This window comes from Pseudoalteromonas sp. SR41-7, assembly GCF_014163935.1.
In the GTDB taxonomy this organism is placed as follows: Bacteria; Pseudomonadota; Gammaproteobacteria; order Enterobacterales; family Alteromonadaceae; genus Pseudoalteromonas; species Pseudoalteromonas distincta.
This window is the reverse complement of the sequence record NZ_JACJEF010000001.1, coordinates 427,753-484,476: the sequence shown is the minus strand read 5'-3', so window position 1 is coordinate 484,476 and position 56,724 is coordinate 427,753. Positions and strand designations below refer to the sequence as shown.

Below are 56,724 nucleotides of genomic sequence, written 5' to 3'. Positions count from 1 at the left end.
AGCCTCTACCTGGTTGGCGTGGCAGTGATTCTACCGCTATTGATAAAATTGGTAAAATAGACCCTATTCCAAACCCATATGGCGCGGATGATGTTGGCTGTAGTAAATCTGAATTTAAACAAGCGGGTATTGATTTAAAAGCAGAAGCGGCAAAACCAATCATGGTTCAGCCTGCACGTCCTAAGCCGTGGGAAAAAACCTATGTTAAGTTACCTGCTTATGAGCAAGTAAGTGTTAACAAACCTTTATACGCCCATGCCTCGAGAATTTTACATCAAGAAACAAACCCTGGTTGTGCAAGAGCGCTTTACCAACGACATGGCGATCGCTCTATTTGGGTAAACCCGCCAGCATATCCATTAGAAACACATGAAATGGATGCTGTATTTGGTTTGCCGTATCAGCGTATTCCTCACCCAAGTTATGGTGATGCTAAAATCCCTGCTTACGATATGATTAAAACGTCTGTTAATATTATGCGTGGCTGTTTTGGTGGTTGTTCGTTTTGCTCAATTACAGAACATGAAGGGCGCATTATTCAAAGTCGTTCACAAGAATCTATTATTGAAGAAATTGAACAAATTAGAGATAAAGTTCCCGGCTTTACTGGTGTTATTTCTGATTTAGGTGGCCCAACGGCGAATATGTATAAGCTGCGCTGTACGAGCAAAAAGGCCGAGAGTACCTGTAGACGCTTATCATGTGTGTATCCAGATATTTGTAAACACATGGATACAGATCATACGCCAACAATAGATTTGTATAAAAAAGCACGTGAAGTTAAGGGTATTAAAAAGGTATTGATTGCTTCAGGTGTACGTTACGATTTAGCTGTACGCGACCCGCGTTACGTTAAAGAATTAGTAACGCACCATGTAGGCGGTTACTTAAAAATAGCGCCAGAGCATACAGAGGATGGTCCATTATCAAAAATGATGAAACCAGGTATGGGAGCGTACGATCAATTTAAAGAACTATTTGATAAGTACTCTAAAGAAGCCGGTAAAAAGCAGTATTTAATTCCTTACTTTATATCTGCTCACCCAGGTACAAAAGATGAAGACATGGTAAACATGGCTTTATGGCTTAAATCAAACGACTTTAAGCTTGATCAGGTACAAAATTTTTACCCATCACCTATGGCTAATGCGACGACTATTTACCATACAGAGATGAACTCTTTACGTAATATAAAAAACAACTCAGAAGTTGTTCCAGTACCTAAAGGCGCACGCCAACGTAGATTACATAAAGCTATTTTACGCTACCACGATGCAGCTGGTTGGCCAATGATACGTGAAGCTTTACGTAAAATGGGTAAAGCTAATTTAATTGGTAAAGGGCCTAACTGTTTAGTGCCAGAAGAAGGGCGCGATGAAAAATCAGGTAAAGGTGGTAAAAAAGGTGGGCGTCCGGCACTAACGCGACATACTGGTTTTAGCCAATTTAAAAAGGCAAACACTAAGCCAAAAGTGGGCGGTAATCGTCAAAGCACACGTTAGTAATTTTATTCGCTAATAGATAAGGCTAATTGCGGTACGCGTTTTTTAGCTTTTGTATACGTAAATTAAGTCAGCTTTGCTCTTTATTATCTATATTATTGTAGGTGATAAAGAGTGAGGTTTTAGAGCCCCCTCTCTTTAGATATCCTGTGCTAAGTTTAGCTTTTTTTTAAAGCATTGATGATAACCACAAACGCAATTTAAGTGACCATAACGGCTGAATGCCGGTGAGTCCTTGCGTCATTTTATTATCTTTTAAGATTATATAAGATGGCGTGACTTGTCCCTGCCAATCGGAAAATATCTCCCCGTGTTGATCGTTAACAGTACTGAAGCTGTAGCCTTGCTCATTTAAATAATCATGCAGCTCTTGATCAGAGCCTGATTTTATCGCGATGCTCACAACAGGGTATTTATTCTCGTTTGCGAGTTCGTTTATGGCAGGGGAGGTAATACTACAAATAGGACACCAAGTTCCCCAAAAATACACAAGCGTGGGTTTATCTTGGCTCATTGCTGCTAAATTAATGTTTTGCCCTTTATAGTCGATTAATTGTAATTGAGGATTTGCTGGCATGACAGGTTGCCGCCACCAATTGACGGCGGTATAAATGACGAAAAATATAGAGCTATATACCAGTACACTTTTTAATATGGATACGCTTTTTTGTTTTAGCGTTTTTTTAGGTATGTCATTTTTATGTTTGGTATCCGTTGCCATAGCTACTGATTTACCCTAACTATTTTTGCTGTAGTTTTTTACATTTAAAGCGTTTAATTTATATCAGCAACCATGTAGCAGTACCTAAAAAGGCGAATATACCAACAATATCAGTCACTGTGGTTAGCACCACACTCCCTGCAAGAGCAGGGTCTATATTCATTCTTTTAAGAATTATTGGAATACTTGCACCAGCAACACCTGCCACCACTAAGTTCATAAACATAGCGAAGGCGAGTACGCCACCAAGCATAAAGTCCCACTGCCATAGCGCAATAACACCCGCAATTAATAGTGACCACAAAATACCGTTTAGCGCGCCAATGGCCAGTTCTTTCATCATCAAGAAACGTTGGTTTGTTTGGTTTATATGACCTACTGCAATACCACGGATAACAAGCGTTAATGATTGGCTACCAGCAACACCACCCATAGAAGGGACAATACCGTTAAGCACAGCCAAAATAGGGAGAACATCTAAAGTGCCTTCAAAAAAGCTAGCTACAAAAGCAGCTGCAAGTGCGGTTAGTAAGTTAACTCCTAGCCAAACTGAGCGTTTTTTAGAGCTTTTTAGTACTGGCGCGAATGTATCCTCTTCATCATCAAGACCGGCTAGGCTTAATAAGCTATGCTCGGCATCTTCTCGGATTACATCAACGATGTCATCGATAGTAACACGACCGAGGAGTTGGTCGTTATCGTCCACCACTGGGGCCGATATCCAATTATGACGCTCAAATAATTGCGCTACTTCACTTTCATCCATTGAGATTGGGATAGACTCACAATCTTCATCCATTAAATCGCGGACAATTTTTTCTGGCGGATTAGTTAATAATGTACTCAGCGATAAAGCGCCTATAAAGCAGTTATGTTTATCAACAACATATAAATCATCTGTACCCTCTGGTAACTCACCACGCAGTCTAATATAACGAAGTACAACATCGAGTGTTACATCAGGGCGAATGGTCACCGTATCGGTGTTCATTAGCGCACCTGCTGAACGCTCTTGATATGACAGTGCTTGCGTGGCACGTTCACGGTCTTGAATGTCCATCGCGCTAACAACGTCTTTATAGACGGTATCTGGCAGGCTACGTAATACTTCACCTAAGTCATCGTGGCCCATGTCTTCAGTTGCGGCGGCAATGTGCTTAGGTTCCATTTGGGCAATAATGCCTAAACGAACATCTTCAGATAATTCTTCAAGAACATCACCCTGCACATCAGGATCGACCAATTGCCAAAGCAGTCGGCGAATTTTATGCGGTGATGATTCTAATAATAATGCGGTATCACAAGGAGCCGTTTTTGCGAGCATGCGCCTAACTTGAACAAATTGACCACTATTGAGTGACTTCGTCACCTGCTTTAGTTGCTGTAGTGGATAATCTTGTTCAAAAGCTTCTGGCATTGGCGTCCTTTATAAATTGTTATATTACTTTATGGGGGGAGGTGAGTTAACTGGCGTTACTAACCTATTTATTTTATATATCTGTTTTAATTGAAGCACTAGTAATGCGAATATTGTTTTTATAAAACAGATTATTCTTGTTCATTAAAGCGTTGTGCTATTAATTCTCCAACAGCGTGTAAAGCTTGCTCAGAATCAGGGCCTTTACAAACAACTTTAACTTCTTTTCCTTGGCTACTTTCAAGTAACATTAATGCAAGTACGCTATCGCCTGCTGCTTCTTTGTCATCTTGGAATAATGTGATTGTCGCATCAAATTGTACTGCTAATTGCGCAAGCACAGTAGCTGCTCTGGCGTGTAAGCCTAATTTGTTTTTTATTAAAAAGGTATCTTCACAATGCATAACTTACTCTACCTAAGCTGAACAGGTGATTATTCAGCTATATTATTTTTCTTGCTCGCGATGGCGAATTTTTACATTGGGATGTGTCATTGCAAAACTTTCACCGATAGTTTGCGCTAAATACACAGAGCGATGTTGCCCGCCTGTACACCCAATAGCAATGGTTAAATAACTGCGGTTATTTCTTTCTAAATGCGGTAACCACGTTTGTACAAATGTTTGAATTTGCCATGTGAATTTTTGCACTATGCTGTGATTAGCTAAATAGTCTTTAACCGGTTGATCTAACCCATTTAAAGGCTTCAACTCTGGTTCCCAGTGTGGATTTGGTAAAAAGCGTGCATCAAATACGTAGTCTGCTTCTTTTGGTATACCGTGTTTAAAGCCAAATGATTCAAATGTGACAATCAGTTGCTTATCTTTTTTACCTAAAATCTTTTCACGAATAGATTCAGCGAGTTGATGAACACTTAAATCAGTCGTATCTATCATAAAGTCGGCGCGAGTGGTTAATACATCAAGTAATTCTTTTTCTTTTTTGATGGCTAAATCAAGGGGCAACGAGTCTATTGATAGTGGGTGTAATCTGCGTGTTTCAGAAAAACGTTTGATCAATGTCTGATCGTCGCTATCTAAATAAAATAACGTAGGGTTTGCAAAGCCTGGTAAGTATTCAAGAATATCGTTAAATTCATCTTGTTCTTTAGGGATGTTGCGCACATCAATGCTAACAGCAATTTTATCGTAGCTATCAGATACACTGCGAACTAATGAAGGAAGTAGGTTTACTGGAATATTATCTACGCAATAATAACCTAAATCTTCTACAACGCGCAAAGCAACCGACTTTCCAGAACCAGAACGGCCGCTTATGATAATTAACTCCATTTAACACCCTTTATAAAACTATGATTGATCGACAATAACTTGGTAAAGCTCAGTATCAGATTTTGCACTGCGTAACTGTTTACAAAAATCTTTGTTGTTTAGTTTATCAGCAATGGTTGCTAGAGTCTTTAAGTGCTGCTGGTTATCGCCATCTGGTACGATGAGTGCGACAAAAATATCAACAGGGCGATTATCGATTGCATCAAAGTTTATTGGAGTTTCGCTAACGAGCACTAAAGCCAAAGGCTCTTCTGCACCGCTCATTCTTCCATGAGGAATAGCAATGCCACGCCCTATACCTGTACTACCTAATTTCTCTCTGCTCATTAAAGCATTAAGAATATCTTGTTGCGGTAAATACGGAAGTTTGTCGTGAGCAAGTTCGCTAATGAACTCTAAAATTCTTTTTTTGCTATTAAAAAGGACCGCAGCTTTGCTGCAGTCCTGGCATATAAGTGAACTTAATTTCATCATATTAGTGTCGAGCAAGCTTCTCTTTGTGTTTGATTACTTGGCGATCGAGCTTGTCGATCAACGAGTCAATAGCGGCATACATATCTTGATGTTCTGTAGAGGCAAATAGCTCAGCACCGCTTACGTGTATTGTGGCTTCTGCTTTTTGATTTAATTTTTCTACATCGAGAATGACATGAACATTATTAATATGATCAGAGTGTCTTTCAAGCTTCGCAAATTTAGTATTAATATAGTCTCTTAGTGAATCGGTTAATTCTACGTGACGACCAGTTAAGTTTAGTTGCATAAGCATTACCCTCTTAGTTTAGCGTCTTAAATCAGACTTTTACGCTGATTTGACGGTGGAATAGCAAGAGATTCGCGGTATTTTGCGATTGTACGTCTCGCTACTTTAATTCCTTGCTCAGCCAATATATCCGCTATTTTGCTATCACTCAATGGTTTTGCTGAGTTTTCTGCTGCGATTAATTTTCGGATAAGCGCACGTATTGCTGTAGATGAACATTCACCACCGTTTTCAGTACTTACATGGCTTGAGAAAAAATATTTAAGCTCAAATATACCACGGGGTGTATGCATGTACTTTTGAGTAGTTACGCGAGAAATTGTCGATTCGTGCATTTCTACCATTTCAGCAACATCATTTAAAACCATTGGTTTCATGGCTTCAGGGCCATGTTCAAAAAAGCCTTGTTGTTGCTTAACAATACAATTAGTAACTTTTAATAGCGTGTCGTTTCTACTTTCTAAGCTTTTAATAAACCATTTAGCTTCTTGTAAATGTGAGCGAATAAACTGGCTGTCGCCACTTGATTTTACAGTGCGAGACATTGCTGCGTATTGGCTATTAACACGAATTTTAGGCATGCTATCTGGGTTTAATTCGACAACCCAGCGGCCTTTAATTTTTTTAACTGACACATCAGGAATAACATACTCAGATTCTTCCCTTACAATAGTATCTGCAGGTTTTGGGTTGAGAGTATGTATTAGTGTCATTACTTCTTTAAGCTCTTCTTCTTTGAGCTTAGTTTTTTTCATTAATGTACGATAGTCGCGAGCTGCTAATAGATCAATATGCTCGGTTAAAATCATTTTCGTTTCATTAATATAAGGTGTTTCTTTATCAAATTGATTAAGCTGAATACACAAACACTCTTGTAAACTACGTGCAGCAATACCAACAGGATCAAACAGTTGGATGCGTTTTAATACCGCTTCAATTTCATCAAGTTCGACTTCGTTATCATCTTCGTTTTCTTGATTAAAGCTTTCTAAAATCTCTTCGCAGCTTAGTGTTAAAATACCTGAATCATCGACAGCTTCTACAATAGCAATAGCAATAGCTTCGTCTGTAGGGCTAAATGGCGTTAGTTGTAATTGCCACATTAAATACTCATGGAGCGTTTCAGTAGAGGCGCCTTGGTATATTGATTCGTCTTCAGGCATTGGACCTGATGAGGCTGCAGGAGCGGCACTCATGTACTCATCCCAACTGACATCCATAGCCATGTCGTCACTTAGCGTGTCTTTTGCAAGTGCTTCACCAGTATCTTGTTCGTATTCGCTCGGAGCATCATCAGCAGATGCGCTAACAGTTATGTCATCGGTATCAGCTTTTTGCTCGTTTTTACCAGCAGCGTCTTCGGAATAGTCTGCCTCTTCAACCTCTAATAGTGGATTACTGTCGAGAGCTTCTTGTATTTCTTGCTGGAGATCCAATGTACTGAGTTGCAACAAACGAATAGCTTGTTGCAACTGTGGAGTCATTGTAAGTTGCTGGCCCATGCGCAGCTGTAGTGATTGCCTCATGTATCTCTAACAATCCTTTTATGTTGTTATAATTAATACTAGCAGATGCTTAAAGACATGGCGTAAATGTTACAGCCTAAATTGCTCGCCTAAGTAAACATCGCGTACTGTTTTATCATTTAATACGTGTTCTGGAGTACCTGATGCAATCAGCTCCCCATGAGAAACAATGTAGGCTTTTTCACAAACATCAAGGGTCTCTCTTACGTTATGGTCGGTAATTAATACACCAATCCCACGATTTTTAAGATGTTCTATTATTTTCTTTATATCTAATACCGAAATAGGGTCAACACCGGCAAACGGTTCATCCAGTAATATAAATTTAGGATCTGCTGCCAGCGCTCGTGCTATTTCTACACGACGACGTTCTCCCCCCGATAATGCCATACCTTGGCTATCACGAATGTGTTGTATGCTAAATTCATCTAATAAGTTATTGAGCGTGTCTTCTCTGGCTTGTTTATTTAGTTCTTTGCGCGTTTCTAAAATGGCCATTAAGTTTTGATAAACAGTCAGCTTTCTAAAAATCGATGACTCTTGTGGTAAGTAGCCTATGCCTAATCTAGCACGACTATGCATAGGTAAAAGAGTAATATCGTTATCATCAATAGATATTTTACCTTTGTCGCTAGGAACAAGCCCTACAATCATATAAAAAGTCGTTGTTTTACCAGCACCGTTAGGGCCAAGTAAGCCAACTATACTGCCAGCTTGTACTTCAAGGCCGACGTTTTTTACAACTTCACGACCTTTATAGCTTTTTGCCAATAGTTCTGCTTTTAATGTGCTCATGGTTGACCTTTATCGCCTTTTTTACTTTTTTTAGTTTCGATCGGTACTAAAATTGTGTGAACGCGGTCAGTTGAGTTTTCATCTTTTTCGGCACTGATGAGCTGCTGCTCTATGTCGTAGGTAATGCTTTTAGCATTTATTTTTTGTCCGGCTTGCGATACTTGTGCATTACCAACAAGCGTTAAAAAACGCTTAGATACATCATAACGTACTTCGTCAGCACTGGCGCTCATAGTCGTGCCGTCTGATTGCTTTTCTTCAAAGTGCGCAGGGCTACCTGTGGCAATTAATAATTGTTTATTATCACCAAGTTCATCACGTTTGTGTACTTCGAGGCGATCGGCTGTAATGCGGCGATTACCGTGAATAATCTCAACGTTTTTCTCAAAAATACCCACATTAGCTTTCAATTGACCTTCTTGCTTGTCGGCACTTATTGAAATCTGATTGGCAGCAGGTTGCGTGTTTTGCTCTGCAGCACTACTATTAAACGCTAGTATAAGTGTAGGAATTATAAGTGATTTTAATATTTTATTGGTCATAATATATGGTTCGCGTATGGTTAATTAGTTTTATCACTTCGGTTTTCAAGTCGGCTTCTAGGCCTTTACCGGTGATTTTTAAATTGGGTCCAGTGATAATGACGGGTTGCTCCGAACGCATTGTTAATAACTTTATATCAACCTGAATATTATCAGCATTGATTTTGTCTATCATGGCGTTATCGGTTAAATTTTTGGCAACCACATTACCTTCTAAAATTAATTGTTTATCTTCATATAATGTTGCTTCGTCTGCATTTATTTGCCACGTTTGTTGCTCGTTATATAAAGTAAAAATGGGTTTTTCAAAAAACGTGAAACCTAATTGCTGGTATAGCTCCATTTTAGCCGCAGTGACTTTGTGGCTAATTTTACCTTGCTCATCATAGGCTGTCTGTTTGAGCTCAATAGCTATGTAATCAGGCTTAGCAACAACTTCAGGCTCAGCCTGAGGCACAATATTTGTTTGTGTAAAATAAGGGTACCAAAGCCAAACCATACAGCTAATGAATAAAACGCTTAATATTATGCGCGCTGCATTCATGAACTAGTGCCTTGTGTAGTCAATGCTTTACCATTTTCAAGCATGAGCAAATCGGTGAGTTCTCTCACAGCGCCAAAACCACCAGGCATTTGCGTTACATAATGTGACAAACGCTTAATAAGAGGGTGGGCATCATTTACTGCAACGGCAAAGCCTACTAACTCCATAACAGGCATGTCAGGACCGTCATCACCAATATAAGCAATTTGTTCATCGCTAAGGTTGAGTTTATCTTTTAACTCTTGATAGGCAATGAGCTTATTTTCTTGGCCTTGATAAATATGCTGTACGGTTAAGCTGCTCATACGTTGTTGTACTATCTGTGAATGACGACCAGTAATAACAGCTACTTCAAAGCCACTGTTTATAAGTGCTTTAATGCCAAAACCATCTTTTGTATTAAATGCTTTTAGCTCTTCACCTTGATTGCCAAGGTAAATACGGCCATCAGAAAATACACCATCAATATCGCATATAAGTAGTTTTACTTTTTTAGCGCGTGCTTTTGCGTCATCGCTCAGCGGTTGATAGAGTTCTTCAAATTGCATTTATAACACTCCTGCTTTTAATAGGTCTTGCATATTTAATGCGCCAATAGGTTGGTTTTTCTCATTGACGACGATTAGGCCATTTATACGTTTACGTTCCATAATATTGAGCGCTTCAGCGGCTAAAATATCTTGCGTAGCTGTAGTGCATGACTTAGTCATAACAACATCTATTTGTGTTGTATGAATATCAATTCTTTGTTCTAAAATGCGACGTAAGTCACCATCGGTAAATAACCCTACGAGTTGCTGATTTTCATCAACAATGGCTGTCATACCTAATCCTTTAGCTGACATTTCTATTAGAGCATCTTTAACTGTTTGTGAAACATCAATAATAGGTGTATTTGCGCCGCTGTGCATAACATCTTTTAAAGTAAGTAATAAGCGCTTGCCTAAACTACCACCTGGGTGAGATAGCGCGAAGTCATCAGCTGTAAAGCCGCGAGCTTCTAATAATGCAACTGCCATGGCATCGCCCATCGCAAGCGTTGCAGTGGTACTTGATGTAGGGGCTAGGCCCAATGAACAAGCTTCTTTTTCTACTTTAATGCACACATGTACATTAGCAAGGGTTGCCATGGTTGATTGTGTATTGCCAGTCATCGCTATCATTTTGGCACCAAGTCGTTTTAAAACCGGAATGATATTTAAAACTTCGCTGGTTTCCCCTGAATTAGAAATAAGCATAACCACGTCATTTTTAGTGATCATACCTAAATCACCATGACTTGCTTCACCAGGGTGAACAAAAAACGCTGGGCTGCCAGTACTTGCAAGGGTTGCCGCTATTTTATTGCCAATATGGCCTGATTTTCCCATGCCAATGACAATAATACGGCCTTCACAGTCGTACATTAATTGGCACGCGTAATGAAAATTTTCATCTACATATTGTGCAATATCACTAAGTGCTTGGCGCTCAACATCTAAAACGCGAAGGCCTTGTTCAATAAAGTTTAGCGTTGCCATCATTTACCCTACTTGACTAAAAATATACCCTTGGTAACCCAAAAACGCTATTAGCAATAAGCCGCCTTCTACCCTATTGATACGCTGGGTGCCTCTAAAGTTCAATGACATAATGATAAGAGCAAGTGTTGCACCAATCATAATTAATATATCTCGGCTTACTAACGATGGATCAATTGCTGAAGGATTAATAATACCTGCTAGAGGTAATACAGCTAAAATATTAAATATGTTTGAGCCAACAATATTACCTAGTGCTAAATCATCTTCATTTTTAAGTACACCTGCAACCGAGGCGGCAAGTTCAGGCAAGCTAGTACCAATGGCAATAATTGTTAAACCAATGACTAAGTCGCTTAAGCCGAAGTATTTAGCAATATCAACAGCTGAGCCGATTAAAAAATGAGAACTAACCGGCAGGAGTATCATGCCAACAATTAACCAAAATACCGCTTTTTTAGTAGGTACATCGTTTGGTACATCGTCGCAGGCTTCTGAGACAAATGGGTCATCTTGGTTTTTTGCACGCATGGATACAATGATTAACCCACCGATGAATACGATAAAGCCAACTAAAAGCGCAACACCTTCACTAAATGAAAAGTAGTTATCTGAGAACACATACCAAGTAGCTAAAGATACGAGCATCACTAATGGCATTTCACGTTTTAACGTACTAGATGAAACTGAAAGAGGGCGAAATAGAGCAGTGATACCTAACACAAGTAAAATGTTTGTAATATTAGAGCCAACAGCATTGCCAACGGCTGTGTCGGTTTTGTTAGCCAAAGCGGCAGAGGCTGAAACCATCATTTCAGGGGCTGAAGAGCCCATGGCTACAACGGTTAAACCAACAATAAGTGTAGGTACACCAAAGTTTTTAGCAAGAGCCGCAGCCCCATAAACAAACCTATCGGCACTCCAAACAAGAGCTGCAAAACCAAGAATTAAAATAACAAACGAGGTAACCATTGTGTTAAGCCAGTTATACAAAATACGGATGGCGCGAATAGTAACAAAAGCCAAGATGAAAGTATAAATAAAAGAGTAAGGTCAACTAGGTAACAATGTTGCTTTTAAACAGCTAATTTAAAAATTTAAGCCGGGGTTAAGCTGTTTTGAGCGAGTCTTATAATCCTTTTCATGGGTGTATTACAAAATCTTACGAATTGTTTTTTCCATCTTTGACAAAAAAGCTTTAAAATAGGGGCACTAGTGAACATTTTTATGGAGAGCGACTTGTCGCAATCAATAGTAGAAGTCAAGGATGTTAGCTTTTCGAGAGGCAATAGAACCATATATAAAAATATGAGTTTTAGCGTTCCTAAAGGTAAAATTACTGCGATTATGGGGCCAAGCGGAATTGGCAAAACCACTATGTTGCGTTTAATTGGTGGTCAGCTTAAACCAGATTCAGGTGATATTTTATTTGAAGGTGGCAGCATTCCTAAAATGTCTCGTAAAGAGTTATACGAAGCACGTACTAAAATGAGTATGCTTTTTCAAAGTGGTGCGTTGTTTACTGATATGTCGGTATTTGACAATATCGCGTTTCCTATAAGAGAGCACACAAAGCTAAGTGAAGACCTGATTCGATTAGTTGTGTTAATGAAACTGCAAGCGGTTGGACTACGTGGCGCTAAAGATTTAATGCCATCTGAGTTATCCGGCGGTATGGCAAGGCGTGCTGCACTTGCACGCGCTATAGCACTTGATCCAGAGCTAATCATGTACGATGAACCATTTGCAGGGCAAGATCCTATTTCGATGGGCGTATTGGTTAAGCTAATTAAGTCGCTCAACGAAGTATTAGGTTTATCGTCTTTAATCGTGACGCACGATGTAACAGAGGTAATGAGTATTGCCGAACACGTTATAATTATCGCCGATCAAGGGGTAATTGGTTCTGGTACTCCAGATGAAATGCGTAATCATGAATCTCCTTTAGTTCAACAGTTTTTAAAAGGCTTGTCGGATGGTCCTGTACCATTTCATTTTCCGGCTCAGGCTTATGCAGACGAACTACTTGGAGAAAAAGCATAATGTTGGATTTATTTCAAAAGCTAGGACATAAAACGCTAGGACGCTTTGCGGCCCTTGGTCGTTCTGCTTATATGCTGTTTAGTGCATTAGCGCATGTTCCTAATTTTAAAAAAGGCACCCCGTTACTTGTTCGCCAGCTCTATATGGTTGGTTCGCAATCGTTACTCATTATTATGGTGTCGGGTTTGTTTATCGGTATGGTGTTGGCTTTACAAGGTTACACCGTATTGGTTGGTTATGGCGCTGAGGATAGTTTAGGGCCGTTAGTGGCACTGAGTTTATTGCGAGAACTAGGCCCGGTTGTTACTGCATTACTATTTGCAGGACGTGCAGGTAGCGCTTTGACCGCTGAAATTGGCTTAATGAAAGCAACAGAGCAACTTTCATCACTTGAGATGATGGCAATCGATCCGCTAAAACGTATTATTGCACCGCGCTTTTGGGCGGGTTTTATAAGCATGCCATTGCTTGCATTGATATTTTCAGCTGTAGCAATTGTAGGCGCTCATTTAGTGGGTGTAGATTGGCTGGGTGTTGATACAGGTAGTTTTTGGTCAATCATGCAATCGCAAGTGTCGTTTCAGCAAGACATACTAAACGGTATTATTAAAAGCTTTGTATTTGCCATAGTGGTGACCTGGATTGCGCTTTATAAAGGATATGACTGTGTGCCGACCTCAGAAGGGATCAGCAAAGCAACCACCGAAACGGTTGTTCATTCGTCATTAGCAGTTTTAGGTTTTGACTTTATTTTGACAGCGGTAATGTTTACCAGCTAATAGGGTATAGATAATGAATTCACGGAAATTAGAAATTTTAGTTGGTTTTTTTGTAGCACTTGGCATTTTAGCTTTTGCGATGCTTGCACTTAAAGTTGCCAATTCAGGTATTAGTGGCTCTGGCGAAACATATACGCTTAATGCCAAGTTTGAAAACATCGGCTCGTTAAAAGCGCGTGCGCCAGTAAAAGTAGGTGGTGTTGTAATTGGCCGTGTTGAATCAATTTATGTTCACCCACAAGAGTTTTTACCAGTCGTTAATATGACCATTGACGCACAGTACTTATGTCGTTTTTCAGACACAAGCTCAATCTCTATTTTAACGTCGGGGATTTTAGGTGAGCAGTACTTAGGTATTCACCCTGTAATTTCTCCAGATTCTGCTAAGCAACGTTGTTTAGGCGAAACAGTGACAGAAAACAAGCAAGATGAAGCAATTGACGATTTATTTGGTGTGGAAAGTAAAGCACTAGGTGATGGCGATTCAATCACTGATACTAAGTCTGCCATTGTACTTGAAGAATTAATCGGGCAGTTTTTATTCAACCAAGGTAGTGAGTAATTATTATGTTGAAAAAGTTTTTAGCTATTGTAGCAATTGGCACAATGACGCTAACTCAAAGCGTAAGTGCAGCAGATGTGAAATTAGTCGATCCTAATAAAATGGTACGCCAAGTTGCCGATAATACATTTGCGCGCATTAAAAAAGATCAGCCATTAATTGTTAAAGATCAGGAATACCTTCGCGTAATAGTCGAAGAAGAATTAATGCCTTATATCGACTATAAATATGCAGCACTTCGTGTACTTGGCAGTGAAGTATCTAAAGTTCGTGCAATTACCGACGAGGCTGAAAAGGCCAAAGCAATTAAAGAAATTCAACGCTTTATTGGTGTATTTAGAGAGTACTTAGTTGCTACTTATGCAGGTGTATTTACTCAATACACAAACCAGAAAGTTGAGTTTGGTGCAGAGCAAGCGTTTAAAGGTAAAGACGTCGTTGTTGTTAAGACTAAAATTATTGAAGACGGTAAACCTGATATCAGAATCGATTTTAAAGTACGCGAAGACCGCGACGGTGAATGGCGCGCGTACGATATGATTGCCGAAGGTATTAGTTTACTGGATGCAAAGCAAAGCGAGCTGCAAGGTATTTTGCGTCAGCAAGGTATTGATAATGTAAGTAACCTTTTAGAGCAAAAGAGTCAGCTACCAGTTCAGTTTAGAGGCAGTAACTCGAATGACTAAATTGGCAATAAGCCAAGTTGATGGACAACATTTTGGAGTAAGCGGTGAGCTTACTCGAAATTCAATTGGCGATGAACAGCTTCTGAACAATAAGTTATTAACTAAGCATAAAATCATCTATTTCGACCTAAGTGGAGTATCAAGGGTTGACACAGCTGGCTTAGCTTGGTTAATTCACTCTTTTGCAGAACTAAAGCAGCAAGGCATTCGCCTTGAATTGCAAAACCTACCTGAGCAATTGCAAAATTTAATGCAATTGGGTCAGGTTACAACCCTATTTGAGTGAGAGTTATGGAAACTAGCCAAGTCGAAACATTATTACGCGAAGAACTTCAATTAGCTGAAGTACATGTAAAAGCCAATGGTAGTCATTATGAAGTTGTTGCAGTAGGCGAATGCTTTGACGGTTTAAGCCGAGTTAAAAAGCAGCAGCTAGTTTATGGTCCATTAATGAATACAATTTCAGATGGGACAATTCACGCAGTATCTATTCGTGCATTTACTCCTGTAGAGTGGAAGCGTGAACAAAAATTCATTTTACCGCAATAACTAGGGCCTCCTAATGGATCAATTTGTAATTCAAGGTGGCACTTCACTTGCTGGTGAAGTGACTATTTCGGGCGCTAAAAATGCCGCACTTCCTATCTTATTTGCTTCACTATTAGCTGATGGTAAAAGTATATTTACTAATGTACCGCGTCTTCGCGACATAGTGACCACTGAAGCCTTATTAAAAACTTTAGGTGCAGATGTTAATTGGCAGGGCGATACGCTAGTAATTGACGGTGCAACGGTTAATAAAACATTAGCGCCTTACGACTTAGTAAAGCAAATGCGCGCCTCTGTGCTTGCATTAGGCCCTCTAGTTGCACGTTTTGGTGAGGCTCAAGTGTCTTTACCTGGTGGGTGCGCTATTGGTGCTCGCCCTGTTGATATCCATATTCAAGGTTTGGAGCGCATGGGCGCACAAATAAACGTTGAAAATGGTTATATTAATGCCAAGGTTAATGGTCGCTTAAAAGGCGCTGAAATTTTTATGGAAATGGTAAGCGTAGGTGCTACCGAAAACCTATTAATGGCAGCGGCCCTCGCTGATGGTAAAACCATACTTGATAATGCGGCACGCGAGCCTGAAATAATTGATTTAGCTAACTGCCTAATTGCTATGGGCGCTAAAATCACAGGTGCAGGTACTAGCCGCATTGAAGTTGAAGGCGTTGAGCGTTTAGCTGGCTGTGAACACAGTATTTTACCTGACCGAATTGAAACTGGGACGTTTTTAGTCGCAGCAGCAATGGCTGGCGGTGAAGTACTTTGTAAAAATACAGACTTTCATTCTCTTGAGCCTGTGATTGAAAAGCTACGTGCTACGAATGCGCACCTAGAAGTACATAACGATAGTATTTATCTTGATATGCGCGGCCGAGAACTTAAAGCCGTGAATATTAAAACAGCTCCACACCCAGGTTTTCCTACGGATATGCAAGCTCAGTTTACAGCATTGAATGTAGTAGCAAATGGTAGTGCAACGATCACAGAAACGATTTTTGAAAACCGTTTTATGCATGTACCAGAGTTGCAGCGTATGGGCGCTAATATTCGTTTAGAAGGGCATACCGCAATTTGTGGTGAGACTGAAAGCTTAACGGGTGCGCAAGTGATGGCAACCGATTTACGCGCTTCAGCTAGCTTAATTTTAACGGGTATAGTGGCACAGGGTGAAACGGTTGTTGACCGTATTTATCACGTTGATAGAGGCTATCAGCGCATTGAAGATAAGCTAAGTGCGTTGGGTGCAAACATTAAACGTAGAAGTAGCTAAGTAGATAACTAGTTAAGCTATTTAAAAAAGGTCGGATACGCAAATTGCTATCCGACCTTTTTATTGACGATTGGTATTACTCTTTATTAGAGCTTTGTTTCAAGCTCAGCTACCACCACCATGATTTTTTCTATTTTGCCATCTCTGTATAGCTCAAATTCTATTTCTTTACCGGGCTCCGTATTACCTATTTTTTCAAGCACTTTTTGTGGGTTTGCTACCGAAAGCCCTGCAATTTTAATGACGATATCTTGCTCTTCAATACCCGCTTGCCATGCTGGCCCCAAAGGGTCTAAATTAGTAATGCGCATGCCGGTAACCGGCGTTAGGCTGTCGTTTACTTCTTTACCTGTACTATCTACTGCTGTGCCTTCAAAGCCTAAATAGCCGCGTACAACCCGACCGTGACGAATGAGTTTACCCATCACTTTTTTAGCAAGTGAGTAAGGAACCGCAAAAAATATTCCTTGAATATTCAAGTTCTCACGCGTTTTAAATTGTGCAGAAGTAATGCCGACTAAATCACCATTGGAGTTAACTAATGCGCCGCCGGAGTTGCCCACGTTAATAGCTGCATCCATTTGCAATAAGTTATTGTAAGGGCTATCTGTAATTTTTTGCTTACCCGTTGCACTAATAATGCCTTGAGTGATTGTTTGCCCTAAGTTAAGCGGGTTGCCTATAGCAAGTACAACATCGCCTACATTTGATACATAGCTATCGTTTACGGGAATCACCGGGAGGTGATCTGCATTGATTTTAAGTAAGGCTAAATCAGTAATGGTATCAAAACCAATTAGTTGCACATCAAAAAAGCGTCGGCCATCGGTTAAGATAACCATAATTTGGTCTGCATTATTCACAACATGGTAGTTAGTAAGAATATAACCGTCCTGCGACATAATGACGCCAGAGCCTAGCTCTTGTACCGTGTTTTTTCTTTTATAACGAGGTTCTTTGGAAATGCTTTCTGAAAAAATAGTAACTACAGAAGGAGCTGCTCGTTTAACTGCATCAGAAAAACTCAAGTGACTCGCACTCATCGCGCTTGGAAGGGGAACATTAGGAAGTAAGGCGGCTCGCATATTAGGGCTGAAAAAAACCACTAAAAAAGCAATACTTAGACCTGCAAATAAAGGGGGAAGAATAAATTTTATTAATTTCAGCACAGTTTTCTTATTATGTAAGTGAGCAATCTCTTTATGATGACATAAAAAAAATAACAGCGGCAAGTGCCACTGTTATTTTTATTACATTAATAGTGCTATTTATTACTGAATTAAAATAAATATAGACTCACGACCACGTTGCACGCCAAGTACGATATTACCTTTAGTGTTTTCGATAATCTTATTCATATCACGAATAGTCTCTACTCGTTGGCGATTCACTTGCATAATAATATCACCTTCTTCAAGGCCAACACGGGCAGAAGGTGAGCGAGGGTCTACAGACGTAACCTCAACACCTTTATTACTATTTTTTTGCACGTTTTCAAGTGTCGCGCCTTGGAACGCAGGATGCAGCTCTTCGCCTGTCGCTGTAACACCTGATGCACCATCAAGAGTTACTTTTACCGTTTTAATTTTACCATCGCGGTAAATACCTAGTTTTATTTCGCGGCCTTCACCTAGCGTAGCAATTTTGCTGCGCAGCTCGTGGAAACCACTAATATCACCGCCATTAATGCTAACAATTACGTCACCTGCTTTTATACCTGCTTTACTTGCAGCAGTGTCGTCCATTACTTGCATTACATAAGCACCTTGTTTAACGTCAAGTTGCTGCGCTTTAGCAAGGCCTGCATCAAGTGGGCGGCCAGAGATACCGAGCGAACCTCGGCGTACTTCACCGTGTTCAACAATTTGATCAACTAAGTTTTTCATCATGTTTGATGGAATGGCAAAACCAATACCCACGTTACCGCCAGAAGCACCTAAAATCGCAGTGTTAATACCAATCAATTCACCGTTTAAGTTAACTAATGCACCACCAGAGTTGCCTTGGTTAATAGCAGCATCGGTTTGAATGAAATCTTCGTAGCCCTCAATATTTAAACCACTACGACCAAGAGCACTAACAATACCAGATGTAACTGTGTGGCTAAGTCCAAATGGGTTACCAATAGCAACAGCAAAGTCGCCCACTCGTAAACTGTCTGAATTTGCGAGTTTTATTTCAGTTAAGTCATTAGCGTCTATTTGTAAAAGAGCGATGTCTGATTCTGTATCAGTACCAATTTTAGTTGCTTCAAATTCACGGCCATCTTCGAGGGTTACTACCATTTTTTCGGCATCTTGGATTACGTGATTATTAGTGACTACATAACCCTCATCAGCATCAATAATCACCCCAGAGCCTAATCCACTAAATTGACGCTTTTGACTGCGAGGCTGTTGCTGTCCAAAAAAGTATTCAAGCGGATCTGCACGGCGGCGTACTTCTTTTGAGCCTGAAACTTGGATACTTACAACACCTGGAGATATTTTCTCTAGCATGGGGGCAAGAGTTGGTAGTTGTTGACCATTTACTGCAATTGGCATTTTTGCATAAGACGCTACTGGGCTCATTAACAAGCTTGTAGATAAAATAGCTGCGCTGATAAGTGATAATTTCATTTTCATAGTCAGGGGTAACTCCACTTAAGATAAAGCAAAACAAAAAGGGCTACTTTACAGCAGCCCTTTTCGGTTTATTAAGATAAAACAACAAAGCTGTTATATCTAAAGACTATGGGGTCAAAAAAAAGTTCATCAAGATGCTTTAGAATGTTCTGAAACTTTATTTTGACCAGCAAATAAACCTGATTCACCTGATACATAATCAGCTGGTTGTGCTGCGGCTGTAGAACGATCGCATTGACGCTCTTTTAATGAAGCCTGCAGTTGTTCTGTTGTTTCTTTTGAAAAGAATGGTTCAGCTGGTGCTTTATTTCTATCTTCTAGAAGAAGCTGGTTTGTTTCTTCAACGTGACTAAGCAGTTGATCATAGTTTTCTTTCATTTTATTTACGAGCTTACCAGTATTCGCTAAATGATCAGCTACATCTTGGCGATACTGCTCTAACGCATTTTCAGCTTGCTCTGCTTGCTCTTTTAATTCATCTTGTTTGAACTGTTTTTTAGTAACAAATGCGCCAATAAAAAATGCTACAACAGCAACAATAACAATCAAACCTACCCACATAACTGTGCCCATAAAAACTACCCCTTTGGGAAAATAACTAACGAATGCCGATTCAATTATAAATCATACTAAGTGTAATATACCCCGAGTTATGATGCGTGTTAATATGCTTTGCAAATTAAACTGTGTTTTAACTGTAAATAGATATGACTCCTTGGCAAACATACCAACAAGACTTAAAGCGAGATGACTTTGTACACGACGCAGCACAAGAAAATGCTGTGCGCCATTTACAACGTCTATACGATGACCTAACTCAGACAAAGCCAAAACAAAAAGGCTTTTTTGCTAAGCTATTTAGTAAAGAAGAACCTGCGCCTGTAAAAGGTTTGTACTTTTGGGGGGGAGTAGGGCGTGGTAAAACTTATTTAGTTGACACTTTTTACGAATCATTACCGGGCACACGTAAAATGCGTGTGCACTTTCATCGATTTATGCACCGAGTGCATAACGAGCTTAAAAAGCTAAATAATACGGCTAATCCATTAGAAAAAATTGCTGACACTTTTAAAGCAGAAACAGACATTATTTGCTTTGATGAGTTTTTTGTACAAGACATTACTGATGCCATGCTATTAGGTGGCTTAATGGAAGCGCTATTTGCACGGGGCATAGTACTTGTAGCAACCTCTAATATAGTGCCAGATGAACTTTACAGAAATGGCTTACAGCGAGCGCGTTTTATGCCAGCTATTGAGCTTGTTAAAAAAAATACCGAGATAGTTAATGTAGATTCAGGTATTGATTACCGCTTACGTACTTTAGAGCAAGCTGAAATTTTTCACAGCCCATTAGATGAAGATGCGGATAAGAACCTATTTGAGTACTTCGATAAGTTATCGCCAGAGCCTGGGCAATTAGATGAGCCGATAGAGATAGAAGGGCGAAAAATCAAAACGCGTAAAGTAGCTAAATGCGTTGTGATGTTTGAGTTTAGTGAATTGTGCGAAACAGCACGTAGCCAGGTCGATTACATGGAGATTAGCCGCTTATACAATACGGTGATTATTTCTAACTTAAAACAGCTAGGGCAAACTAATGATGATGCTGCTAGACGCTTTATTGCTTTAGTGGATGAATTTTATGAGCGCCATGTAACTTTAATTATATCGGCTGAAAAACCTATTACCGAACTTTATACCCAAGGTAATTTAAACTTTGAATTTAAGCGTTGTATTAGTCGTTTACAAGAAATGCAATCCTTAGAATATTTAGCTAGAGAGCATTTAGTTTAAATAAGTAAGTAAATGTGTAATAGGGCAACTATAAAAAAGAGGTACATATATAGTACTTCTTATTTCTGAAATTTCTTGTGGAAAAAACAACCGGCGAGTAGCAATGTGTTTTAAGTGCTGGTATACTCCCGCGTCTGCCACGTTGCGTTCTATGTCCTCATATAGTCTAGCCACTTGTGAGCGGCGCAAAAGTCTAAAACTCGAAGGGGTTATAGCAAACTTAGAGCAGTAGTTAATATTAACTACTTGTGGTTTTAATTGAAAAACATTGGATTTTTATAAATGAAAACGTTTGTTGCTAAACCAGAAACAGTAAAACGTGACTGGTACGTAGTTGACGCTGAAGGTAAAACTTTAGGTCGCATCGCTACTGAAATCGCTCACCGCCTACGCGGTAAGCATAAAGCTGAATACACTCCTCACGTAGATACTGGTGATTACATCATCGTTATCAACGCTGAAAAAGTTACTGTAACTGGTAACAAATTCAAAGATAAAGTGTACTACGCTCACTCTGGTTTTCCAGGTGGCCTTAAGTCTACTACTTTTGATAAACTTCAAGCTGCAAAGCCTGAAATGATCATCGAGAAAGCTGTAAAAGGCATGTTGCCACGTGGTCCTTTAGGCCGCGCTATGTACCGTAAACTTAAAGTTTACGCAGGTACTGAGCATAACCATGCTGCACAACAGCCTCAGGTTCTAGACATTTAAGGAGCACCATCATGGCAAATCAATACTACGGTACAGGTCGTCGTAAAAGTTCAAGTGCTCGCGTATTCTTACGCCCAGGCACTGGTAACATCGTAATCAACAAACGCTCTCTAGAGGAGTATTTTGGTCGCGAAACAGCACGCATGGTTGTTCATCAAGCTCTTGAGCTAGTTGATATGACTGAAAAATTTGACCTTTACATCACCGTTTCTGGTGGTGGTACAACTGGTCAAGCTGGTGCTATCCGTCACGGTATCACTCGTGCACTTATGGAGTTTGACGAGTCACTACGTCCACAACTTCGTAAAGCAGGTTTTGTTACACGTGATGCACGTAAAGTTGAACGTAAGAAAGTGGGTCTTAAGAAAGCGCGTAAGCGTCCACAGTTCTCAAAACGTTAATCTATACGTTATCAAGAATTCAAAAACCCAGCTTATGCTGGGTTTTTTGTTTTCAAATCAAAAAGTTTACATTTGCTACTTAATTTAAATTTGTTTATAGCGGTCGCCATACTTGGTATTGCTGTAATTAATGATGATCAAATTTATTAATAACTGCGTATTAATCGAACGAAAGTTAAAAAACACTCAGATAGCTGCAAAAAAGTTAAATAATTATCGTAATTAGTTTAAATCCATCAGTTAATTGGTGGAATTTTTTGCTACAATTGGCGTGGAAGTAAAATGAGTGAGTTTAACGACACTATGTACAGTTTTTACTGTTTCCTCTTAGTGGTGTTGATCTCGGTCAGTATATTGTTTTTACAGAAGCGTTATTATAGTCGTTCGGCTTTATTCTCGAGCTAGCTTAATCAAATTTTTGATCAAGTCAGGTTTATTCGAGCATGGGGCTTTGAATAACCTTGTTTTAATCAAGGGTTTTAATTATGATCGCTTCTATTTTAAAAATTTCGAATAATTAACCTGCTGTAACTGATGTTCTCAATATAGCAAGTGTTGAGAATCATAGTGGAGATAAGTGGATGAGCAATGCGCCTGTAGACAATGGCCGACGTCGCTTTTTAACCATAGCTACCTCTGTTGTAGGTGGTGTTGGTGCGGCTGGGGCTGCTGTTCCTTTTATTGCGTCTTGGAATCCAAGTGAGCGAGCTAAATCTGCGGGTGCGCCTGTAGAAGTAGATATCAGCAAACTTGAGCCTGGACAATTAATACGTGTCGAGTGGCGTGGTAAACCTGTATGGGTTGTATCACGTACCCCAAAAATGCTTGAGCAGATGAAAGAACATGAAGGTCAACTTCGTGATCCGCAATCGCAAGAGCCACAACAATTAGAATCATCAACAAATGATTACCGTTCATTACGTCCAGAAATATTTTTGGCTGTAGGTATTTGTACGCATTTAGGATGTTCACCAGGCTTTTTACAAGGTAATTTTGGTGAGAAAGTAGAAGGGACTGATGACGGTTTCTACTGCCCGTGCCACGGTTCTAAATTTGATATGGCTGGTCGAGTATTTCAATCGGTACCTGCACCATTAAACTTAGAAATACCACCTTATACTTTTCTAGATGACACCACTATTTTAGTGGGCGAAGAAAGAGGGGTAGCCTAATGTTTGGTAAGATTATTGGTTGGATAGACGACCGAATCCCAATGACACGTGTTTGGAACATGCACATTGCACAGTATCCAGCACCTAAAAACTTTAACTTCTGGTACTTTTTTGGCTCACTAGCCATGTTAGTACTAGTAAACCAAATCCTAACAGGTATTTGGTTAACGATGAACTTTGTTCCGTCTGCTGAAGGTGCTTTTGCTTCGGTAGAGTACATCATGCGTGATGTAGAATATGGCTGGTTACTACGTTACTTGCACTCAACAGGTGCATCAGCGTTTTTCATCGTTGTATATATGCATATGTTCCGTGGCATGATCTACGGTTCTTACCAAAAACCGCGTGAATTACTGTGGTTATTTGGTATGTTCATTTTCTTAGCGCTAATGGCTGAAGCATTCATGGGATATTTATTACCATGGGGCCAAATGTCGTTCTGGGGCGCACAAGTAATCATTTCATTATTCGGTGCTATTCCGGTTATTGGTGATGACTTAACACTTTGGATCCGTGGTGACTACGTAATATCAGGTGCAACGCTTAATCGCTTCTTTGCATTACATGTAATTGCACTACCACTGGTTATTGTAATCTTAGTTTTCTTACACATTGTTGCTCTACACGAAGTGGGTTCAAATAACCCTGAAGGTATTGAGATTAAACGTAAGAAAGGCTCAGTAGCTGAAGAAGATAAGCCTAAATTTAAATTCCACGAGTATTACACTAACAAAAAAGACATTGTTGATGCGATACCGTTCCACCCTTACTACACAGTTAAAGATATTGTGGGTGTGGTTGGTTTCTTAATACTGTTTTGTTGGGTTGTGTTCTTTATGCCGGCGATGAATGGCTTCTTTTTAGAAGGTCCAAACTTCGAGGCAGCTAACCCACTTAAAACACCTGAGCATATTTTCCCGGTTTGGTACTTTACGCCATTCTATGCAATCTTACGTGCAATCCCTGATAAGTTAATCGGTGTTGCGGCGATGGGTGCATCGATTGTAGTACTTGCATTACTACCTTGGATAGACCGTGGTAGAGTTAAATCGGTTCGTTACCGTTGTGGTTTCCATAAATGGAACATTGCAGGCTTTGTTGTAACTTTCGTTCTTCTTGGTTGGGTGGGTGCAACTCCACAAACTGATATGAAAACGATTATTTCTCAAATCTGTACTGTGACTTACTTTATGTTCTTCGTACTGTTGTTTGTATACAGTAAGAACGAAAAAACTAAGCCATTGCCAGAGAGGTTAACGAAATGATGAAGAAGCTTATTATTGGTTTATTTGCTTTATCAGTAAACTTGTTGCCTAACATGGTTATGGCAGCAGGTCCGTCGGTTCCTTTAATGGAAGCGAATAACGACCTTACTGATCAACCATCTTTACAACGCGGTGCAAAGTTGTTCATGAACTACTGTCTTGGTTGTCACCAAATGCAGTATCAACGTTATGAGCGTACTTTTCGTGATATCGGTATCCCAACAGAAGTTGGTTTAGAGCAGTTAATTTTTGACGGCTCTAAAGTAGGTAGCCATATCACCAACGCAATTACAAAAGACGATGCAGCAAAATGGTTTGGTGCGGCTCCGCCGGATTTAACTCTTATTGCACGTGTAAAATCACCAGATTATATTTACACGTACCTAAAATCGTTTTATAAAGATGAATCTCGCCCGTTTGGAGTTAACAATATTGTTTTTCCATCGGTAGGTATGCCTCATGTTCTTCAAGAACTACAAGGTTTACCAACGCCTATCACTAAAGAAGTAGAAGAACATGGCCACACTGTGACCAAAGTTATTGCTACTGAAACTGATGGTACGGGTGAATTAAGCGTAGATGAATACGACCAAGCGGCTCGTGATTTAACAAACTTCCTTGAGTACGTGGGTGAACCTTCACGTCTTGAATCGGAAGCGCTAGGTATTAAGGTAATAGGATTCTTAATAATTCTATTTATCTTGGCATTTATGCTTAAGAAAGAATACTGGAGAGATGTTCATTAACTTGAACATTTTTAAAGGTAATTTTGCAATAGGGGCTTAAGCCCCTTTTGCTGTTTTAGTTATTTAATGGAGGTATAGGCATGGCCGTAGCTGCCAATAAGCGCCCTGTAATGACCCTTTTTTCTGGTGCTAACTGTATGTATAGCCACCAAGTACGTATTGTACTTGCGGAAAAAGGTGTAAGTGTAGATATTCATTTGGCTGAAAAAGATAACTTGCCAGAAGCACTTCACGAAATTAACCCTTACGGCACAGTGCCAACACTGATTGACCGTGAGCTTGGTTTATACCAGGCAAACATCATCATGGAATACCTTGATGAGCGTTTTCCTCATCCTCCACTAATGCCTGTTTACCCGGTAATGCGTGGTCGTAGCCGCTTAATGATGCATCGTATTGATACTGACTGGTACAGCCTAGCTGACAAAATCAGTAACAACACGTCAGATGCTGCTCAAGCTCGTAAAGAGCTAACAGAAGCATTACTTGCTGTAGCACCTATTTTTAGCGAAGCACCTTACTTTATGAGTGAAGAGTTTAGCTTAGTAGATTGTTATTTAGCTCCACTATTATGGCGTTTACCAGAGTTTGGTATTGAGCTTAATGGTGCAGGTTCTAAAGAGCTTAAAGAGTACATGATCCGTTTATTTGAACGTGAGTCATTCCAAGCCTCTTTAACTGAAGCTGAGCGTGAGATCCGTTTATAATGACGCCTAATCGTCCTTATTTATTACGTGCTTTTTTTGATTGGATAGTCGATAACGAGTGTACACCGCATTTAGTTGTAGACGCTGGGTTTGCAAATGTACAAGTGCCAACACAGTTTGTTCAAGACGGACAAATTGTTTTAAACATAAGTCCATCAGCGGTCACACAGTTTTCGTTAGACTTAACCCAACTTAGCTTCAATGCGCGCTTTGGTGGTCAGCCAATGCAAGTGTATGTGCCTCTAGGTGCTGTGCTTGCAATATACGCGCGTGAAAATGGCGAAGGAACAGTCTTTACTGCAGATGAGTTTTTAGAGGACGAAGACGATTTTGTGCCTGAGCTTGAAAGTGTTGATTCATCAGCTGAATTTATTGATGAAACACCACCAGAAAAGCCACAGAAGAAAAAAGGCTCTCATTTACGCGTTATTAAATAATAAGTAAATGCAAAAAAAAACCGCTTAATAAGCGGTTTTTTTATGTCTGTATTTTACTTTACATATATTCAAATACTTTAATTACCCGCTCTACGCCAGATACATTTCGGGCAATGTTTACAGCTTGAGTAGACTCAGAGTCAGATACTAAACCCATTAAAAATACTTCAGCGTTTTCAGTAACTACTTTAATGTTATTACTGCTAATGTCTTTTGCTGTTAGTAGCTGAGCTTTTACTTTAGATGTTAACCAAGAGTCATGCGTTTGTGTAGTAATGCCAATATTTGAGCCAATACGAATTTGGTTATGTATCTTACGAATACCTGAAACGCCCTCAATGGTACGCTGTGCTTCGTTTCTCATTTCTTCATTAGATACTTGGCCTACAAGTAAAACAATACCGTTAACGCTTACAGCGCTTATATTGGCAAACTTTTCAAGGCGTTCTACTTCGCTAAGTGCAATACTGGCTTTTATTTCAATATTGTTATCGTCAATTTGAGAGCCAATGGTACGGCGATCGTTCGCTGCAGTTACTGCACTGGCTGTACCTGCAACAACAGCAGCTGCGCAGCCTTGTAGTAATACAACAGTACCTAAAACAATAAGAGAGCGTTTAAACATAATTTTCATCCTGAGGGAAAAGCGTTAAATCAACAAGTTCGCTTAAACAATGTAAGTTAACTAAATGGGATTCGATAATGCGGCTAGGGCGTTTAGATGGCGATCTAATTTCAACATCGTTAGGGCCAAGTAGGCCAACCAACTCGCCACCATCATCACCAACCATAACTATGACCTTCATATCTTTAGTTAGTGCTGCTTCAACGGCAGAAATAACATGCTTTTCGTTACCGTTAATAGCCAGTACGAGCAATAAGTCGCCTTGCTGGGCAAAAGCGCGGACTTGACGAGCAAATGTATCGTGATCGTCTACCTGGGTACTTTGCCCAAGATTAACGTTTTCTTGCGATAGAGCGATTGCCGGCAAACAAGGACGCTCGGTTTCATAGTGATTAACCAATACACCCGCCATATGCTGAGCGAGCATGTGGCAATTTGCAGTACCGCAGCAAATGAGTTTATTTCCGTTGATCAGACTTTGTGCAATAGTAAATGCAGCTGACTCAAGCGCACTAGGTAGCACTTCACCAGCAGCGATTTGAACTTGAATGCTTTCTGTAAAAATTTCTTTAATTGTGTCTTGCATAGCCTACCAATAATTTATCTTTGTATTTGCGTTTAAAATACATTTTTAAGCCAATTAATATTAGGAGATGCTTCTCCTGTAATGGCTACATAATCAATTCTTAGTGCTTGGTTAGTTAAATTTTTAGCTGCTAAGTAATGATAAATACTACGTTTTAATCGAGCTTGTTTTTGTGGGCTAAGTGCATAGTTGGCACCGCCACGGGCATTATTTTTGCGAAACTTGACCTCAATGAATACAAGGGTGTCGCCTTCTTTCATAATGACATCAAGCTCGCCAAAGGGGCAGTAATAATTACGTTCAATGGGTGTTAAGCCCTGAGTAACTAAGTATTTTTGCGCTTCAAGCTCATAATACTGGCCTTTTTCGCGACTATTTTGCCACAGCTCTTTAAACCACGACATGCCGCCCCCTTAACTTAATAAAGTTTAATTTATAGTTTGTATATCACCCGCTGATTGCATAAACAATGGTACCGGGCGTTGTGTTTCTAATTGCACAGGCTTAATACGACGGTTTGTATATTGAGCCCAGTCGAGCATGCGTTCTATATGGCCGCTGGTATTAACAGACAACTTACCACTTAAACCACTATATTGATTGCCTGGCATTACGCTTAACTGTCTAATGTCATGTAATATTGATACAGCATCGTACGCCATTGCAAATAAGCGTTGGCTAATATCAATTTGCTCAGGCCATAGAGAGTTGTACTGCTGGCGTAAATTATGTTGTTTAATTTGTGAATCAAGCATCCACGGTAATTCTGTGAAGTATAGGCCGTCTAAGTCGCCTTTGTCTGTACTGTCAATTTGTTTACTATGACTTTTAGAGCTTGCATAAAGTGGGATACGATCAGCAAATGTACTGACGTTTACATCAAGGTAAGGTTTAATTAAGCGAGTTTCTATGGCATCACCCAAAATATAAATAACGTCTATATCACTGCGTGAACGCGTTTCGTTTTCTACTTCTTGCTTAAATAATGCTTTAACTGTTTGTATGCGATCTTTTGACTTATCAACTTCTAATAAGCTGGTAATTGTGTTTGGCATATCTTTTTTATCGTTATAAAAACCGATTTGTGGCTTGGTTTCGCTGTAGCGTTGCCACTGTAGGTTAAAATAATCAACTAAACGTTGGCCATTTGCATTATTTGGCGCAAGCAGCATAGGCTTTTGATAGCCCTTAGTTAAAAAGTGTTCCAGAGCTTGTTGTACTTCGTGCTCAGGGTTCAATGCAAAGTAATAATGCTGAAGCGAAATGCGCTCACCATCAAAGGTGTTTAAATGCAGTACCGGAGTATCAATAAGAGTTTGTGCATTGGCTAGTTTATCAATATTTGCTTTAAGTAGAGGACCAATTACAAAATCAGGCTTTATTTCTTCAAGTTGCGCTGCGATTTCCTCAGTGCTTAGGTTTTCATCAATAAAAATAGTGTCGTTGATAGTTTGCGTATCAAGTGCAGCTAACACACCCGCTTTAAGCGCATCACCTAAGCGTTCGTTAGGGCCTGATTGTGGAAACAACACAACTAAACGCTCTATATTAATAGGGGCGAGCTCAGTAAGCATTTCGTCTTGTTCAGGTAATACAGAAAAAGCCGGATGCCCAATATAGCGCCTGCGCCAATTATTAATTGCTTGGTCTAGCTCCACGCCACTACTTGCATATACTTGATAGTATAGACCAAGGTTTACCCAGCCTTGCTGGATAACCGAACCACGGTTAAAACGTTCAAGCGCATATGAAGAGAGCTGTTTTAAGTTATCCCACAAATTTTGATTGAGCTGAGGGATTTCTATATTGTTTTTTGTAGCTGTTTCAGAAGCTCTAAAGAAATAGGGGGCAGCTTTTTTTGGAAAATTTTGCGATGCATAAATACTGGCTGTTAAAAACTGATGCCAAGCAAAATGCTCAGGTTGAGTAAGTTGTCCGTCTAGCGATTGTAAAATCACCAAAGCTTGATCATTCTTATTCTGTTGTTTTTGTGCAAATGCAATATAAAGACGGTTTTGGATTTGATCAACACTTGCGGTTAATTCAAGCTCATTACCAATTTTCTCTAACAAAGGCCAATTTTGCTCACTAATTGCGGCATCACGGGCGCTATACAATAACTGTATTTTATCGGCACCTTGGCGGTTTTGCGCCAATTGATAGATAGATTGCGCACTGGTTGCCTGATTTTGCAGTGCATTAGTGCGGTTACTTACGTTATCGCTGTTTTTAGTTGGTTTTTCGGTTGTGCTACACGCCGATAACCCTGACAATATAATTAATAGACTAACTAGTTTAAGTCGCACAATGATTTCCCAATACGTTAACGCGATTTGCTTATATTACTGACTGACGCAGGAGACCTCAATGTTAAATGAGGAGAATTCACAGAAAATTGGCACTCTTTACATTGTTGCCACCCCAATTGGCAATTATGACGACTTAAGTCACCGTGCCATTGCGACATTATCGCAAGTTGACTTAATAGCTGCTGAAGACACTCGCCATACCGGCAAGCTACTTAGCCACTTTGGAATTAAGGCAAAAACGTTTGCATTACACGACCACAACGAAAAGCAAAAAGCACAACAAATTATTGATCAACTTAATCAAGGTTTAAATATTGCTTTAGTATCTGACGCTGGTACGCCACTAATTAGTGATCCAGGCTACGCTGTGGTAAATCTATGTCGCGAACAAGGTGCTCATGTTACACCTGTTCCAGGTGCATGTGCTGCAATTACAGCCGTATGTTGTTCAGGCTTACCAACCGACCGTTTTCAGTTTATTGGTTTTACGCCAGCTAAAAGCAAAGCTCGCCAAGACTTTTTTACCGAAGCTGTTAACTCAGGTATCACCAGTATAATGTACGAAAGTACGCACCGTATTATGGCAAGCCTTGATGATTTAGCACTAGCCCTTGGTGATGAGCAGCAAGTTGTGTTTGCTAAAGAGCTAACCAAAACCTTTGAAACATTTTTTAATGGTAGTGTAAGTGAGCTTAAACAGTTTTTAACTGATGATCCTACCAAGCAGCGCGGCGAAATAGTGCTTATGCTTGCGGGCAAACCAAAGCAAATAGACGATGTTCCGCCAGAAGCGCGCAAAATGCTGGCACTTCTTGAAAGTGAAATGCCAATGAAAAAAGCCTGTGGCGTTGTTGCTGAATACTTTGGAATGAAGAAAAACGCTTTATACAAAACAATTATTGAAGAAAAAGAGTAAATTTTACTGCGCTTGGTATTAGCCTCATGTATACTGCGCGCCGAGTCAGCCAAGATGATCGCTGCCTGTGACGAAAATGATCAGGGGGAGGAAAGTCCGGGCTCCATAGGGCAGAGTGCCAGCTAACGGCTGGGGGGCGTGAGCCCACGACAAGTGCAGCAGAGAGGAGACCGCCAATCTCGATTGGTAAGGGTGAAAGGGTGCGGTAAGAGCGCACCGGGCCGCTAGTAATAGTTGGTTGCAAGGTAAACTCCACTCGGAGCAAGACCAAATAGGGTTCTATCATTTTAAATAATGAACGCGTGGCCCACGTGAGAACCGGGTAGGTTGCTTGAGCCATAGAGCGATTTATGGCCTAGACGAATGATTATCACTTTCTTCGGAAAGGACAAAACCCGGCTTATAGGCTGACTCACTCATTCAATAAAAAAGCCCGCAGTTAACGCTGCGGGCTTTTTTGTGCTTGTAAATTAAGGCAAGTAATTAGTTTTTGGCTATCTGTTTGCAGTACTCGTTAGAATTTCAACAAAGAGTGATAACCGGGCAGTGAGAAATTATGATGTATGAAGTCAAGATTTGGCCCCGTTGGCTTTTGCACATTGGCTTTTGTTAAATTTCACATAACATTAACAGCTTTACTTGTTAATAAAAAACCGCCATTTGGCGGTTTTTTTGTATAATTTCATTTTAGGAAGGTTTTGCTAATGCTATCGCTTCACCCGCAAGTGCGAAAATATTTTTAAGCATTAATTGTAAAATATGTCTAATCGAAGCGTAAGTAAAAGAAATTACCTTAAATGGATAGCCACAAAATGTTAGTATGTGCCCTAAAATCCCTTTTATATCTTTGGTACAGTTTTTAGAGAAGTCAATGCTATCAGCTAATGCTTTAGCTATCTGATCGTACACTGTGAGAGCGTTCGATAAATGATTTTGTATCGCATATAGCTTACCAGTATCACGTAAATGAGTTATTAAAGCTGCACCAATTTTCCTAGCCCATTTAGACGTGCGGCTACATTCGAGCCGTCTATCATAATCAAGCCTTACCTCTTCTTGAATTCGTTTTTCCATTCCTTTGTTGATAGCAGAGTAACTTTTGAAGTTGCTTGCTGTATGTAAATATCCTGGCGTCTCATTAGTCATACTATGTGCTTTTGGAGTAATAGTGGCAGCACCGTGTAAAATATATTCTTGTTCAGTATGCATAAATGGCCACACAGGCACTAAAGGAACTGGATCTGCGGCATGTACGCAACGATAGATGTTGTTATCTGTTGCGGACTCTGTTTTTACAGCAAAGCTATTATAACCAACGCGCGGCGCACCAAAAGTATATAATTTTACATTGGCACCGAAACGTTGCTTTAGCCAGTTAGCAGCTAAGTTTGCTAAAGCCCCACCTAAACTATGACCTACAACATGAATGTTTAACTTTTTCTTAGTGCTTTTTTTAAAGTATAGTTCTAACTGATTTTTGAAAGAGTTAAATGTATGGTTAAAGCCTGCATGTACAGGTTGATTATTACTACAAGTACTTAAGCCACAATGTAAATCAGTGACAACATCACGAACTTTAGCCGTGCCTCGTAAAGCTAAAACATAATCATCTTCATCTTCATATGCTCCTTTCTTACCCTCTGCAATGCAGCCAAAATTGGTCGAGTGGTTAAAAACTCGTTCGAGAATAGAACCACTTACACCTTTTATAGATTCTGATTCGAATGAAAATAAAGAGCTAATTCTTTCAAAATATGGATTAGCTCTCAAGCCTCTTTTGTCAAGGCTTTCGTATGAGATAGCTGCAAAATTAGCAGCTATTGCAGGGCTTAAAACATTCATTAATATTTCCTTATAATTTAGTTTTTGATTTATTAATTATTATCCGTTTCAATTTCTGAAAGGTCAAAATAAGCATTTTGTTCCACTACTTCAAAATCATCAGACCAACGACAAATACTTAAAGCCTCAAATTTATAGCCTTCAGTTTTCTTATTCTGAAATTTAAAAAGAACCTTTCCATTAGAGATGTCGGCTATTAATTGCCTTAACTTTCTTGCATATTCCTCTCGATATTTAACGCCTGATAATCTAGAACCCCAAAGGCAATATTCTTCATTATTGTAGGATAGATAAATAGCTTGAGAAGTGAAAATCTCAGCAAGTGGGACTGCTGGTTGATTAGAACGGATATTAATTTCAGGTAATGAGAAGCCCCCATTATTATCCGTGTAAGTGAAATCTTCAACACTTTTACCATCAGAAAAATTCAATACTCTCTCTATTTTTACATTCGATAAAGGTTTGCCTTTTTCACTAGCTTGGCCTTTTACCTCAGGGCACAAGTGCACTTTGTAAGCACCAATATGATTACCAAACTTTTTAAGTGTTGTTAAAAATGACATAAACAAGAAGCCTTAAAAATAGGCTGTGAATTTTTTGTGGGGAGGCTACATGATTCCCTTGCAAACTTTAATATTCACATGCCTTTGTAAATAGATCTCATATGATAAACAAGCTTATATAAAGTACAATAGTTAAAACTTAAGATGTATAGATAAAGCGAAAGATAAAGCTGGGCGCGAAGAAAATGACTTTGAGCTAAGGTCATTAATATAAAGGTAGGAGGGTGTTAACTGCTTTTTAGCGATTCGGCAGGGTCAAATCTTACCTTCATACATCAATGATCTAGATTTATAGTTTATTGCTATTGAGTTTATTATTATGGCTAGACCACTACGAATAGAGTATGAAAATGTGTTTTATCATGTGATGAATCGCGGAAGAGGGCGTGAAAACACCTTTTTGAGTGATGACGATTCTAAGCATTTTTTATACTGCATTGAGGAAGCCAGTTTTCGTTTTAATATTGAAGTGCATTCGTATTATTTAATGACCGATCATTACCACCTACTAATAAAAATCCCTGATGCAAACATGGGCAGAGCCATGAAACATATTAATGGTCTCTATACGCAATATTCTAATAGAACACATAATACAGATGGTGAACTGTTTAGAGGTCGATACAAGGCGGTGTTGGTGGATTGTAGTAGTAACTAGACCAGACTAGCTGTGGGCATCTGACCAATGAAGTAAATTTAAATCCAGAGAAAAAAGAAGCAATGCGGGCGGCATAAAATTTTATTTGATGCGACAACTAACTTGAAAAACTCCGCAAACAAAGGGCAAAAGTCGATTAATATCCTATAAAGCCTTTTGCCTTTTCATAAGATACTTCCTAACCAGCGTTAATATATATTAGCGTTGATTACTTATTTTGCTTATTTTGCTTATTGGGTCGAGAGTATTAATATTGAGCTAAATACTAATATATACAACTTCAGCATTATTAAATAATATTTTTACCTTGTTCTGGGTCTCTTGATTGCTCTGCTTGTTCACGTATTTCGTCGGTATCACTGCTCACATCATCAAGTGTTTTAGTTTGATCAACTGTTTCACTTTTTTCGCTTTGCACTTGCGATGGTTGTTTTTCCTCTAAATTAGAAACATTTTCACTAGGGTCGGTGAGTATAATTCTTTCTCGTGCATCATCAGGCATGCTGATGTTTTGTTTTGTGAACTCATTGACTAATTCGCGCATAAGCTGGGAAGCTACTTTTAATGGGCTGTGCTGCTCGCTATTAACCCAAAAATACAAAACGAAGTTAATAGTAGATGAGCCTAAGTTTTTTATTAAAACTTGCGCAGGTGGGTCGCTAAGTACCGCATTTTGTTGATTGGCAATATCTAGTGCGAGGGTTTGTGCGCTGCGTATATCGTTATCATAGCCAATACCAATTTCTACTTTTCCGCGCATTTTTGGATTGGCAGTCAGGTTTTTAATGGTATTTTTATATACCGTCGCATTGGGTATTTGAATATGATTGCCATCGTAATCAACAAGTGTGGTTGCTCTTGCGGTTACTTTTTTAACAACACCTAAACGATTGTCTACTTCAATTACATCGTCGATTTTGAAAGGCCTCTGTATGCTCAGTAATAAACTAGCGATAAAGTTCTCAGCTATGTCTCTAAAGGCAAAACCTAATATAAGTCCTATTAGTCCCGTGCCACTCATAATGGCAACAGCAAACTCGGTAAGCCCTGCTAAACGCAGGAATAAGTACACGCCAAATAAAATAATTAAAGTGCTTATACTGCGCCTTATAACTAGATGAACTAGTTTACTGTCAGTCATGTAGTCAATAGGCTTTATAAGCAATCGAGAAAGTGGCCCTGCAATTAAATAGCTTAATGCTAAAAGTATTATACCGAGTAATAGTGTGGGTAATATTTGCGCTGTTGCGTGAAGTAATTGCACAGCTTGTTCATGAAAAAACTGCCACGTAAACACATCGCCTTGAAAACTTTGCGTGCTGGGAGGCGTATTGTTTAAAGCTATAATGTTTGATTGGCTACTAGGCATGGCTTATCGTCCGTGTTTGGTTTTTATAATCGTTAATATTAGGTAACAGCAAGTTTAGTACCAAATACTTTATTTAACTTGGCAAACATTTTGCTGTAGTAATGTAATACAAATATTGAGGTTTAGAATGAAAGAAGCTAAACGAGGACAGCAAGCTGAGCAGCCTGGTCATATCCCTTTTATAGGTTGGTGGGATATTGTTAAGCGCATTTTTAAGCAAATGAGTGAAGATAACTTATCTATAGTGGCAGCGGGTGTGGCATTTTATGCGTTACTTGCTATTTTTCCGGCCATTGCGGCGATGGTATCAGTGTATGCGTACTTTTCATCCCCAACAGATATTAGTGATCACTTAAGTAAAATAGTTACTTTGCTCCCACCAAGTACCAGTGAACTAATCTTATCTCAGGTTTCTAGCCTTGCAAAAACATCAAGTGCCAGCTTGAGCTTAAGCGCAATTGGTACGCTTATACTTACCATTTGGAGTAGTTCTAAGGGCAGCCAAGCACTTATTACTGCGTGTAATATTAGTTATCGTGAATATGAAAAACGTTCATTTTTTAAAGCTCAATTAGTACGCTTTTTATTTTCGGTAGGGGCGATTGTTGTCGCAATTTTTGCGTTATTAATTATTGGTATTTTGCCTATTGTGCTTAATTTAGTGGGGCTAAAAGAAAGTATAGATTTATTAATTAAACTCATCTCTTGGCCATTATTAGCTTTTACCTTTAATTTTGCATTGGTACTTTTATATCGTTATGCCCCACACCGTAAACCGGCCAAATGGCGTTGGATCACGATGGGTTCGTCTATTGCTACTGTGCTTTGGATTTTGGCATCTATAGGTTTTTCTTTTTATGTGTCGCGTTTTTCTAGTTACAACGAAACTTACGGCTCACTAGGTGGTGTAGTGATCATGTTGATGTGGTTGTACATCAGCGCTTATATAATCACATTAGGTGCGGTTATTAATGCTGCAACTGAGCAGCAAACAGGTAAAGACAGTACTATAGGCCCAGCTAAAGAGCGCGGGCAGCGAGGCGCCTATGTAGCAGATCACCTCGATGTAAAAAATGAATAGCTATTAGCTAGCTAAGTTAGTGAGAGCCGTAAGCTGCTCTTTAAACTCTTGTGCTGCAGGACCAAGCCTGTCGTTGTCGTTGCACATTAAATATAAATTAAGGGTACGGGTTGTACCTTGGTCTAAATTAAGTGGGATGAGCGTTTTATTTTCAATTAAATGTGCTATTTGTGTTTTTGGCAGCCAAGCGTAACCCAAATTTTGACTAACCATATCAATAGAGTTGCGTAAATGGCTGACTGTCCAGCGCATATCAGCACCTAACCAGCCATCATTGTGACTGGTGTGGGTTGCTGAGTCGCGAACTACTATTTGCCGGTGTAGCTTTAAATCGCGAAAGTTGAGTTGTTCAGTTTGTTGGTGTAATACATGGTCTTTATGCGCAACGGCTATAAACTCTATATCGCATAACGTACTGCAACTAATTCCATAGATAGGGATTGATGAAATGGCTAAATCAACCACTGAGTTATGTAGTAATTCGTTTGCACCGGTTAGCACGCTTTCTACTAAATCAATCTTTAAAAGCGGGTAAAGTTCACTCGTGTTAGCAAGTGCCTGGTATAAAATGGTGTGTGGAAAAACCTCATCAACAGCTATTTTTAACGTGCTTTCTACGCCTTCGCTTAGTGTACTTGCTACCGATTCTATTTTAGTTGCTTCTTCAATTAAAAATTCAGCTCTGCGTAAAATTAGTTTACCGCTATCGGTTAAAAATGCTTTACGACCTTTTACTTCAAGCAACTTAATTTGCAAGGCGGCTTCAAGTTTTTGAACAGCATGGTGTACGGTTGACTGACTTTTATGTACAGCCGCACTTGCGCCTGCAAATCCGCCGTGATCCACAACCGCTTTAAACATTCGCCATTGCTCTAATGTTGCTTTTGCCATTTTTAAATCCTGTTACTACTTATATCTGATTGCTTAACTTGACCGCGCAGACGCATTATTTATTGCGTAACAGTGATTTTTTGTCTATTTATTTTAACAAAGCGACTTTTTTATCAGCTAGAAGTGCCATAAAACTGCTTTTATTTAAAGGTCTTGAAAATAAATAACCTTGTCCGTAATCACATCCGGCTTCAAGTAATAGCTGCATTTGTAATTTAGTTTCAATTCCTTCGGCGATTACTTTTAAGCCTAGTTGATGCGCCATAACAATTATAGCTTCACACAGTGCAAGTTCTTGACTGCCTACTTGGATATTATCAACAAAACGTTTATCTATTTTTAAATAATCGGTATCCATTTCTTGTAAGTAAGCGAGTGACGAATACCCTGTACCAAAATCATCAAGGGCAAGCTGCATACCTGATTTTACTATTTCTTTTAAGCGACGTTGCGTTAATGCTTCGGGGTTAATCATTAGGCCTTCAGTTATTTCTGCCACAATTGAGGATGCAGGTAATTTTGCAGCTTTTAGCATATCGTACCATTCATCTATACCACTCTCTGGCGTGGATAACTGCACTGGCGACACGTTTACACTTATTTGAAAAGTGTCATTGGTTAGGGTTTTTATATCGTTAAGCGTTTGCAAGGTTTGAGCAAATACAAATTGGCCAATTGCATTTATTTGCCTAGTTTCTTCAGCAAGAGGAATAAATGCGACAGGGCTAATTAGGCCTTTTTCGGGATGTTGCCAACGAATAAGTGCTTCAGCTTTATGAATATGTAAATCATTAAAAGCAACAATGGGCTGATAAAACAACTCAAACTGTTCAAGTTCAATGGCACTTCGTAAGTCTTTTAATAGCACCATGCGCGCGTGTGCATATTCGCGCATGTCAGCAGAGAAAAATTCAAAACAGTTACGACCATTACTTTTTGCTTTATACATAGCCTGATCGGCTGCCTTTAAAAGTTGTTCAGTATTTTCACCATCATTAGGGGCGCATGCTATGCCCATGCTGGCGCTAATAAATAACTCTTCGTTTTCAAGATGCAAAGCCGACGATAGGCTAAGCAAAATATTACTGGCAATTTGATTAATATGACGCGTGCTTTTTATACGATTAAACACAATAACAAACTCATCACCACCAATACGTGCCACAAACTCAGCATTTTTTGCCGACTGGACTATACGCTGAGATACGAGTTTTAATAAGTTATCGCCATAGTGGTGGCCTAATGTGTCATTAATATCTTTAAAGTGATCAATATCTAAAAGCATGACAACCAATTGATTGTCGGGAGTAACAATGCTTGAAAATCGTTGACTTAATCGCTCCTTTAACTCTAAACGATTTGGTAAGTCAGTTAGGTGATCATAGTGAGCTTGTCGCCAAATTGTTTCATCGGCTTGTTTTTTCTCAGTGAGGTCTGTAAATATCGCGATTCGACGAATAGGTGCGTTGTTTGTATCATAAACCGTATCGATTGTGAGCCACTCAGAGTATAGCTGCCCGTTCTTTTTACGGTTAATAACCTCGCCTTGCCAGCGGCCTGTTTGCTGTAATTCAGACCACATTTTATTGTAAAAATTCTTATCATGTTTTCCTGATGAAAGAATTGAAGAGGAGCGCCCAATAACTTCTTCTTTACTATATAAAGTCGTTTTGCAAAACGCAGGGTTTACATCAAATATTATACCCGCTGGATCGGTGATTGCCATGCCTTCACTACTGTTGTTATACACTAGCGAGGCAAGGTGGAGTGCTTCTTCATTTATTTTTCGTTGTGTTATATCTCTTAGCACAACAACGTATTCATTTTTACTTTGCATTGCACTAATACGCGCTTCAAAGCTGCGTTTAGGATCTGATTTTTCGAGTGTAAATTCTAAATTACTCGAAACATCAAGCTTAGATAACTGCGATAACAAAAGCTGCACATTGTTGTGAGAAAGTATTGATGATAAATGAGGTACTGCAGTGCTGTTTGGGTTTACTTGAGGCTTAAATTGCCCCGTTATGTTGAGAATATCGCCATGGATGTTAATTCTAACGTAACTGTCGGGTAGAGTATTAAGCAAGCTGGTAAGCTCATCGTGCTTGTTTTTTAAATTAGCCTCGGCGGTTAACCTAGTTTGCGCCATTGATTTAAAGCGCTGATAGAGAGTATTTAGCTCTGGATTATTTGGCTGTGTTTTTTGTGACGGCATTTCGCCCTTAGCCAACACGTTTGTTGCATTTGTTAGATTATTAATTGGGTCGATAATGCTGGTGTTAAGCAGCTTACGTGCAATTAAACATAGCACTAGCAGTGATAAAATAAACACACCAATCGCTATAAAAAAATTATTATTTATTTGCTTTAAAGCATGCGTAATAGGAAGTGCAATATGTATATTTAAGCTGTTATTACTCGGATCTTTATAAATAATAGAGTGATGAAGCATTCGATCTTCACCCTCAATAGATTTTATTTTTGTTGATGACTCATTATCAATCGAAGAATCAGTTGCTAATAAAGTCTTTGCAATATTATCGCCAAGGGCTGCAGTTGTTGGTGGGTAACGCGCTAAAATTTTTCCATTAGAATCAGCGATTGCAGCAACAGAGCCAGTCGGCAGTTCAATATTATTAAAAGCATTGTTCCACCAGTCAAGCGCAACAACTATAACTACAACGCCCTGAATTACATTTTTTTTATTAATGATAGGCAACGCAAAGTTAAGGGTGTTTTTTTGCAAGTTTCTATCGTGCTGAAAATAACCTACCGACAATTGGTTACTTTTTAAGGCATTTTGAAAATACGCACGATCTGCAATACTTATTGTTTTGGTTAATCCGCTTGTTGTACACATAACAATGCCATTTGGATCTATAATCCCGATATTGGCAACATGGGCATAAATAGCTCTAAATTGATTAAAATAATTAGGGCAGGACGTTGCTATATTTTCTTTCTTACTTTCCTCTTTAGCCAAATAACGCGCTAAACGGTCAATATCATCGACTAAGTGCTTTTGCTGTAAAATTAATTGCTTAGCAATGTTTTCTACTTTTTTTTCACTTTGCTCAATAGAGTGGTGGCGTTCAAGCAGCAGAGTAAAAATAATTACAGCGGTGCCCGGAATACTTAGCAATATAAGCAAACGATAAAGCTGATGTTTGAGAGAATAAGTAAAAATAACCATTCCTTAGTTTCGTATTTTGCAATAACAATTGTAGCCAAATTCACTCCAAATAACCATAGTAATTATAAGGTTGAAAATGTAACCAATGAATCAATGTCGTTCTATTTTTTAGAACCTTAAGCTCGATTTAAAGACATAGTTGTTTTGTTTAATGAATGATTTAATAGCCTCATAAACTTATTCTTTAGAGTGAATTAAAAAATGAAAATATCAAAAATACTTACAGCTTATGCAACTCAAGATGGCGATGGCGTGAGCATTAGCCGTATACCTGGGTTTGATGGTAAATATTTAGATCCATTTTTGATGATTGATGAACTTAAGTCAGACGACAAAAAAGATTATATGGGAGGCTTTCCTGAGCATCCGCACCGAGGAATTGAAACGTTTACTTATATTCTAAAAGGTGGCTTTGAGCATCGTGACCAAATGGGTAACAAAGAAGCAATTAAAGCAGGCGATGTGCAATGGATGAGCACAGGGCGCGGCGTCATGCACAGTGAAATGCCACTCGCTGATGCTATAGATGGTCTGCATGGCTTTCAAATTTGGATAAACATGCCAAGCGCAGAAAAAATGCGTGATTCACGTTATCAAGATACGACTAAAAACCCAGCTCCTAGTTTTACAAATACGCAAGGCGTGACGTTAAAAGCACTTGCGGGATCGTGGCAGTTCGAAAGTGAAACGCTTGCAAGCGAGCTGCAAAGTTTAGCTGCTAATGCGGCGCTCGCTGATATTACATTACCTGCTGGTAAAAGCATTTATTTAGAGCCTCTTAGCCAACAAAAAGTAATGCTTTATATTCATAGCGGCTCACTAATAATGAGCGACAATCAAACAATACCAGCGGGTAAGTTACTTATTTTAGAACCAGGCAGTGATATTAATATTAGCTCTGAACAAGGCGCTGGCGTTTTGGTTTTAGCAGGCGATCCACTTAATCAGCCAATTGCTCATATGGGTCCGTTTGTAATGACGACGCAAGCTGAAGTACAGCAAGCAGTGCGTGATTATCAAAACGGCGAGTTTGGCAAAATATAACGGTATTTTTAGGAGAGTTTTATGGGATTATTAGTTAACGGCCAATGGCAAGATAAATGGTACGACACAGATTCAAGTAACGGTAAGTTTGAACGTGAAACGGCGCAGTTACGTCACTGGGTAACTGTTGATGGTAGCGCTGGAATAACGGGCGAGGCCGGTTTTAAAGCACAAGCGAACAGGTATCATTTATATGTATCACTTGCGTGTCCTTGGGCGCATCGAACGCTTATATTTAGAGCGTTAAAAGGGTTGCAAGATTTAATTACGGTGTCGGTTGTTAGCCCTGATATGCTTGATAGTGGTTGGGCTTTTGATACGCAAAACCACAGTACTGGTGATGCTTTATTTAATAGTAACTACTTACATCAAGTGTATACAAAAAATAATCCTAAGTATTCCGGGCGAGTTACCGTACCCGTATTGTGGGATAAAAAGCTAAATAAAATTGTCAGTAATGAGTCTGCCGATATTATACGTATGTTCAATAGTGCGTTTAATGAGTTAACGGGTAATAACGATGACTACTACCCAGAGGCACTACGACCAAAAATTGATGAATTAAATGCGCTGATTTATCCAAATATAAATAATGGTGTTTATCGTACGGGATTCGCAACAACTCAAGATGCATACGAAGAGGCGTTTAACGATTTATTCAAAGCACTCGATAAAGTAGAGGGGATACTGAGCAAGCAGCGTTATTTAACAGGTAATAGGCTCACCGAGGCAGATTGGCGATTATTCACTACACTCATTCGGTTTGATAGTGTGTACGTTGGCCATTTTAAATGTAATTTACGCACAATTGAAAGCTATCCTGCATTAAGTGGATACCTTAGGGAGCTATATCAAGTTAAAGGAGTGGCTGAAACAGTTGATTTTTATCATATTAAGCGACACTACTATTTTAGTCACACAATGATCAACCCAACACAAGTTGTGCCAAGTGGTCCAAGTATTGATTACTTATCTGATCACGGTAGAAATGTTTAGCGCTTAAGCTATCAAGTTCACTAGCCAGCCGTATTTTCTTACGAAGCTGGTTTCGCTTTTACCCGCTTGTACTGCTGCACCTGCGATAAAGGCACTTGAAAGCCCAACTTTGGTTACGGCAAAACGCTTTAGTCTATATTGGAACGCTGCATGATGTTGGCGTTTCAATTCACTGCGCGTATCCATTTGCTTACTTAGAGCATCAACGTTTTCATTAGGTGCTTTAATTAAGTAGTTAACTAACATACTAATTTCCTTGTAAGTTAAATAGCTGCTTTAAACTTTTAAGTGTTTTACTAAAGCCAATTTTATTGCTTAAGTATACTGTATTTTTCCAAAGCCATATTAAACAAGCAACTTGTAGTAAAGTAGCTGTTGCTATACTTAGCCATACCGACCCAAAAACATCGTATACACCGTATCCAACAGCACCTAGAAATCCTGCCCACAACAAAACCAAACCACTGGCAAAGCATCCTAAAAATATAGTGATCAATGCAAGCGATCTAAGCGATAACCGCCATTCAGCTTTAGCAAGCTGGTGGGTGATCTTTCCTTGAGTATGGTAATCATCCTTGAGCTGCTTAGAATACTCTAAAAGCATTGCAACATGATCTTGCCAATCGTCCTTTTGGCTATGTTGCTCAGTAGTTTGGTCTTGCGCATTACCATCCTTGGTTGCTGTTGTTTGTGGGTTATTCATCACTAATTACTTACGACGAAGTAGTGATGTGATTAACATACCCGCAGCAAAAGCAATACCCGCAGTTGCTAATGGATTTTCAGAAGCAAAAGCACGAGTTTTTGCAGTACATTCGCTTAGTTTTTCACGTGCAATAAGTTGTTTTTCGCTCAATGCATCTGCTGAGCTAGAAGCTCCTTTACGCACACTGCTTTCAGCTGTTGCAGCTTTGCTAGAAAGTGCATCTACAGCATCGTGCGCCGCTGATGTTGCTTTCTCTGTAAGAGGAGACTCAGTATTTGTTAGTTTAACGTCAGGCTTAACATCTGAAGTTGTATTTGGTTTCGTATTCGTTGCAGTAGCCATAATCAATCCTTAATAAGTTAAAAATTTAAATAGTGATTTAGATGATGCAATGATTAAACCAAACTTTTTATTTATTTTAACTGCCTGAATTTGATAGGTTTTGTTTGTGTTTTTTAATTTTTGATAATTAGTATTTTAAAATAAACAGTAACTATTACTACACGGCTAGGTAAATTTTACAAAGAGGATAAAAACGCCTTAAAAATTGTAAATATTCATTGGTTATTCAGTAAGCAATGCATGTAAACAGAAAGTTATAAAAGCAATGCTGATATTTTTCTTTACCTCAATCCCACTTTTTCCCACGTAATTCAAACGCTTCGCTTGAGCCCTTATTTTTTCTAGCTTTGAGACTCACTAAAGCTGGTCAGCTTACTTGACAAAATGGCTTGTCAAGCCCTAAACTGGAGCACTGTGGTAAAAAGTGGTTTTTAGTGGATCTCATTGGATAAAATAAACAAAAAATTGAATAAAACAATTTCAAAGTAGGTTTTTTATGTTTCGTGGCGCGAGTTCACTGAGTTTGGATGATAAGGGGCGTTTTGCGGTACCGACAAAGTACCGAGAATCTCTGTTGTCTGAAGATCAGGGGACAGTTATTTGTACCGTCGCATTAAATGAACCGTGTTTATGGTTATATCCATTGGCTGAGTGGCTCGAAATAGAAAGCCGTTTAGCGAAAATATCTAATATGAATCCACGAGCTCGACGAATGCAACGTATGTTGCTAGGTAACGCTACAGAGTATCAACTTGATAAAAATGGTCGAATTTTGCTTGCGCCGTCATTACGTGCCCATGCATCTCTTGGCAAAAAAATCATGCTGGTTGGTTTGATGAATAAGTTTGAAATTTGGGACGAGGCGCGTTGGCACGAGCAAATGCAGCAAGATACTGAGCTTGAAAGGCTTGGTGATTTTGAACCTAACCAAGATTTAGATAATTTTACACTCTAACGGCACAAAAAAAGGCACACAATAGCTAATGACAGCGCAATTTGAACACGTATCCGTATTAATGGATGAGACCATCGATGCCCTTGCAATTAAGCCAGACGGTATATACATGGATGGTACATTTGGACGTGGTGGCCACTCTGGGCAAATTTTAGCACGCCTTGGTGATGAAGGTCGCCTGCAAGCAATTGACCAAGATCCACAAGCAATACAATCAGCTGAAAAATTTGCTGATGACCCACGTTTTGCAATTGCACATACTCGCTTTTCAAACCTATACGAAGTAGCACAGCAAAACGATCTAATTGGTAAAGTCGATGGCATTTTATTAGACATTGGTGTTTCGTCACCACAATTAGATGACGCTGAGCGTGGCTTTAGTTTTATGAAAGACGGCCCACTCGATATGCGTATGGACCCTACAACAGGTCGCAGTGCAGCACAGTGGTTAGCAGAGGCTGAGTTGGATGATATTACCCACGTAATTAAAAAATTGGGCGAAGAAAAGTTTGGTAAACGCATTGCACACAAAGTACTTGAAGTTCGTGAGCACACGCCAATCACAACTACCAAGCAGCTTGCTGACCTTGTTGATGAAGCTGTACCGGTAAAAGATAAGTTTAAACACCCAGCTACCCGTACTTTTCAGGCTATTCGTATTTACATTAATAGTGAGCTTGAAGAGATTCAAACTGCGCTACAGTCTGCAGTTAAAGTGCTAAAGCCAGGCGGACGTTTAGTAGTGATTTCGTTTCATTCTTTAGAAGACCGTATTGTAAAACAGTTTATTAGAAAACAGAGTAAGGGAGAAGCATTACCCAGAGGTTTGCCTTTAACTGATGCACAAATAAATAAAAATCTGACGTTAAAAGCAGTGGGTAAAGCTATTAAGCCAAGTGCTGCAGAAGTAGAGCGTAATCCACGTTCTCGTAGTTCTGTACTTAGGATTGCACAGAGGTTGGGATGAGTAAAAAAGCGAGCTATCGGCAACCTAATTTATTCTTTGAAATATTAAAAGGCCTAGGAGCTAATAAGCTAACCTCGGCCTTGTTGGTTGTGATATTCGCTTCTAGTTTAGCTGTTGTGCAAACAACCCACTTAGCTCGTGGCCAACTTATACAGCAAGATCAATTATTACAAGAACGCGATGAGCTCGATTTAGAGTGGCGCTACTTACTTGTTGAAGAAGAATTTTATTCGCAACATGCACGCATTGAAGAAGTAGCTACATCACAATTGAAAATGAAAAGACCTACGAGTCAAGATGAGCAGGTAATAATAGTACAATGAGAAATAGAGGCAAAAAACCAGTCACTAATTTAATCACATGGCGCTTTATGCTGGTGTGTGCAGTTGTGTTTATGGTGTTTGTAACACTCGTATCTCGCGCTGCTTATTTACAAGTAATAGAACCTGATAAAGCACGTTCAGAAAGTGACAAACGTACCGTGCGCGTTGAAAAACTACATGTGCAACGCGGGATGATTTTTGACCGTAATGGTAAAGAGTTAGCGGTAAGTGTGCCTGTTGTAAGTGTATATGCTGATCCTAAAGCATTGCACAAGTCGCTTGTCTCTAAAGTAATTAAACAAGTACGTAAAAGCGGCGAAGATCATTTATCTTTAGCTGAAAATACCGCCGAGCTTGATAAGCGTACTGCACTTTATTATAAAAACGATTTACGCTGGCGTGAGCTTGCAGATGTATTGCGCATTGATCCCAAGAAGATTAACTCTCGACTTTTAAACGATCCCTCGCGTCGCTTTGTTTATTTAAAGCGCCAAGTTACTCCTGCTGTAGCAAATTATATTGGCGATTTACGCCTACCAGGTATTCATTTACTAGATGAATCTAAACGCTATTACCCCGCCGGTGAGGTTACCGCGCATGTTATTGGTTTTACTAATATAGACGGTAAAGGCATTGAAGGCATTGAAAAGCTATACGAAAACGCTTTAACGGGCGAGGAAGGCCGCCGCACTATACGTAAAGACGCACAAGGGCGTGAAGTAGAAGTGCTTGACGAGCGTGAGCGCGTAGAGCCAGAAAGTATAGAACTAAGTATTGACCAGCGAATTCAAGCTATTGCCTACAAAGCTGTAAAATCAGCTGTACTGACTTACAAAGCCACATCGGGCTCAGCTATGGTAGTTGATGTTAAAACCGGTGAAGTGCTGGCAATGGTAAATAGTCCTTCATTTAATCCAAATAACTTAAGCGATGCTGCACCTCATAAGCGTCGTAATCGCGCAATTACAGATTTGTTTGAACCAGGCTCAACTGTTAAGCCTCTAGCCATTTTAGCTGGGCTAGACTACGGCGCCATTCAGGCAGATGACACGATTGATACCTACCCAGGTTGGATGCGTTTAGGTGGTAGTTTAGTTAGAGATACTCGTAATCACGGCGAACTAACACTGCGCGAAATACTAAAGTACTCCTCAAATATGGGGGTTGCGAAGGTTACTCAGTTAGTGCCTAAAGATTACCTTGTTGGCTTATATCAAAAAGTAGGCTTTGGCAGTGACACCGGTACTGGAATGGTAGGTGAAAGCAGCGGTTTGTTTTATCCAAATCGTCGTTGGTCTGACTTTGAAATTGCCACTTTATCATTTGGTTATGCAATTTCGGTAAGTACTGCGCAAATGGCGCGCTTTTATACCATGTTAGGCGCTGGTGGAGTTAATCGACCACTGACTATTTTAAAGCAAGATAATATACCTGAAGGCGAACGTATTTTTAAACAAAAAGACGTAGAAGCCGTAGTCCACATGATGGAAAGTGTATTTGAAAAAGACGGTACTGCTCGCAACATAAAAGTTGATGGGTATCGTGCTGCCGGTAAAACAGGTACATCTAAAAAAGCCGTAGCAGGTGGTTATGGTGATGAATATGTAGGTTACTTTGCAGGTGTAGCACCGGCAAGTAATCCTCGTTTAGCCGTGGTAGTTATGATTAATGAACCAGGTGGTGATGTGTACTATGGAGGTGCCACCGCTGGCCCTGCATTTGCAGAAATCATCTCTAACGCATTAAGAATATTAAACGTAGCGCCTGACAAGGAAGAGGTTGCGTACGTACAAGGTAAAGATAACGATGCGTGATTTAAAGGATATTTTAAAATACATCGAAATAGATGCACCCTCGCAACTGGTAAAGCATTTACGCCTTGATAGCCGTGAAGTAACGCCAGGTGATGTATTTGTTGCTATTAAAGGCCATACACTTGATGGCGGACAATTTATTACTAAAGCAATTGAAAATGGCGCAATAGCTATCATTGCTGACAGATTATGTGAATTTGAAAGCAGTTTTGAGCCACTGTATTTAGTCTCAGAGCTTGATAAAAAGCTTCCAGAATTAGCTAGTCGCTTTTATAGCCAACCAAGTCAGACTCTTGATTTAATTGGTGTAACAGGTACAAATGGTAAATCGACTACCACAGCAATGATTGCCCACTTAGCACAATTTTGTAGTACTGAGTCGGCTATTATAGGCACTTTAGGTTATGGCCATCCTGATAACTTAATTCCACTGATAAACACTACGCCTTCAACAGTTGATTTACAGCATATTTTGAGCGATTTAAATTCGCAGCATAAAAAGCTGGTAGCCATGGAAGTATCATCTCATGGATTAGTGCAACAACGCGTTGCTAAATGTCAGTTTAAAGCGGCTGTGTTTACTAATCTTTCGCGCGATCACTTAGATTACCATGGTGATATGGCAAGTTACGGAGATGCGAAATTAATGCTTTTCCGTGATTTTGAGCCGCAAGTTGTAGTGCTCAATCAAGATGACTTTCAAGCTGAGCAATGGCTTGAAAAGTATGATTTTAATAACCTAATTTGTTATGGCCGCAAAAACTTAGCTCCTAAGAATGCCCGATACGTTTATTTTTCTGATGTTGAATATTCAAGTGAAGGTATTTCGGCGCAGCTGTCGACAAGTTGGGGTGATATTTCAATTAAATCGCCTCTGTTTGGCGAATTCAACTTATATAACTTAACGGCAGCGCTCGCTACATTACTAGGGCTAGGTTATCCGCTTGAGCAATTAGTTGCTGGTTGTGCGCAGTTACAGCCAGTCGCTGGTCGAATGCAAGCTTTTAGTCAAGCTGGCATACCAACGTGTGTTGTTGATTACGCCCATACACCCGATGCACTTGCACTTGCATTACAAGCATTGCAGTTGCATGTGCCAGGTGGTGTAAGTTGTGTATTTGGTTGCGGTGGCGACAGAGACAAAGGTAAGCGCGCATTAATGGCGCAAGCTGCAGAGCAAAACGCTAATAAAGTGATTATTACCAGCGATAACCCTCGAACAGAAAATCCTGATGACATTATTGCAGATGTAGCAGGCGGTCTAACCCATCCTCAAAATGCACATTTAGAGGCTGATAGAGCAACTGCAATTCGTTTTGCTATAGAAAATGCTACAGCTGATGATGTTATTTTGATTGCAGGTAAAGGCCACGAAGATTATCAAATTATAGGCGATAAGCGCATCGACTTTTGCGATCGCCGCTATGTACAAGAACAACTAAAAAAAGCAGTAAGAGGGATAACACAATGATCCCAATGGATTTTGATTGGTTAGCTAATGTGCTAACAACTGATTATCAAGGTGATAATCAACACGTGCTAAATATAAATACTGATACTCGCACAGTGTGCGATGGCGAAGTGTTTTTAGCACTTAAAGGGCCAAATTTTGATGGCCATAAATTTATAGCTGAGGCTAAACAAAAAGGCGCTATAGGCGTTATTGTTCAGCACAAAGTTGATGTAGATATTCCACAATTTATAGTAAGCGATACACGTATTGCACTAGGTACAATTAGCACCGCTGTTATGGCCCAAGTGGCGCCTAAAACAATTGCAATTACAGGGAGTGTAGGCAAAACCACCGTAAAAGAAATGTGTGCAGCAATTTTGTCGGTTCACGGTGATGTATTAGCTACTAAAGGTAATTTTAACAACGATATTGGCGTCCCTCTTACGTTATTGCGCTTAGAGCCTCAACATCGTTTTGCTGTTATTGAGCTAGGTGCAAATCACTTAGGTGAAATTGCTTACACAACGGCAATGACAAAACCAGATGTGGCCGTTGTATGTAATGTTGCAGCAGCTCACTTGGAAGGTTTTGGTAGCTTAATGGGCGTTGCAAAAGCTAAAGGTGAGATTTTTGATGGCCTAAAAGATGACGGCGTTGCCATTGTTAATTGCGATAGTGAATTTAGCCAGTATTGGTTAGATAAACTTGAAGGGCGTAATGTTAAGCGCTTTTCTACAACCGAAAAACTCGATATTTGGGCAGAGAACATCACGCTTGATGCCAATGCACGTGCAAGGTTTACGCTTTGCACTAAAAACAAGCAAGTGCCTGTTACTTTGGCACTACCTGGTAAGCATAATATTAGTAATGCACTTATCGCTGCGGCGCTGACCAGTGAATTTGATGTAACCCTTGAAGAAATAGCCAACGCACTTGCCACAATGGGTGATGTAAAAGGGCGCGTTAATTTAATTGAAGTGTCTGATTTACTTACCGTGGTTGATGACACCTATAATGCCAATGTTAAGTCGGTAAAGGCTGCGATTGACTTGTTAAGTGATATGCAAGGTCACCGCATTTTAGCACTCGGAGATATGGGTGAGCTTGGTGAAGATGCACGTAAGTACCATCAAGAAGTTGGCGAGTATGCACTTGAACAAGGGATTGATGAGTTATTTACATTAGGCGTGTTAAGTAAATACGCAAGTGATGTGTTTGAACTCCCTAATCGTCACTTTTCGAGCCGCGAACAGATGCAGCAAAAAATTCAAGAAAGCATTAATAAAGTGAATAAAAAAACAACAATAGTAGTGAAAGGATCGCGCAGTTCTCGCATGGAATTATTAGTAACCGATTTAGTTAATGGCCAGCAACAAGCCATCAATGGAGTATCATAATGTTAGTTTGGCTGGCAGAGTATTTAACACAGTATTTTAGTGGTTTTCATGTTTTTTCGTATTTAACGCTACGTGCCATTTTAGGTATTTTAACTGCGCTAATTATGTCTCTTTATTTAGGGCCTAAGTTAATTCGTGGTTTGCAACGTATGCAAATAGGTCAAACAGTTCGCGACGATGGTCCGCAATCGCATTTGTCTAAGTCGGGTACACCGACTATGGGTGGCTTACTTATTTTAGCGGCTATTTTTACCAGCACGCTACTTTGGGCCGATCTATCAAATAAATATGTGTGGGCAACACTGTTTGTAATTGGCTCATTAGGTATTGTTGGCTTTGTTGATGATTACCGTAAAGTTATTCGTAAAGACCCAAAAGGTTTAATTGCTAAGTGGAAGTACTTTTGGCAATCGGTCATTGCATTAGTTGTAGCTACTGCTTTGTACTTTACCAGTGCACAAGCATCTGAGACATCACTTGTTGTTCCATTTTTTAAAGACGTATTACCGCAATTAGGTTTGTTTTATATTGTGCTTACGTACTTTGCGATAGTAGGTACATCAAACGCAGTAAACCTGACCGATGGTTTAGATGGCTTGGCGATTGTGCCAATTATTTTGGTGGCTGCAGCATTGGCAATTATTGCTTACTTAACAGGTAATATTAACTTTTCGGCTTACTTACATATTCCACATTTACCGCTAGCGAGTGAGCTTGTAGTTGTGTGTACTGCCATTGTGGGCGCAGGGCTTGGCTTTTTATGGTTTAACACTTACCCAGCACAAGTATTTATGGGTGATGTTGGCTCATTAGCACTTGGTGGCGCATTAGGTATTATTGCTGTTTTAGTACGCCAAGAGTTACTACTTATTATTATGGGCGGTGTATTTGTAATGGAAGCACTATCGGTAATATTACAAGTGGGGTCGTATAAACTGCGCGGACAACGCATTTTTAGAATGGCGCCGATTCATCATCATTATGAATTAAAAGGTTGGCCAGAGCCTCGCGTTATTGTGCGCTTTTGGATTATTTCTGTTGTGCTAGTGCTTGCTGGCTTAGCTACTTTAAAGATTCGATAAATGCAGTATTTAAACGAGATAAAAAACAAACAAATAACAGTGCTCGGACTCGGTGTAACCGGTCTGGGCATTGTGCGTTTTCTATTATCTCATGGCCTCGCCCCCAAGGTCGTTGATAGCCGAGCAACCCCGCCGGGGATTGATTGGTTAAAAGAGCATGCGCCAAATCTAGATACCCACTTTGGTAATTTAGATGACGCTGAGCTTTGTTCAAGCAATATGATTATTATAAGCCCTGGGCTTAGCTTAAAAATACCAGCTGTTGCAAATGCAATTAACGCAGGTGTTGAAGTGATTGGCGACGTTGAGTTATTTGCACGTATTAATACAAAACCGGTTGTTGCTGTTACGGGCTCTAACGGTAAATCAACCGTGGTTACGCTCGCTTATGAAGTATTAAAAGAAGCCGGCTATAAAGTTGCTTTGGGTGGGAATATTGGCACAGCGGTGCTTGATTTACTCAACGATGATTTTGATGTGTATGTACTTGAGTTATCTAGTTTTCAGCTAGATACCACAACGAGTTTAAAACCTGTGAGTGCAACGGTATTAAATGTGTCAGAAGATCACCTTGACCGATACGACAGTTACCAAGCTTATATAGACTCAAAGCTAAGTATTTATGGCGGTACAGAGCTTATTGTTGTCAATGCAGACGATATTCAAACACATCCAGTTGAGCGCGGTACAACCCCCCTAATCAGCTTTGGTGCTCAACAAGGTGATTACCATTTAGCGCAGCATAATGGCGAAACTCATTTTATGCTTAAAGGCGATGCCTTTTTACCTGTTGATACGCTTGCGGTAGTGGGTAAACACAATTATTTAAATACGCTTGCAGTAATGGCGCTTTTAAGTCCGTTTGAAGTAAGTAAAGTGCAATATAAAAATGCATTAGGTCAATTTAATGGGTTGGCTCATCGCTGCCAATTTGTAGCTGAACTTAACGGTGTAAAGTATTTTAACGATTCAAAGGCAACGAATGTTGGAGCGACCATTGCTGCAATAGATAGTTTAGCTAGTGACGGTGAAAATCTGATTGTTATTGCTGGTGGCGATGCTAAAGGCGCTGATTTAAACGCACTTAAACCCTACATAAAACAGCATGTAAAAGCATTAATTTGTTTTGGTAAAGATGCAAGTGACTTAGCTGCGATTACCAATAAGAGCTATTTAACTAACAACATGGAAGAAGCCGTTGCTTTGGCCAACGTACTTAGTAGTACAGGCAATATTGTTTTGTTAGCACCTGCATGTGCCAGCATTGATATGTATAACAATTATATGCAGCGCGGTGATGACTTTATTCAATGTGTTATGGCAGGGCAACTATGATTGCTTTTGCCGATATAAGAGATGCATTAACACCAAAACCTTCAGGTCAGTTGTATGATGTACCGCTGCTGTACTGCGTAATTATGTTAATTGGTGTTGGTTTTATCATGGTAACTAGCGCTTCAATGCCGACTGCTGAGCGGTTATTTGATGACCCATACCATATTACTATTCGCCACAGCATGTTTTTGGCAATGTCTTTTGTGCTTTTTTGGATAAGTGTTTGTGTGCCAATGGATTGGTGGAAACGATCCAACCCTTATTTATTAATACTAGGTATGGTGCTGTTAATAGCGGTATTAATTGTTGGGCGTGAAGTGAATGGTGCTAAACGATGGATACCTATTGGTCCTGTTGGTTTTCAGGTTGCTGAGGCCGCTAAATTATACTTTTTTAGTTATATTGCGGGTTATTTGGTAAGAAAACGCGAAGAAGTACAAGAAAATATTAAAGGCTTTGCAAAGCCAATAGCTGTATTTGCAGTGTATGCGCTACTTATTTTGCTGCAACCTGATTTAGGCACAGTGGTTGTTATGTTTGTAACAACGGTTGGTTTACTGTTTTTAGCTGGCGCTAAATTATGGCAGTTCTTTGTGCTTATTCTAACTGGCGTCGGTTTAGTTGTATTACTGATTATTGTTGAACCATATCGAATGGCGCGTGTTGTCGGCTTTTTGGACCCTTGGGATGATCCTTTTGGTAAAGGTTATCAGTTAGTTCAATCGCTAATGGCTTATAGCCAAGGTGGTTGGTTTGGCCAAGGCTTAGGTAACAGTGTACAAAAACTGCAATATTTACCTGAAGCGCATAACGATTTTATTTTTGCTGTAATAGGTGAAGAACTTGGTTTAATAGGCGTTGTAAGTATTTTAATGGTATTAGCTACTTTAGTATTTAGAGCGTTATTAATAGGCCAACAAGCGCTTAAATGTGGCAAAGAATACGAAGGCTATTTTTCGTTTGCCATTGGTATTTGGTTTGCATTTCAAACCATGGTGAATGTGGGTGCGAGCGCGGGTATTTTGCCAACTAAGGGTTTAACCCTGCCATTTATTTCTTATGGTGGTTCAAGCTTGTTAATTATGACCATTGCCACAGGCATTTTATTGCGCGTAGATTTTGAAACCAAAATGGCAACCAAACAAGCCACCTCACGTGGAGGCAAGCGATGAGTAAAAAATTAGTAGTAGTGGCTGGTGGAACTGGCGGACACATTTTTCCTGGTATTGCAGTGGCTGATTATTTAAAACAGCAGGGCTGGCAAGTTAGCTGGATTGGCACACCAGATCGAATGGAAGCAAGCGTTGTACCTAAGCATAATATAGATATTGATTTTATTAATGTAAAAGGTGTTCGTGGTAACGGATTAAAACGTCTTATTAAAGCCCCATTCATGGTAGTTAATGCAGTATTGCAAGCGCGTAAGGTATTGAAAGAACAGCGTCCTGATGTAGTACTCGCAATGGGCGGTTATGTTACGGGACCCACGGGAATTGCCGCAAAGAGTTTAGGTATTCCGTTAGTTATTCACGAGCAAAACGCTGTAGCGGGTATGAGTAATAAACTGCTAGCTAAGGTGGCTACACGTGTATTAGCAGCATTTCCAAGTGCTTTTGCACAGGGTCAAGCCGAGCTAGTAGGTAACCCAGTTCGCCAAAGCGTTATGAATATAGCCAAACGCGATGTATCAAGCCCTATTAATATTTTAGTGGTAGGGGGCTCGCTCGGTGCACAAGTGCTTAATCAAACATTACCAGAAGCATTTAAAGTACTAAATAATACAGCTCCTATAAGCGTATGGCATCAAACAGGTAAGGGTCATTTATCTACTGTAGAAACAGCTTATAAAATGCATGGCTTTGCGGATGGTAGTACAAAAATAGCTGAATTTATTGATGATATGGACGCGGCGTATAGCTGGGCTGATATTGTTGTTTGCCGTGCTGGTGCGTTAACTGTTAGCGAAATTGCAGCAGCAGGTAAAATGGCTGTTTTTGTCCCTTTTCCACATGCTGTGGACGACCATCAAACAGCAAACGCACAATATTTAGTGATGGCTAATGGCGCATTATTAATGCCACAAGGGCAGTTTAATAAACAATCAATTGTTGAACTATTAAGCCCATATTTAGCCCAACCTTCATTAATTACTGAAATGGCTACAAATGCAAATAAACAAGCCATTTTAGATGCCACAGCAAGCGTAGCAACGCACTGTGAGCAAGTAACAAATAAGAGAAAATAAGTGAAAGAAACGTCAGTACAAGAAAAACACACGCGCCCAGCAATGCGCCGAATAGAAACCATTCACTTTATTGGTATTGGTGGAGCCGGTATGGGCGGTATTGCTGAAGTACTCGCTTTTGAAGGCTACCGTATTACAGGTTCTGACATTGCTCATAGCGCTATGACAGATCGCTTAATTAAAGCCGGTGCTGAGGTATTTATTGGCCATCATGAAAATAACGTGAAAGATGCCAATGTAGTGGTTGTTTCAAGCGCGATTGATGAAACAAATCCTGAAATTATTGCAGCTAAAGCCGCAAGAATCCCTGTTGTGCGCCGCGCAGAAATGCTCGCAGAGCTAATGCGTTTTCGCCACGGTATAGCGATTGCGGGAACGCATGGTAAAACAACGACAACAAGCCTAATTGCAAGTATTTATGGACAAGCAGGGCTCGATCCAACTTTTATTATTGGTGGCTTGTTAAATAGCGCAGGTAGTAACGCAAAAGTAGGTAAAAGTGATTTTTTAATAGCAGAAGCTGATGAAAGCGATGCGTCGTTTTTACACTTGCAGCCAATGGTCTCGGTCATCACAAATATTGAAGAAGATCACATGGATACTTATGGCGGCAGTCTTGAAAAAATGAAAGACACGTATGTCGATTTCATTCATAACTTGCCGTTTTATGGTTTAGCTGTTGTATGTATTGACTCTGAAGTTGCAGCTGAGCTTATCCCGCGCTTTGGTCGCCCAGTTATTACGTATGGCGAATCGAAGGATGCTGATTATCGCATGAGCGACTTTAGCCAATCAGCTAATACGTGCACATTTACAGTAACTAACAAGCAAGGTGAGTGTTTAACTGCCACGTTGAATATGCCAGGTAGACACAACGCACTTAATGCAACCGCTGCGATTGCTGTGGCAAAAGATCAAAATATTGCGAATCATGCAATTTTAGAAGCGCTGCAGAAGTTTGAAGGTATTGGTCGTCGTTTTCAGCACTATGGTGAATTTGAAAACGAGCGTGGCAATGTGATGTTAGTTGATGATTACGGGCATCATCCTTCAGAAGTTGCAGCAACAATTGCAGCAGTACGTGAAGGTTGGCCTGATAAGCGTTTAGTAATGGTATATCAACCTCATAGGTTTTCTCGTACACGCGACTTATACGAAGATTTTGTAAAAGTTCTTGCTGATGTAGATCAGTTGCTATTGCTTGATGTGTATAGCGCTGGTGAAGATCCTATTGTAGGGGCCGACAGCAAAAGCTTATGTCGTAGCCTTCGTCAACGTGGCAAAGAGCCGCTACACGTAGCAACAAATGCTGAGCTTGCAGGTGTTTTGGCCGCAAATTTACAAAACAATGATTTAGTATTAACCCAAGGCGCTGGTAATATAGGTCAGTTAGTTAAAACATTAGCTGCAACGGGTATGTCGATAGAAAAACTTAAGCAAGGTGAAGTATGACTCAGGTAAACACACAATTTGGTAAAGTAGCGGTACTGCTAGGTGGTAACTCAGCAGAGCGTGAAGTGTCTTTACGATCGGGTCAGGCTGTTTTAAATGCGCTGCAAAATAGTGGTATTGATGCAATTGCATTTGACCCACAAAGTCGTTCTTTGTGGGAGTTAAAAGAATTAAATGTAGATCGCGTTTTTATCGCTTTGCATGGCC

The 56,724-nt window shown here is 39.8% G+C and carries 61 protein-coding genes and 1 other RNA gene (2 of these 62 cut by a window edge); 34 read left to right on the top strand and 28 right to left on the bottom strand.

Annotated features, from left to right (window positions below):
* Window positions 1-1,502 carry the 3' portion of a YgiQ family radical SAM protein gene (locus H5092_RS02250; RefSeq protein WP_182694728.1) on the top strand. 676 nt of this gene lie to the left of the window's left edge, so only the last 1,502 of its 2,178 coding nucleotides appear in the window; its start codon lies off the left edge, out of view; its stop codon occupies window positions 1,500-1,502.
* 169 nt (window positions 1,503-1,671) lie between these two features.
* On the opposite strand, the gene H5092_RS02245 is transcribed toward H5092_RS02250, so the two are convergent.
* The 13 genes from H5092_RS02245 to H5092_RS02185 all read right to left on the bottom strand — a co-directional run bounded on the left by H5092_RS02245 (window position 1,672) and on the right by H5092_RS02185 (window position 11,594).
* Window positions 1,672-2,079 (bottom strand): protein disulfide oxidoreductase, encoded by a 408-nt coding sequence (locus H5092_RS02245; RefSeq protein WP_220488593.1) that lies wholly within the window; start codon window positions 2,077-2,079, stop codon window positions 1,672-1,674.
* Window positions 2,080-2,281: 202 nt separating this feature from the next.
* A complete protein-coding gene (mgtE, locus tag H5092_RS02240) occupies window positions 2,282-3,640 on the bottom strand; it encodes a magnesium transporter (protein ID WP_002957935.1) in 1,359 nt (452 codons plus the stop codon).
* 131 nt (window positions 3,641-3,771) lie between these two features.
* The gene (locus H5092_RS02235) at window positions 3,772-4,044 is read right to left on the bottom strand and encodes an HPr family phosphocarrier protein (protein WP_002957937.1); all 273 of its coding nucleotides are present in this window, start codon (window positions 4,042-4,044) and stop codon (window positions 3,772-3,774) included.
* A 42-nt stretch (window positions 4,045-4,086) separates the two neighbouring features.
* Window positions 4,087-4,932, bottom strand: a complete 846-nt coding sequence (rapZ, locus tag H5092_RS02230; protein ID WP_002957938.1) for an RNase adapter RapZ — start codon at window positions 4,930-4,932, stop codon at window positions 4,087-4,089.
* An 18-nt stretch (window positions 4,933-4,950) separates the two neighbouring features.
* Entirely contained in the window at window positions 4,951-5,403 is a 453-nt protein-coding gene (ptsN, locus tag H5092_RS02225; RefSeq protein ID WP_024595797.1) for a PTS IIA-like nitrogen regulatory protein PtsN, read from the bottom strand.
* Between the two features lie 4 nt (window positions 5,404-5,407).
* On the bottom strand, window positions 5,408-5,695 hold the full coding sequence (gene hpf / locus H5092_RS02220; protein WP_007580301.1) for a ribosome hibernation promoting factor: 288 nt from the start codon (window positions 5,693-5,695) through the stop codon (window positions 5,408-5,410).
* Window positions 5,696-5,721: 26 nt separating this feature from the next.
* The gene (locus H5092_RS02215) at window positions 5,722-7,221 is read right to left on the bottom strand and encodes an RNA polymerase factor sigma-54 (RefSeq protein ID WP_002957941.1); all 1,500 of its coding nucleotides are present in this window, start codon (window positions 7,219-7,221) and stop codon (window positions 5,722-5,724) included.
* 69 nt (window positions 7,222-7,290) lie between these two features.
* Window positions 7,291-8,016 (bottom strand): LPS export ABC transporter ATP-binding protein, encoded by a 726-nt coding sequence (lptB, locus tag H5092_RS02210; RefSeq protein ID WP_002957942.1) that lies wholly within the window; start codon window positions 8,014-8,016, stop codon window positions 7,291-7,293.
* A complete protein-coding gene (gene lptA, locus H5092_RS02205) occupies window positions 8,013-8,558 on the bottom strand; it encodes a lipopolysaccharide transport periplasmic protein LptA (RefSeq protein ID WP_002957943.1) in 546 nt (181 codons plus the stop codon). The genes lptB and lptA overlap by 4 nt, the downstream gene beginning before the upstream one ends.
* Window positions 8,548-9,102: an LPS export ABC transporter periplasmic protein LptC gene (gene lptC / locus H5092_RS02200; protein ID WP_002957944.1), complete on the bottom strand. Its 555-nt coding sequence runs from the start codon at window positions 9,100-9,102 to the stop codon at window positions 8,548-8,550. Before lptC ends, lptA begins: the two co-directional genes overlap by 11 nt.
* The gene (gene kdsC, locus H5092_RS02195; RefSeq protein ID WP_007580311.1) at window positions 9,099-9,650 is read right to left on the bottom strand and encodes a 3-deoxy-manno-octulosonate-8-phosphatase KdsC; all 552 of its coding nucleotides are present in this window, start codon (window positions 9,648-9,650) and stop codon (window positions 9,099-9,101) included. The genes lptC and kdsC overlap by 4 nt, the downstream gene beginning before the upstream one ends.
* Window positions 9,651-10,622 carry a KpsF/GutQ family sugar-phosphate isomerase gene (locus tag H5092_RS02190; RefSeq protein ID WP_182732859.1) on the bottom strand — a complete coding sequence of 324 codons (972 nt, stop codon included), beginning with the start codon at window positions 10,620-10,622 and terminating at the stop codon, window positions 9,651-9,653.
* A gap of 3 nt (window positions 10,623-10,625) precedes the next feature.
* Window positions 10,626-11,594, bottom strand: a complete 969-nt coding sequence (locus H5092_RS02185) for a calcium/sodium antiporter (RefSeq protein ID WP_002957947.1) — start codon at window positions 11,592-11,594, stop codon at window positions 10,626-10,628.
* Window positions 11,595-11,849: 255 nt separating this feature from the next.
* Here H5092_RS02185 and H5092_RS02180 point away from each other — a divergent pair, with 255 nt between their 5' ends.
* Genes H5092_RS02180 through murA form a run of 7 tightly spaced genes read left to right on the top strand, consistent with a single transcriptional unit; the run spans window position 11,850 to window position 16,514 of the window.
* Window positions 11,850-12,665 carry an ATP-binding cassette domain-containing protein gene (locus H5092_RS02180; RefSeq protein WP_080945050.1) on the top strand — a complete coding sequence of 272 codons (816 nt, stop codon included), beginning with the start codon at window positions 11,850-11,852 and terminating at the stop codon, window positions 12,663-12,665.
* Window positions 12,665-13,444 (top strand): lipid asymmetry maintenance ABC transporter permease subunit MlaE, encoded by a 780-nt coding sequence (mlaE, locus tag H5092_RS02175; RefSeq protein WP_182732817.1) that lies wholly within the window; start codon window positions 12,665-12,667, stop codon window positions 13,442-13,444. Before H5092_RS02180 ends, mlaE begins: the two co-directional genes overlap by 1 nt.
* 13 nt (window positions 13,445-13,457) lie before the next feature.
* On the top strand, window positions 13,458-14,006 hold the full coding sequence (gene mlaD / locus H5092_RS02170; protein WP_002957950.1) for an outer membrane lipid asymmetry maintenance protein MlaD: 549 nt from the start codon (window positions 13,458-13,460) through the stop codon (window positions 14,004-14,006).
* A 5-nt stretch (window positions 14,007-14,011) separates the two neighbouring features.
* Window positions 14,012-14,692 (top strand): phospholipid-binding protein MlaC, encoded by a 681-nt coding sequence (locus H5092_RS02165; RefSeq protein WP_039485391.1) that lies wholly within the window; start codon window positions 14,012-14,014, stop codon window positions 14,690-14,692.
* A complete protein-coding gene (locus H5092_RS02160) occupies window positions 14,685-14,978 on the top strand; it encodes a lipid asymmetry maintenance protein MlaB (protein ID WP_002957952.1) in 294 nt (97 codons plus the stop codon). The genes H5092_RS02165 and H5092_RS02160 overlap by 8 nt, the downstream gene beginning before the upstream one ends.
* Window positions 14,979-14,983: 5 nt before the next feature.
* On the top strand, window positions 14,984-15,241 hold the full coding sequence (locus H5092_RS02155; protein ID WP_002957953.1) for a BolA family protein: 258 nt from the start codon (window positions 14,984-14,986) through the stop codon (window positions 15,239-15,241).
* Window positions 15,242-15,254: 13 nt separating this feature from the next.
* The gene (murA, locus tag H5092_RS02150) at window positions 15,255-16,514 is read left to right on the top strand and encodes a UDP-N-acetylglucosamine 1-carboxyvinyltransferase (protein WP_002957954.1); all 1,260 of its coding nucleotides are present in this window, start codon (window positions 15,255-15,257) and stop codon (window positions 16,512-16,514) included.
* A gap of 86 nt (window positions 16,515-16,600) precedes the next feature.
* On the opposite strand, the gene H5092_RS02145 is transcribed toward murA, so the two are convergent.
* From H5092_RS02145 to H5092_RS02135, 3 genes are all read right to left on the bottom strand, one after another.
* Window positions 16,601-17,683 (bottom strand): trypsin-like peptidase domain-containing protein, encoded by a 1,083-nt coding sequence (locus H5092_RS02145; protein WP_024595792.1) that lies wholly within the window; start codon window positions 17,681-17,683, stop codon window positions 16,601-16,603.
* Between the two features lie 102 nt (window positions 17,684-17,785).
* Window positions 17,786-19,138, bottom strand: coding sequence for a Do family serine endopeptidase (locus H5092_RS02140; protein WP_182732816.1), 1,353 nt, complete (start codon window positions 19,136-19,138; stop codon window positions 17,786-17,788).
* Window positions 19,139-19,267: 129 nt separating this feature from the next.
* On the bottom strand, window positions 19,268-19,711 hold the full coding sequence (locus tag H5092_RS02135) for a YhcB family protein (RefSeq protein WP_002957957.1): 444 nt from the start codon (window positions 19,709-19,711) through the stop codon (window positions 19,268-19,270).
* Between the two features lie 134 nt (window positions 19,712-19,845).
* Between H5092_RS02135 and zapE the strand changes: the two genes are divergently transcribed.
* The 8 genes from zapE to H5092_RS02095 all read left to right on the top strand — a co-directional run bounded on the left by zapE (window position 19,846) and on the right by H5092_RS02095 (window position 26,373).
* A complete protein-coding gene (gene zapE / locus H5092_RS02130) occupies window positions 19,846-20,934 on the top strand; it encodes a cell division protein ZapE (protein WP_182732815.1) in 1,089 nt (362 codons plus the stop codon).
* Between the two features lie 282 nt (window positions 20,935-21,216).
* On the top strand, window positions 21,217-21,645 hold the full coding sequence (rplM, locus tag H5092_RS02125; protein WP_002957960.1) for a 50S ribosomal protein L13: 429 nt from the start codon (window positions 21,217-21,219) through the stop codon (window positions 21,643-21,645).
* An 8-nt stretch (window positions 21,646-21,653) separates the two neighbouring features.
* Window positions 21,654-22,046: a 30S ribosomal protein S9 gene (rpsI, locus tag H5092_RS02120; RefSeq protein WP_024595789.1), complete on the top strand. Its 393-nt coding sequence runs from the start codon at window positions 21,654-21,656 to the stop codon at window positions 22,044-22,046.
* 581 nt (window positions 22,047-22,627) lie between these two features.
* Window positions 22,628-23,218, top strand: a complete 591-nt coding sequence (gene petA / locus H5092_RS02115; RefSeq protein WP_002957962.1) for a ubiquinol-cytochrome c reductase iron-sulfur subunit — start codon at window positions 22,628-22,630, stop codon at window positions 23,216-23,218.
* A complete protein-coding gene (locus H5092_RS02110) occupies window positions 23,218-24,483 on the top strand; it encodes a cytochrome b N-terminal domain-containing protein (protein WP_002957963.1) in 1,266 nt (421 codons plus the stop codon). The genes petA and H5092_RS02110 overlap by 1 nt, the downstream gene beginning before the upstream one ends.
* Window positions 24,480-25,229 (top strand): cytochrome c1, encoded by a 750-nt coding sequence (locus H5092_RS02105; protein ID WP_002957964.1) that lies wholly within the window; start codon window positions 24,480-24,482, stop codon window positions 25,227-25,229. Before H5092_RS02110 ends, H5092_RS02105 begins: the two co-directional genes overlap by 4 nt.
* Before the next feature lie 80 nt (window positions 25,230-25,309).
* Window positions 25,310-25,936, top strand: a complete 627-nt coding sequence (gene sspA, locus H5092_RS02100; RefSeq protein ID WP_002957965.1) for a stringent starvation protein SspA — start codon at window positions 25,310-25,312, stop codon at window positions 25,934-25,936.
* Complete coding sequence (locus H5092_RS02095; RefSeq protein ID WP_002957966.1) at window positions 25,936-26,373, top strand: ClpXP protease specificity-enhancing factor; 438 nt, start codon at window positions 25,936-25,938, stop codon at window positions 26,371-26,373. Before sspA ends, H5092_RS02095 begins: the two co-directional genes overlap by 1 nt.
* A gap of 58 nt (window positions 26,374-26,431) precedes the next feature.
* On the opposite strand, the gene dolP is transcribed toward H5092_RS02095, so the two are convergent.
* The 4 genes from dolP to H5092_RS02075 are packed head-to-tail and all read right to left on the bottom strand — an operon-like array spanning window position 26,432 to window position 29,890.
* Window positions 26,432-26,998 (bottom strand): division/outer membrane stress-associated lipid-binding lipoprotein, encoded by a 567-nt coding sequence (gene dolP, locus H5092_RS02090; protein ID WP_039485369.1) that lies wholly within the window; start codon window positions 26,996-26,998, stop codon window positions 26,432-26,434.
* On the bottom strand, window positions 26,991-27,584 hold the full coding sequence (locus H5092_RS02085; protein WP_002957968.1) for an SIS domain-containing protein: 594 nt from the start codon (window positions 27,582-27,584) through the stop codon (window positions 26,991-26,993). The genes dolP and H5092_RS02085 overlap by 8 nt, the downstream gene beginning before the upstream one ends.
* A 32-nt stretch (window positions 27,585-27,616) precedes the next feature.
* Window positions 27,617-27,988, bottom strand: coding sequence for a YraN family protein (locus tag H5092_RS02080; protein WP_182694726.1), 372 nt, complete (start codon window positions 27,986-27,988; stop codon window positions 27,617-27,619).
* A 24-nt stretch (window positions 27,989-28,012) separates the two neighbouring features.
* Window positions 28,013-29,890, bottom strand: coding sequence for a penicillin-binding protein activator (locus tag H5092_RS02075; protein WP_002957971.1), 1,878 nt, complete (start codon window positions 29,888-29,890; stop codon window positions 28,013-28,015).
* Between the two features lie 61 nt (window positions 29,891-29,951).
* Between H5092_RS02075 and rsmI the strand changes: the two genes are divergently transcribed.
* Both rsmI and rnpB read left to right on the top strand, forming a co-directional pair.
* A complete protein-coding gene (rsmI, locus tag H5092_RS02070; protein ID WP_024595588.1) occupies window positions 29,952-30,809 on the top strand; it encodes a 16S rRNA (cytidine(1402)-2'-O)-methyltransferase in 858 nt (285 codons plus the stop codon).
* Between the two features lie 41 nt (window positions 30,810-30,850).
* Window positions 30,851-31,228, top strand: an RNA gene (rnpB, locus tag H5092_RS02065) — RNase P RNA component class A.
* Window positions 31,229-31,496: 268 nt separating this feature from the next.
* Here rnpB and H5092_RS02060 read toward each other — a convergent pair.
* A complete protein-coding gene (locus H5092_RS02060) occupies window positions 31,497-32,651 on the bottom strand; it encodes a lipase family protein (protein ID WP_182732814.1) in 1,155 nt (384 codons plus the stop codon).
* Window positions 32,652-32,683: 32 nt separating this feature from the next.
* Window positions 32,684-33,214 carry a DUF6795 domain-containing protein gene (locus tag H5092_RS02055; RefSeq protein WP_154903853.1) on the bottom strand — a complete coding sequence of 177 codons (531 nt, stop codon included), beginning with the start codon at window positions 33,212-33,214 and terminating at the stop codon, window positions 32,684-32,686.
* Between the two features lie 319 nt (window positions 33,215-33,533).
* Between H5092_RS02055 and H5092_RS02050 the strand changes: the two genes are divergently transcribed.
* Window positions 33,534-33,872: a transposase gene (locus tag H5092_RS02050; protein WP_259395014.1), complete on the top strand. Its 339-nt coding sequence runs from the start codon at window positions 33,534-33,536 to the stop codon at window positions 33,870-33,872.
* Between the two features lie 289 nt (window positions 33,873-34,161).
* Here H5092_RS02050 and H5092_RS02045 read toward each other — a convergent pair whose 3' ends face one another.
* Window positions 34,162-35,241, bottom strand: coding sequence for a mechanosensitive ion channel family protein (locus tag H5092_RS02045; RefSeq protein WP_182732813.1), 1,080 nt, complete (start codon window positions 35,239-35,241; stop codon window positions 34,162-34,164).
* A 127-nt stretch (window positions 35,242-35,368) separates the two neighbouring features.
* Between H5092_RS02045 and H5092_RS02040 the strand changes: the two genes are divergently transcribed.
* Window positions 35,369-36,322: a YihY/virulence factor BrkB family protein gene (locus H5092_RS02040; RefSeq protein ID WP_182732812.1), complete on the top strand. Its 954-nt coding sequence runs from the start codon at window positions 35,369-35,371 to the stop codon at window positions 36,320-36,322.
* Between the two features lie 3 nt (window positions 36,323-36,325).
* On the opposite strand, the gene H5092_RS02035 is transcribed toward H5092_RS02040, so the two are convergent.
* Together H5092_RS02035 and H5092_RS02030 are read right to left on the bottom strand one after the other, a co-directional pair.
* Entirely contained in the window at window positions 36,326-37,213 is an 888-nt protein-coding gene (locus H5092_RS02035) for a LysR family transcriptional regulator (protein WP_182732811.1), read from the bottom strand.
* 88 nt (window positions 37,214-37,301) lie between these two features.
* Window positions 37,302-40,406 (bottom strand): EAL domain-containing protein, encoded by a 3,105-nt coding sequence (locus H5092_RS02030; RefSeq protein WP_182732810.1) that lies wholly within the window; start codon window positions 40,404-40,406, stop codon window positions 37,302-37,304.
* 201 nt (window positions 40,407-40,607) lie between these two features.
* Between H5092_RS02030 and H5092_RS02025 the strand changes: the two genes are divergently transcribed.
* Both H5092_RS02025 and H5092_RS02020 read left to right on the top strand, forming a co-directional pair.
* Window positions 40,608-41,450 carry a pirin family protein gene (locus H5092_RS02025; RefSeq protein WP_182693270.1) on the top strand — a complete coding sequence of 281 codons (843 nt, stop codon included), beginning with the start codon at window positions 40,608-40,610 and terminating at the stop codon, window positions 41,448-41,450.
* 21 nt (window positions 41,451-41,471) lie between these two features.
* Entirely contained in the window at window positions 41,472-42,446 is a 975-nt protein-coding gene (locus H5092_RS02020; protein ID WP_138488553.1) for a glutathione S-transferase family protein, read from the top strand.
* 3 nt (window positions 42,447-42,449) lie between these two features.
* Here the strand turns inward: H5092_RS02020 and H5092_RS02015 are convergent, their stop codons facing one another.
* From H5092_RS02015 to H5092_RS02005, 3 genes are read right to left on the bottom strand one after another with little or no spacing between them, the layout of a single operon-like run.
* Entirely contained in the window at window positions 42,450-42,692 is a 243-nt protein-coding gene (locus H5092_RS02015) for a hypothetical protein (RefSeq protein ID WP_024596383.1), read from the bottom strand.
* Between the two features lies 1 nt (window position 42,693).
* A complete protein-coding gene (locus H5092_RS02010) occupies window positions 42,694-43,149 on the bottom strand; it encodes a hypothetical protein (protein ID WP_182732809.1) in 456 nt (151 codons plus the stop codon).
* 6 nt (window positions 43,150-43,155) lie between these two features.
* Window positions 43,156-43,494: a hypothetical protein gene (locus tag H5092_RS02005; protein WP_002957982.1), complete on the bottom strand. Its 339-nt coding sequence runs from the start codon at window positions 43,492-43,494 to the stop codon at window positions 43,156-43,158.
* 496 nt (window positions 43,495-43,990) lie between these two features.
* Between H5092_RS02005 and mraZ the strand changes: the two genes are divergently transcribed.
* The 12 genes in view from mraZ to H5092_RS01945 are tightly spaced (at most 28 nt apart) and all read left to right on the top strand, a layout consistent with a single transcriptional unit that may run on beyond the window.
* A complete protein-coding gene (gene mraZ, locus H5092_RS02000) occupies window positions 43,991-44,449 on the top strand; it encodes a division/cell wall cluster transcriptional repressor MraZ (protein WP_007582904.1) in 459 nt (152 codons plus the stop codon).
* A gap of 28 nt (window positions 44,450-44,477) precedes the next feature.
* The gene (gene rsmH / locus H5092_RS01995) at window positions 44,478-45,416 is read left to right on the top strand and encodes a 16S rRNA (cytosine(1402)-N(4))-methyltransferase RsmH (RefSeq protein ID WP_024606338.1); all 939 of its coding nucleotides are present in this window, start codon (window positions 44,478-44,480) and stop codon (window positions 45,414-45,416) included.
* A complete protein-coding gene (gene ftsL, locus H5092_RS01990; RefSeq protein ID WP_002957986.1) occupies window positions 45,413-45,739 on the top strand; it encodes a cell division protein FtsL in 327 nt (108 codons plus the stop codon). Before rsmH ends, ftsL begins: the two co-directional genes overlap by 4 nt.
* Window positions 45,736-47,553 carry a penicillin-binding transpeptidase domain-containing protein gene (locus H5092_RS01985; protein WP_182732808.1) on the top strand — a complete coding sequence of 606 codons (1,818 nt, stop codon included), beginning with the start codon at window positions 45,736-45,738 and terminating at the stop codon, window positions 47,551-47,553. The genes ftsL and H5092_RS01985 overlap by 4 nt, the downstream gene beginning before the upstream one ends.
* On the top strand, window positions 47,546-49,024 hold the full coding sequence (gene murE, locus H5092_RS01980) for a UDP-N-acetylmuramoyl-L-alanyl-D-glutamate--2,6-diaminopimelate ligase (protein WP_182732807.1): 1,479 nt from the start codon (window positions 47,546-47,548) through the stop codon (window positions 49,022-49,024). Before H5092_RS01985 ends, murE begins: the two co-directional genes overlap by 8 nt.
* Window positions 49,021-50,403 (top strand): UDP-N-acetylmuramoyl-tripeptide--D-alanyl-D-alanine ligase, encoded by a 1,383-nt coding sequence (gene murF, locus H5092_RS01975; RefSeq protein WP_182732806.1) that lies wholly within the window; start codon window positions 49,021-49,023, stop codon window positions 50,401-50,403. The genes murE and murF overlap by 4 nt, the downstream gene beginning before the upstream one ends.
* Complete coding sequence (gene mraY / locus H5092_RS01970; RefSeq protein ID WP_002957990.1) at window positions 50,403-51,485, top strand: phospho-N-acetylmuramoyl-pentapeptide-transferase; 1,083 nt, start codon at window positions 50,403-50,405, stop codon at window positions 51,483-51,485. The genes murF and mraY overlap by 1 nt, the downstream gene beginning before the upstream one ends.
* Entirely contained in the window at window positions 51,486-52,820 is a 1,335-nt protein-coding gene (murD, locus tag H5092_RS01965) for a UDP-N-acetylmuramoyl-L-alanine--D-glutamate ligase (RefSeq protein WP_182732805.1), read from the top strand.
* Window positions 52,817-53,992: a cell division protein FtsW gene (ftsW, locus tag H5092_RS01960; protein WP_024606332.1), complete on the top strand. Its 1,176-nt coding sequence runs from the start codon at window positions 52,817-52,819 to the stop codon at window positions 53,990-53,992. The genes murD and ftsW overlap by 4 nt, the downstream gene beginning before the upstream one ends.
* Window positions 53,989-55,065, top strand: a complete 1,077-nt coding sequence (murG, locus tag H5092_RS01955; RefSeq protein ID WP_182715721.1) for an undecaprenyldiphospho-muramoylpentapeptide beta-N-acetylglucosaminyltransferase — start codon at window positions 53,989-53,991, stop codon at window positions 55,063-55,065. The genes ftsW and murG overlap by 4 nt, the downstream gene beginning before the upstream one ends.
* The gene (murC, locus tag H5092_RS01950) at window positions 55,066-56,517 is read left to right on the top strand and encodes a UDP-N-acetylmuramate--L-alanine ligase (RefSeq protein ID WP_039485322.1); all 1,452 of its coding nucleotides are present in this window, start codon (window positions 55,066-55,068) and stop codon (window positions 56,515-56,517) included.
* On the top strand, window positions 56,514-56,724 hold the 5' portion of the coding sequence (locus H5092_RS01945) for a D-alanine--D-alanine ligase (protein WP_182732804.1). 710 nt of this gene lie beyond the right edge of the window; only the first 211 of its 921 coding nucleotides appear in the window; the start codon lies at window positions 56,514-56,516; its stop codon lies beyond the right edge, outside the window. The genes murC and H5092_RS01945 overlap by 4 nt, the downstream gene beginning before the upstream one ends.

Bases quoted from the DNA above. Each gene is read 5' to 3' on its own strand.
- H5092_RS02245 (WP_220488593.1), bottom strand. From the start codon at position 2,079: ATGCCAGCAAATCCTCAATTACAATTAATCGACTATAAAGGGCAAAAC.
- mgtE (WP_002957935.1), bottom strand. From the start codon at position 3,640: ATGCCAGAAGCTTTTGAACAAGATTATCCACTACAGCAACTAAAGCAG.
- H5092_RS02235 (WP_002957937.1), bottom strand. From the start codon at position 4,044: ATGCATTGTGAAGATACCTTTTTAATAAAAAACAAATTAGGCTTACAC.
- rapZ (WP_002957938.1), bottom strand. From the start codon at position 4,932: ATGGAGTTAATTATCATAAGCGGCCGTTCTGGTTCTGGAAAGTCGGTT.
- ptsN (WP_024595797.1), bottom strand. From the start codon at position 5,403: ATGAAATTAAGTTCACTTATATGCCAGGACTGCAGCAAAGCTGCGGTC.
- hpf (WP_007580301.1), bottom strand. From the start codon at position 5,695: ATGCAACTAAACTTAACTGGTCGTCACGTAGAATTAACCGATTCACTA.
- H5092_RS02215 (WP_002957941.1), bottom strand. From the start codon at position 7,221: ATGAGGCAATCACTACAGCTGCGCATGGGCCAGCAACTTACAATGACT.
- lptB (WP_002957942.1), bottom strand. From the start codon at position 8,016: ATGAGCACATTAAAAGCAGAACTATTGGCAAAAAGCTATAAAGGTCGT.
- lptA (WP_002957943.1), bottom strand. From the start codon at position 8,558: ATGACCAATAAAATATTAAAATCACTTATAATTCCTACACTTATACTA.
- lptC (WP_002957944.1), bottom strand. From the start codon at position 9,102: ATGAATGCAGCGCGCATAATATTAAGCGTTTTATTCATTAGCTGTATG.
- kdsC (WP_007580311.1), bottom strand. From the start codon at position 9,650: ATGCAATTTGAAGAACTCTATCAACCGCTGAGCGATGACGCAAAAGCA.
- H5092_RS02190 (WP_182732859.1), bottom strand. From the start codon at position 10,622: ATGGCAACGCTAAACTTTATTGAACAAGGCCTTCGCGTTTTAGATGTT.
- H5092_RS02185 (WP_002957947.1), bottom strand. From the start codon at position 11,594: ATGGTTACCTCGTTTGTTATTTTAATTCTTGGTTTTGCAGCTCTTGTT.
- H5092_RS02180 (WP_080945050.1), top strand. From the start codon at position 11,850: ATGGAGAGCGACTTGTCGCAATCAATAGTAGAAGTCAAGGATGTTAGC.
- mlaE (WP_182732817.1), top strand. From the start codon at position 12,665: ATGTTGGATTTATTTCAAAAGCTAGGACATAAAACGCTAGGACGCTTT.
- mlaD (WP_002957950.1), top strand. From the start codon at position 13,458: ATGAATTCACGGAAATTAGAAATTTTAGTTGGTTTTTTTGTAGCACTT.
- H5092_RS02165 (WP_039485391.1), top strand. From the start codon at position 14,012: ATGTTGAAAAAGTTTTTAGCTATTGTAGCAATTGGCACAATGACGCTA.
- H5092_RS02160 (WP_002957952.1), top strand. From the start codon at position 14,685: ATGACTAAATTGGCAATAAGCCAAGTTGATGGACAACATTTTGGAGTA.
- H5092_RS02155 (WP_002957953.1), top strand. From the start codon at position 14,984: ATGGAAACTAGCCAAGTCGAAACATTATTACGCGAAGAACTTCAATTA.
- murA (WP_002957954.1), top strand. From the start codon at position 15,255: ATGGATCAATTTGTAATTCAAGGTGGCACTTCACTTGCTGGTGAAGTG.
- H5092_RS02140 (WP_182732816.1), bottom strand. From the start codon at position 19,138: ATGAAAATGAAATTATCACTTATCAGCGCAGCTATTTTATCTACAAGC.
- H5092_RS02135 (WP_002957957.1), bottom strand. From the start codon at position 19,711: ATGGGCACAGTTATGTGGGTAGGTTTGATTGTTATTGTTGCTGTTGTA.
- zapE (WP_182732815.1), top strand. From the start codon at position 19,846: ATGACTCCTTGGCAAACATACCAACAAGACTTAAAGCGAGATGACTTT.
- rplM (WP_002957960.1), top strand. From the start codon at position 21,217: ATGAAAACGTTTGTTGCTAAACCAGAAACAGTAAAACGTGACTGGTAC.
- petA (WP_002957962.1), top strand. From the start codon at position 22,628: ATGAGCAATGCGCCTGTAGACAATGGCCGACGTCGCTTTTTAACCATA.
- H5092_RS02110 (WP_002957963.1), top strand. From the start codon at position 23,218: ATGTTTGGTAAGATTATTGGTTGGATAGACGACCGAATCCCAATGACA.
- H5092_RS02105 (WP_002957964.1), top strand. From the start codon at position 24,480: ATGATGAAGAAGCTTATTATTGGTTTATTTGCTTTATCAGTAAACTTG.
- sspA (WP_002957965.1), top strand. From the start codon at position 25,310: ATGGCCGTAGCTGCCAATAAGCGCCCTGTAATGACCCTTTTTTCTGGT.
- H5092_RS02095 (WP_002957966.1), top strand. From the start codon at position 25,936: ATGACGCCTAATCGTCCTTATTTATTACGTGCTTTTTTTGATTGGATA.
- dolP (WP_039485369.1), bottom strand. From the start codon at position 26,998: ATGTTTAAACGCTCTCTTATTGTTTTAGGTACTGTTGTATTACTACAA.
- H5092_RS02085 (WP_002957968.1), bottom strand. From the start codon at position 27,584: ATGCAAGACACAATTAAAGAAATTTTTACAGAAAGCATTCAAGTTCAA.
- H5092_RS02080 (WP_182694726.1), bottom strand. From the start codon at position 27,988: ATGTCGTGGTTTAAAGAGCTGTGGCAAAATAGTCGCGAAAAAGGCCAG.
- rsmI (WP_024595588.1), top strand. From the start codon at position 29,952: ATGTTAAATGAGGAGAATTCACAGAAAATTGGCACTCTTTACATTGTT.
- H5092_RS02060 (WP_182732814.1), bottom strand. From the start codon at position 32,651: ATGAATGTTTTAAGCCCTGCAATAGCTGCTAATTTTGCAGCTATCTCA.
- H5092_RS02055 (WP_154903853.1), bottom strand. From the start codon at position 33,214: ATGTCATTTTTAACAACACTTAAAAAGTTTGGTAATCATATTGGTGCT.
- H5092_RS02050 (WP_259395014.1), top strand. From the start codon at position 33,534: ATGGCTAGACCACTACGAATAGAGTATGAAAATGTGTTTTATCATGTG.
- H5092_RS02045 (WP_182732813.1), bottom strand. From the start codon at position 35,241: ATGCCTAGTAGCCAATCAAACATTATAGCTTTAAACAATACGCCTCCC.
- H5092_RS02040 (WP_182732812.1), top strand. From the start codon at position 35,369: ATGAAAGAAGCTAAACGAGGACAGCAAGCTGAGCAGCCTGGTCATATC.
- H5092_RS02035 (WP_182732811.1), bottom strand. From the start codon at position 37,213: ATGGCAAAAGCAACATTAGAGCAATGGCGAATGTTTAAAGCGGTTGTG.
- H5092_RS02030 (WP_182732810.1), bottom strand. From the start codon at position 40,406: ATGGTTATTTTTACTTATTCTCTCAAACATCAGCTTTATCGTTTGCTT.
- H5092_RS02025 (WP_182693270.1), top strand. From the start codon at position 40,608: ATGAAAATATCAAAAATACTTACAGCTTATGCAACTCAAGATGGCGAT.
- H5092_RS02020 (WP_138488553.1), top strand. From the start codon at position 41,472: ATGGGATTATTAGTTAACGGCCAATGGCAAGATAAATGGTACGACACA.
- H5092_RS02015 (WP_024596383.1), bottom strand. From the start codon at position 42,692: ATGTTAGTTAACTACTTAATTAAAGCACCTAATGAAAACGTTGATGCT.
- H5092_RS02010 (WP_182732809.1), bottom strand. From the start codon at position 43,149: ATGAATAACCCACAAACAACAGCAACCAAGGATGGTAATGCGCAAGAC.
- H5092_RS02005 (WP_002957982.1), bottom strand. From the start codon at position 43,494: ATGGCTACTGCAACGAATACGAAACCAAATACAACTTCAGATGTTAAG.
- mraZ (WP_007582904.1), top strand. From the start codon at position 43,991: ATGTTTCGTGGCGCGAGTTCACTGAGTTTGGATGATAAGGGGCGTTTT.
- rsmH (WP_024606338.1), top strand. From the start codon at position 44,478: ATGACAGCGCAATTTGAACACGTATCCGTATTAATGGATGAGACCATC.
- ftsL (WP_002957986.1), top strand. From the start codon at position 45,413: ATGAGTAAAAAAGCGAGCTATCGGCAACCTAATTTATTCTTTGAAATA.
- H5092_RS01985 (WP_182732808.1), top strand. From the start codon at position 45,736: ATGAGAAATAGAGGCAAAAAACCAGTCACTAATTTAATCACATGGCGC.
- murE (WP_182732807.1), top strand. From the start codon at position 47,546: ATGCGTGATTTAAAGGATATTTTAAAATACATCGAAATAGATGCACCC.
- murF (WP_182732806.1), top strand. From the start codon at position 49,021: ATGATCCCAATGGATTTTGATTGGTTAGCTAATGTGCTAACAACTGAT.
- mraY (WP_002957990.1), top strand. From the start codon at position 50,403: ATGTTAGTTTGGCTGGCAGAGTATTTAACACAGTATTTTAGTGGTTTT.
- murD (WP_182732805.1), top strand. From the start codon at position 51,486: ATGCAGTATTTAAACGAGATAAAAAACAAACAAATAACAGTGCTCGGA.
- ftsW (WP_024606332.1), top strand. From the start codon at position 52,817: ATGATTGCTTTTGCCGATATAAGAGATGCATTAACACCAAAACCTTCA.
- murG (WP_182715721.1), top strand. From the start codon at position 53,989: ATGAGTAAAAAATTAGTAGTAGTGGCTGGTGGAACTGGCGGACACATT.